The organism is Streptomyces sp. NPDC058221 (assembly GCF_042882365.1).
Classification (GTDB): Bacteria; Actinomycetota; Actinomycetes; order Streptomycetales; family Streptomycetaceae; genus Streptomyces.
In genome coordinates this window covers 1-47,365 of record NZ_JBHVWF010000055.1, presented here as the reverse complement: position 1 = coordinate 47,365, position 47,365 = coordinate 1, and the positions used below count along the sequence as shown (strand labels likewise).

The 47,365-nt window shown below is 71.4% G+C and carries 43 protein-coding genes, 1 tRNA gene and 1 pseudogene; 19 read left to right on the top strand and 26 right to left on the bottom strand.

Going from position 1 to position 47,365, the window contains the following annotated elements; translation table 11 throughout:
* Nucleotides 1-58 precede the first annotated feature (58 nt).
* The gene (locus tag ACFVW8_RS19230) at nt 59-523 is read right to left on the bottom strand and encodes a GatB/YqeY domain-containing protein (RefSeq protein ID WP_389691451.1); all 465 of its coding nucleotides are present in this window, start codon (nt 521-523) and stop codon (nt 59-61) included.
* Nucleotides 524-602: 79 nt separating this feature from the next.
* On the opposite strand from ACFVW8_RS19230, the gene ACFVW8_RS19225 reads away from it, so the two are divergent.
* The 3 genes from ACFVW8_RS19225 to ACFVW8_RS19215 all read left to right on the top strand — a co-directional run bounded on the left by ACFVW8_RS19225 (nt 603) and on the right by ACFVW8_RS19215 (nt 3,266).
* A complete protein-coding gene (locus ACFVW8_RS19225) occupies nt 603-1,544 on the top strand; it encodes a metallophosphoesterase (RefSeq protein ID WP_389691449.1) in 942 nt (313 codons plus the stop codon).
* 125 nt (nt 1,545-1,669) lie between these two features.
* A tRNA-Pro gene (locus tag ACFVW8_RS19220) sits at nt 1,670-1,743 on the top strand.
* 401 nt (nt 1,744-2,144) lie between these two features.
* Nucleotides 2,145-3,266, top strand: a complete 1,122-nt coding sequence (locus ACFVW8_RS19215) for an IS630 family transposase (RefSeq protein ID WP_389691447.1) — start codon at nt 2,145-2,147, stop codon at nt 3,264-3,266.
* Between the two features lie 40 nt (nt 3,267-3,306).
* Here ACFVW8_RS19215 and ACFVW8_RS19210 read toward each other — a convergent pair whose 3' ends face one another.
* Nucleotides 3,307-4,113, bottom strand: a complete 807-nt coding sequence (locus tag ACFVW8_RS19210; RefSeq protein WP_389691445.1) for an alpha/beta fold hydrolase — start codon at nt 4,111-4,113, stop codon at nt 3,307-3,309.
* Nucleotides 4,114-4,765: 652 nt separating this feature from the next.
* Here ACFVW8_RS19210 and ACFVW8_RS19205 point away from each other — a divergent pair.
* From ACFVW8_RS19205 to ACFVW8_RS19195, 3 genes are all read left to right on the top strand, one after another.
* Nucleotides 4,766-6,337 (top strand): alpha/beta hydrolase, encoded by a 1,572-nt coding sequence (locus ACFVW8_RS19205; RefSeq protein ID WP_389691443.1) that lies wholly within the window; start codon nt 4,766-4,768, stop codon nt 6,335-6,337.
* A gap of 373 nt (nt 6,338-6,710) precedes the next feature.
* Entirely contained in the window at nt 6,711-7,436 is a 726-nt protein-coding gene (locus ACFVW8_RS19200) for an SDR family NAD(P)-dependent oxidoreductase (protein WP_389691461.1), read from the top strand.
* 30 nt (nt 7,437-7,466) lie between these two features.
* Nucleotides 7,467-7,841: a MerR family transcriptional regulator gene (locus ACFVW8_RS19195; protein ID WP_389691441.1), complete on the top strand. Its 375-nt coding sequence runs from the start codon at nt 7,467-7,469 to the stop codon at nt 7,839-7,841.
* Nucleotides 7,842-7,933: 92 nt separating this feature from the next.
* On the opposite strand, the pseudogene ACFVW8_RS19190 reads toward ACFVW8_RS19195, so the two are convergent.
* Nucleotides 7,934-8,263: pseudogene (locus tag ACFVW8_RS19190) on the bottom strand (MBL fold metallo-hydrolase); the annotation flags it as partial.
* Between the two features lie 211 nt (nt 8,264-8,474).
* Complete coding sequence (gene sigJ / locus ACFVW8_RS19185) at nt 8,475-9,536, bottom strand: RNA polymerase sigma factor SigJ (protein WP_389691439.1); 1,062 nt, start codon at nt 9,534-9,536, stop codon at nt 8,475-8,477.
* Between the two features lie 183 nt (nt 9,537-9,719).
* Between sigJ and ACFVW8_RS19180 the strand changes: the two genes are divergently transcribed.
* Together ACFVW8_RS19180 and ACFVW8_RS19175 are read left to right on the top strand one after the other, a co-directional pair.
* Nucleotides 9,720-10,142 (top strand): hypothetical protein, encoded by a 423-nt coding sequence (locus ACFVW8_RS19180; protein WP_389691437.1) that lies wholly within the window; start codon nt 9,720-9,722, stop codon nt 10,140-10,142.
* A 379-nt stretch (nt 10,143-10,521) separates the two neighbouring features.
* Nucleotides 10,522-12,144, top strand: coding sequence for an adenosine deaminase (locus ACFVW8_RS19175; RefSeq protein ID WP_389691435.1), 1,623 nt, complete (start codon nt 10,522-10,524; stop codon nt 12,142-12,144).
* Nucleotides 12,145-12,270: 126 nt separating this feature from the next.
* On the opposite strand, the gene ACFVW8_RS19170 is transcribed toward ACFVW8_RS19175, so the two are convergent.
* Entirely contained in the window at nt 12,271-13,047 is a 777-nt protein-coding gene (locus ACFVW8_RS19170; RefSeq protein ID WP_389691433.1) for a TetR/AcrR family transcriptional regulator, read from the bottom strand.
* Nucleotides 13,048-13,137: 90 nt separating this feature from the next.
* Here ACFVW8_RS19170 and ACFVW8_RS19165 point away from each other — a divergent pair, with 90 nt between their 5' ends.
* Nucleotides 13,138-14,010 (top strand): SDR family oxidoreductase, encoded by an 873-nt coding sequence (locus tag ACFVW8_RS19165; RefSeq protein WP_389691431.1) that lies wholly within the window; start codon nt 13,138-13,140, stop codon nt 14,008-14,010.
* Nucleotides 14,011-14,507: 497 nt separating this feature from the next.
* Nucleotides 14,508-15,134, top strand: a complete 627-nt coding sequence (locus ACFVW8_RS19160) for a precorrin-8X methylmutase (RefSeq protein WP_389691459.1) — start codon at nt 14,508-14,510, stop codon at nt 15,132-15,134.
* Between the two features lies 1 nt (nt 15,135).
* On the opposite strand, the gene ACFVW8_RS19155 is transcribed toward ACFVW8_RS19160, so the two are convergent.
* The 5 genes from ACFVW8_RS19155 to ACFVW8_RS19135 all read right to left on the bottom strand — a co-directional run bounded on the left by ACFVW8_RS19155 (nt 15,136) and on the right by ACFVW8_RS19135 (nt 19,205).
* Nucleotides 15,136-15,627 carry an STAS domain-containing protein gene (locus tag ACFVW8_RS19155; protein ID WP_389691429.1) on the bottom strand — a complete coding sequence of 164 codons (492 nt, stop codon included), beginning with the start codon at nt 15,625-15,627 and terminating at the stop codon, nt 15,136-15,138.
* An 83-nt stretch (nt 15,628-15,710) separates the two neighbouring features.
* Entirely contained in the window at nt 15,711-16,934 is a 1,224-nt protein-coding gene (locus tag ACFVW8_RS19150) for an ABC transporter permease (protein ID WP_389691428.1), read from the bottom strand.
* The gene (locus ACFVW8_RS19145; RefSeq protein WP_389691426.1) at nt 16,931-17,629 is read right to left on the bottom strand and encodes an ABC transporter ATP-binding protein; all 699 of its coding nucleotides are present in this window, start codon (nt 17,627-17,629) and stop codon (nt 16,931-16,933) included. Before ACFVW8_RS19145 ends, ACFVW8_RS19150 begins: the two co-directional genes overlap by 4 nt.
* Entirely contained in the window at nt 17,626-18,687 is a 1,062-nt protein-coding gene (locus ACFVW8_RS19140) for a peptidoglycan-binding protein (protein ID WP_389691424.1), read from the bottom strand. The genes ACFVW8_RS19145 and ACFVW8_RS19140 overlap by 4 nt, the downstream gene beginning before the upstream one ends.
* Complete coding sequence (locus ACFVW8_RS19135; RefSeq protein WP_389691422.1) at nt 18,684-19,205, bottom strand: hypothetical protein; 522 nt, start codon at nt 19,203-19,205, stop codon at nt 18,684-18,686. Before ACFVW8_RS19135 ends, ACFVW8_RS19140 begins: the two co-directional genes overlap by 4 nt.
* Nucleotides 19,206-19,336: 131 nt before the next feature.
* Here ACFVW8_RS19135 and ACFVW8_RS19130 point away from each other — a divergent pair, with 131 nt between their 5' ends.
* Together ACFVW8_RS19130 and ACFVW8_RS19125 are read left to right on the top strand one after the other, a co-directional pair.
* Nucleotides 19,337-20,002 (top strand): response regulator transcription factor, encoded by a 666-nt coding sequence (locus ACFVW8_RS19130; protein ID WP_389691420.1) that lies wholly within the window; start codon nt 19,337-19,339, stop codon nt 20,000-20,002.
* A complete protein-coding gene (locus tag ACFVW8_RS19125; RefSeq protein ID WP_389691418.1) occupies nt 19,999-21,225 on the top strand; it encodes an ATP-binding protein in 1,227 nt (408 codons plus the stop codon). The genes ACFVW8_RS19130 and ACFVW8_RS19125 overlap by 4 nt, the downstream gene beginning before the upstream one ends.
* Before the next feature lie 50 nt (nt 21,226-21,275).
* Here the strand turns inward: ACFVW8_RS19125 and ACFVW8_RS19120 are convergent, their stop codons facing one another.
* Complete coding sequence (locus ACFVW8_RS19120) at nt 21,276-22,031, bottom strand: cobalt-precorrin-6A reductase (RefSeq protein ID WP_389691417.1); 756 nt, start codon at nt 22,029-22,031, stop codon at nt 21,276-21,278.
* An 11-nt stretch (nt 22,032-22,042) separates the two neighbouring features.
* Here ACFVW8_RS19120 and ACFVW8_RS19115 point away from each other — a divergent pair, with 11 nt between their 5' ends.
* Nucleotides 22,043-23,170, top strand: a complete 1,128-nt coding sequence (locus ACFVW8_RS19115) for a cobalt-precorrin-5B (C(1))-methyltransferase (RefSeq protein ID WP_389691415.1) — start codon at nt 22,043-22,045, stop codon at nt 23,168-23,170.
* A 271-nt stretch (nt 23,171-23,441) separates the two neighbouring features.
* Nucleotides 23,442-24,248 carry an SGNH/GDSL hydrolase family protein gene (locus ACFVW8_RS19110; RefSeq protein ID WP_389691413.1) on the top strand — a complete coding sequence of 269 codons (807 nt, stop codon included), beginning with the start codon at nt 23,442-23,444 and terminating at the stop codon, nt 24,246-24,248.
* A 114-nt stretch (nt 24,249-24,362) separates the two neighbouring features.
* On the opposite strand, the gene ACFVW8_RS19105 is transcribed toward ACFVW8_RS19110, so the two are convergent.
* Both ACFVW8_RS19105 and ACFVW8_RS19100 read right to left on the bottom strand, forming a co-directional pair.
* Nucleotides 24,363-24,752 (bottom strand): nuclear transport factor 2 family protein, encoded by a 390-nt coding sequence (locus ACFVW8_RS19105; RefSeq protein ID WP_389691411.1) that lies wholly within the window; start codon nt 24,750-24,752, stop codon nt 24,363-24,365.
* Nucleotides 24,753-24,799: 47 nt separating this feature from the next.
* On the bottom strand, nt 24,800-25,639 hold the full coding sequence (locus ACFVW8_RS19100; RefSeq protein WP_389691409.1) for a class I SAM-dependent methyltransferase: 840 nt from the start codon (nt 25,637-25,639) through the stop codon (nt 24,800-24,802).
* Between the two features lie 71 nt (nt 25,640-25,710).
* Here ACFVW8_RS19100 and ACFVW8_RS19095 point away from each other — a divergent pair, with 71 nt between their 5' ends.
* Both ACFVW8_RS19095 and ACFVW8_RS19090 read left to right on the top strand, forming a co-directional pair.
* Complete coding sequence (locus ACFVW8_RS19095; RefSeq protein WP_389691407.1) at nt 25,711-27,627, top strand: prolyl oligopeptidase family serine peptidase; 1,917 nt, start codon at nt 25,711-25,713, stop codon at nt 27,625-27,627.
* A gap of 72 nt (nt 27,628-27,699) precedes the next feature.
* Nucleotides 27,700-28,671, top strand: a complete 972-nt coding sequence (locus ACFVW8_RS19090; protein WP_389691405.1) for an SURF1 family protein — start codon at nt 27,700-27,702, stop codon at nt 28,669-28,671.
* On the opposite strand, the gene ACFVW8_RS19085 is transcribed toward ACFVW8_RS19090, so the two are convergent.
* The 7 genes from ACFVW8_RS19085 to ACFVW8_RS19055 form a co-directional block, all read right to left on the bottom strand.
* On the bottom strand, nt 28,638-29,792 hold the full coding sequence (locus tag ACFVW8_RS19085; protein ID WP_389691403.1) for a hypothetical protein: 1,155 nt from the start codon (nt 29,790-29,792) through the stop codon (nt 28,638-28,640). The genes ACFVW8_RS19090 and ACFVW8_RS19085 overlap by 34 nt on opposite strands.
* Before the next feature lie 107 nt (nt 29,793-29,899).
* A complete protein-coding gene (locus ACFVW8_RS19080; RefSeq protein WP_389691457.1) occupies nt 29,900-30,475 on the bottom strand; it encodes a SigE family RNA polymerase sigma factor in 576 nt (191 codons plus the stop codon).
* 375 nt (nt 30,476-30,850) lie between these two features.
* Complete coding sequence (locus ACFVW8_RS19075) at nt 30,851-31,915, bottom strand: aspartate-semialdehyde dehydrogenase (RefSeq protein ID WP_389691401.1); 1,065 nt, start codon at nt 31,913-31,915, stop codon at nt 30,851-30,853.
* Nucleotides 31,912-33,183 (bottom strand): aspartate kinase, encoded by a 1,272-nt coding sequence (locus ACFVW8_RS19070; RefSeq protein WP_389691399.1) that lies wholly within the window; start codon nt 33,181-33,183, stop codon nt 31,912-31,914. The genes ACFVW8_RS19075 and ACFVW8_RS19070 overlap by 4 nt, the downstream gene beginning before the upstream one ends.
* Nucleotides 33,184-33,439: 256 nt before the next feature.
* Nucleotides 33,440-34,099 (bottom strand): DUF5063 domain-containing protein, encoded by a 660-nt coding sequence (locus ACFVW8_RS19065; protein ID WP_389691397.1) that lies wholly within the window; start codon nt 34,097-34,099, stop codon nt 33,440-33,442.
* An 89-nt stretch (nt 34,100-34,188) separates the two neighbouring features.
* Nucleotides 34,189-34,788, bottom strand: coding sequence for a recombination mediator RecR (gene recR, locus ACFVW8_RS19060; protein WP_389691395.1), 600 nt, complete (start codon nt 34,786-34,788; stop codon nt 34,189-34,191).
* Nucleotides 34,789-34,900: 112 nt separating this feature from the next.
* The gene (locus ACFVW8_RS19055) at nt 34,901-35,236 is read right to left on the bottom strand and encodes a YbaB/EbfC family nucleoid-associated protein (RefSeq protein ID WP_389691455.1); all 336 of its coding nucleotides are present in this window, start codon (nt 35,234-35,236) and stop codon (nt 34,901-34,903) included.
* Between the two features lie 385 nt (nt 35,237-35,621).
* Here ACFVW8_RS19055 and ACFVW8_RS19050 point away from each other — a divergent pair, with 385 nt between their 5' ends.
* Nucleotides 35,622-36,395, top strand: a complete 774-nt coding sequence (locus ACFVW8_RS19050; RefSeq protein WP_389691453.1) for an SLATT domain-containing protein — start codon at nt 35,622-35,624, stop codon at nt 36,393-36,395.
* 59 nt (nt 36,396-36,454) lie between these two features.
* Here the strand turns inward: ACFVW8_RS19050 and ACFVW8_RS19045 are convergent, their stop codons facing one another.
* The 3 genes from ACFVW8_RS19045 to ACFVW8_RS19035 form a co-directional block, all read right to left on the bottom strand.
* Nucleotides 36,455-37,105: a hypothetical protein gene (locus ACFVW8_RS19045; RefSeq protein ID WP_389691393.1), complete on the bottom strand. Its 651-nt coding sequence runs from the start codon at nt 37,103-37,105 to the stop codon at nt 36,455-36,457.
* Between the two features lie 106 nt (nt 37,106-37,211).
* Nucleotides 37,212-37,976: a GntR family transcriptional regulator gene (locus ACFVW8_RS19040; RefSeq protein WP_389691392.1), complete on the bottom strand. Its 765-nt coding sequence runs from the start codon at nt 37,974-37,976 to the stop codon at nt 37,212-37,214.
* Between the two features lie 89 nt (nt 37,977-38,065).
* On the bottom strand, nt 38,066-39,430 hold the full coding sequence (locus ACFVW8_RS19035; RefSeq protein WP_389691390.1) for an aspartate aminotransferase family protein: 1,365 nt from the start codon (nt 39,428-39,430) through the stop codon (nt 38,066-38,068).
* A 436-nt stretch (nt 39,431-39,866) separates the two neighbouring features.
* Here ACFVW8_RS19035 and ACFVW8_RS19030 point away from each other — a divergent pair, with 436 nt between their 5' ends.
* On the top strand, nt 39,867-41,840 hold the full coding sequence (locus tag ACFVW8_RS19030) for a protein kinase (protein WP_389691388.1): 1,974 nt from the start codon (nt 39,867-39,869) through the stop codon (nt 41,838-41,840).
* A 1-nt stretch (nt 41,841) separates the two neighbouring features.
* On the opposite strand, the gene ACFVW8_RS19025 is transcribed toward ACFVW8_RS19030, so the two are convergent.
* From ACFVW8_RS19025 to ACFVW8_RS19015, 3 genes are all read right to left on the bottom strand, one after another.
* Nucleotides 41,842-43,398: a nickel transporter gene (locus tag ACFVW8_RS19025; RefSeq protein WP_389691386.1), complete on the bottom strand. Its 1,557-nt coding sequence runs from the start codon at nt 43,396-43,398 to the stop codon at nt 41,842-41,844.
* Nucleotides 43,399-43,504: 106 nt separating this feature from the next.
* Nucleotides 43,505-44,782: a tetratricopeptide repeat protein gene (locus tag ACFVW8_RS19020; protein WP_389691385.1), complete on the bottom strand. Its 1,278-nt coding sequence runs from the start codon at nt 44,780-44,782 to the stop codon at nt 43,505-43,507.
* Nucleotides 44,779-46,272, bottom strand: coding sequence for a DUF4331 domain-containing protein (locus tag ACFVW8_RS19015; RefSeq protein WP_389691383.1), 1,494 nt, complete (start codon nt 46,270-46,272; stop codon nt 44,779-44,781). Before ACFVW8_RS19015 ends, ACFVW8_RS19020 begins: the two co-directional genes overlap by 4 nt.
* Before the next feature lie 294 nt (nt 46,273-46,566).
* On the opposite strand from ACFVW8_RS19015, the gene ACFVW8_RS19010 reads away from it, so the two are divergent.
* Nucleotides 46,567-47,259 carry a hypothetical protein gene (locus ACFVW8_RS19010; RefSeq protein WP_389691381.1) on the top strand — a complete coding sequence of 231 codons (693 nt, stop codon included), beginning with the start codon at nt 46,567-46,569 and terminating at the stop codon, nt 47,257-47,259.
* Nucleotides 47,260-47,365 lie beyond the last annotated feature (106 nt).

Below are 47,365 nucleotides of genomic sequence, written 5' to 3'. Positions count from 1 at the left end.
GGGCGCACCCGGTCCGGGTGCGCCCCGCCTTCATGCGTGCGGGCCTTCCGCCGCCGTCTCAGCCCGCGAGAAGCTTCTTGACCAGGCCGGCCACCCGGCCACCCTCCGCGCGGCCCGCGACCTTCGGGTTCACGATCTTCATCACGGCACCCATCGCACGCGGCCCCTCGGCGCCGGCCGCCTTGGCCTCCTCGACTGCGGACGCCACGATCGCGGACAGCTCGTCGTCGCTCAGCTGCTGCGGGAGGTAGGTGTCGAGCAGCTCGCCTTCCTTCTTCTCCCGCTCGGCCTGCTCGGTCCGGCCGCCCTGCGAAAAGGCCTCGGCCGCCTCGCGGCGCTTCTTCGCCTCCCTGGCGATCACCTTCTGCACCTCGTCGTCGGAGAGTTCGCGGGCCGACTTGCCGCTGACCTCCTCCTTGGTGATCGCGGTGAGGGTCAGCCGGAGCGTGGACGAGGTCAGCTCGTCACGCGCCTTCATGGCCGTGGTGAGGTCTTCCTTGAGCTTGGACTTGAGCGTGGTCATGTGGTGATTGTGGCAGGTGCGGGGCGCCCACCGCCCGCAGGTTTTCCGGTCGGCACGCACTGTCTGCGACGATGGGCGCATGCGCGCACGCTACGGAGTACCCCTGAAAATCACGGCGGTCACCGCCGCGGCCGGCGCCGCCGGCCTCGCCTACGCAGCCGGATTCGAGGCCCGCTCGTTCCGCCTGCGACGGGTCACGATCCCGGTACTCCCGCACGGGGCACGCCCGTTGCGCGTCCTCCAGATCTCCGACGTGCACATGGTGAGCGGACAGCGCAAGAAGCGCGCCTGGCTGCAGTCACTCGCGGGCCTGCGCCCGGACTTCGTCGTGAACACCGGCGACAACCTCTCCGACCCGGAGGCCGTACCGGAGCTGCTCGACGCGCTCGGGCCACTGATGGAGCTCCCGGGTGTGTACGTCTTCGGCTCCAACGACTACTACGGCCCCAAGCTCCGCAACCCCGTCCGCTACCTCTTCGAGAAGACCGCGGGCAAGCACGGACTCAACGGGAACGCCCCGGCGGTCAACGTCGTCCACAACCCGTGGGAACCGATGCGGGACGCCTTCGACGAGGCGGGCTGGCTGAACCTGTCCAACACACGCGGCAGCCTCAAGCTCGACGGCCTCGAGCTCGCCTTCACCGGTCTCGACGACCCGCACATCAAGCGCGACCGCTACGCGGAGGTCTCGGGCGGTCCCGAGACGGGCGCCGACCTCTCCATCGGCGTGGTCCACGCCCCCTACCTGCGATCCCTCGACGCCTTCACCGCGGACGGCTACCCGCTGATCCTGGCCGGCCACACCCACGGCGGCCAGCTCTGCATCCCCTTCTACGGAGCCCTGGTCACCAACTGCGACCTGGACACGGACCGGGTGAAGGGCCTCTCCTCCCACTCCGTCGACGGCCGCCGCGCCTACCTCCACGTCTCGGCCGGCTGCGGCACCAACCGCTACACCCCGGTCCGCTTCGCCTGCCCGCCCGAGGCGACCCTGCTGACACTGACGGCCCGGGACGAGTGAGCCGACGGCTCCCGTACCCCACCCCCGTATCGTTCCCCCGTGTCTCGATCAGCACAAAAACCGGATTTCGTCTCCGGCCGCCGGTGGGCTAAAGTAATCGATGTCGCCGGGACACCGGTGGCGATCGGGGTGTAGCGCAGCTTGGCAGCGCGCTTCGTTCGGGACGAAGAGGTCGTGGGTTCAAATCCCGCCACCCCGACAGCCGTAAGACCAGGTCAGGGGCCTGATCCACTTAGTGGATCAGGCCCCTGAGTGGTTTCCGGGGGCCATCTTGGGAGCCGAGTGCAGGAGGCAGCTCCCCGCCGGCTCGCAGAGGCGATGTGGGGAGGGCAACCGCGGAGCAGGCAGCAGGCAGCTCTCACCAAGGCCGAACATGGCCTGCGCTTGGAGCGCTCGACCTACGCTGCCGGGCGGGCGAGGGGCAGAGTGAATCATCTCGCCATGGTTGCCGGTCGGCTGCCGGCGCGCCGATCCCGCTCACCGGGCTGGCTGTGGAGGGGGCTGCGGCGGTCTCTAGTGCTGTGACCGCATAGGTTCGCCGGGTTGTCGGTCGTGGCGGTTGGATGTGCGGTGACGTCCGTTTCGATCGCTGGAGGCGCGGTGGCTGAGCCCGTTCGAGTCCGCAGGCTGACCGACCAGGAGGGGCAGCGGCTGCAGCAGATCGTGCGCCGGGGCAGTACCAGCACGGTGCGCTACCGGCGGGCGATGATGCTGCTCGCCTCGGCCGGCGGGAACCGGGTGCCGGTCATCGCCCAGTTGGTGCAGGCCGATGAGGACACGGTGCGCGATGTGATCCACCGGTTCAACGAGATCGGCCTGGCCTGCCTGGACCCTCGGTGGGCGGGAGGCCGTCCCCGCCTGCTCAGCCGTGATGACGAGGACTTCGTCGTGGCGACGGCCACTACCCGCCCGGCCAAGCTCGGCCAGCCCTTCACCCGCTGGTCCATCCGCAAACTCGCCGCCTGCCTGCGCAAGGTCCACGGCCGGGTGATCCGCATCGGCCGCGAGGCCCTGCGCTGCCTGCTCGCCCGCCGTGGGGTCACCTTCCAGCGGACCAAGACCTGGAAGGATTCCACTGACCCGGAGCGCGACACCAAGCTCGACCGCATTGAGCACATTTTGGACAACTTCCCCGACCGCGTTTTCGCCTTCGACGAGTTCGGCCCGCTGGGCATCCGCCCCACCGGCGGGTCCTGCTGGGCGAAGCGGAGCCGTCCCGACCGGGTCCCGGCGACCTATCACCGCACCCACGGGGTCACCTACTTCCACGGCTGCTACTCGGTCGGCGACGACACTCTGTGGGGCGTCAACCGCCGCCACAAGGGTGCCGCGAACTCCCTGGCCGCGCTGGAGTTGATCCGTGCCGCCCGCCCGGACGGCGCCCCGATCTACGTGATCATGGACAACCTCTCCGCGCACAAGGGCACCAAGATCCGCGTCTGGGCGAAGAAGAACGAGTTGGAGCTGTGCTTCACCCCGACCAACGCCTCCTGGGCCAACCCCGTCGAGGCGCACTTCGGGCCGCTGCGGCAGTTCACTCTCGCCAACTCCCACCACCCCAACCACACCGTCCAGACACGCGCCCTGCATGCCTACCTGCGCTGGCGCAACACCAACGCCCGCCACCCCGACGTCCTGGCCGCCGAGCGGAAGGAACGCGCCCGCATCCGCAGCGAGAAAGGCATCCGCTGGGGAGGGCGCCCCCTGGTACCCGCAGCCTGACCAATCCGGCGAACCTTCCGCGGTCACGGCACCAGTTCGGCTATAGGTGGAAAATCTGGCCCGCCATGTCCCGGATGGTCTCGGCCAGGGTGTCAGGGGCGTTGAGTTGGGCGATGTGTCCCTGGCCAGGGAGCGTGACGCTCCGCGCATTCGGCAGGGCTGCCGCCATGTCAGCTAGACGTTCGCGCAGGTGGGCGGGGCTGAGATCACCCTCGATGAGGGTCGTCGGTATTTCGAGTGTCGCAAAGCGATCAACACCTACGCCGAGCGCGTCGATCGCCTCGTTGTCTGCGATCTGTGCCGCCGCGTAAGCAGAGAACGCCGCTCGCACATGCTGGTCGGCGAACATGGCATCGACCACGTTCGCGGGCATGCGAACGATGTCCCGCATGTGGATCCGCATCGCCTCGACCGGGTCGCCCCTGTCGAACGCGGCGCGAGCACGTGCGCCCGCCGTCCCGGCGACCAACTCCTTGGTGGGCATCGGCGGTTCGTAGAGGAATAGTCCGGCGAACGCCGACGGGTCCAGCAATGCGGCTTCCAGTGCGGCGACGGCACCCGAGGAATGCCCCACGAGTAGCACAGGGGGCTCCAGGAGACCCGCGACGGCGACGATGTCGGCTGCCTCGACGGTCATCGAGTGAGGTAGTGCGATGGTTGCTTCGGGAACATAGATCCGTCGTCGGATCCTGACAACACGGAAGTCATCAGAGAGGTAGCGCGTGACACCGTCCCAGGTCGTCACGTCTCCGCCGCCTGGGTGGACCACCAGCAAGTTCGGCCCGGATCCCTCGTCGAGAGCCGTGATGGGCCGGCCGTCAGCAGATGACGCGAGAAGCTCAGTCATGCGGACAAGCTTGTACCTGTCTGCCGACATCGCACCAACAGATTGCCGACATCCTGTGCTGCCGACAGCAGTCGGACGTCTCAGCCAAGAGCCACCCGTCCGGAGCCTCAGAAGCGAGCAGCAACCCGGTGAACCTTTCCGGTCACAGCACTAGCAGGACGCGCCGCACCCAGTCGGCAAGAGATCCGCTGTCAGTGCGTGGGCATTCCACGGGCCTCGCACTCACCTTCACGATGGCACCGGTGTCGGCAAGCCCCCGGAGTACCTGGCGTGCCCGCTTCTTCCCGGTCGCCACATCAGCTGGACGGTATCCCGCTCCGAACAAGGCCGCCAAGGCGCGTTCAGCGTCCCAGGTCTATAAAGCCGCGCTGAGAATTTCAGCGCGGGTCTGCGTGCTGCTCATATGCCTTCCGAGGCTGCTTGCCAACTCGCCCTGGTCTGAAGGCCAAATGGGCAAAGAGGGCTGCCTTGGCTTCGCACTCGTTCGTCCGCGTCCACGCACGAGTGCGCTCGCCACGGCCAACCACGCATGGAGCAGACCGAGTTCAGCTGGCTCCGACTCCCCTACGGGGCCGTCCAGGGTCTTCCCGGATACCGGGCGGGGCGCACGCGAACGATCCTCGAATCCTCGGACACGTGAGGAGAAGTTGCTGTGGTGGACAAAGAGGCATCGGGCGGGCCCCGGAGCCAACGATGGAGGAAGGGGCGGTCGCATGTCGCCTGGGGTGCGGTACTGGCCGTCATGGTCGGCTTCGCCGGCGGTCAGACCGCAAGCGGGGCGCCGGGGGGAGGAGCGGGCGGAACCGCGGTCGAGGGGTGGGAGCCGGGGCCTCCCGGGGCGGGTTCGTCCATCAGGTGGGAGCCGTGCGACACGGATGCCTCGGCGGAGTGCGGTGCGCTGTCGTTGCCGGTGGACTGGGGCAGGCCGGACGGAGAGCGGTTCGACCTCCAGCTCGCCCGGCGCAGGGCCACGGGGCCCGGGGCCCGGGTCGGTTCCATGGTGTTCGGGCCCGGCGGGCCAGGAGATTCGGGTGTCAGCCGGATCGTGGGGAAGGGCAATATGAGCCGCTTCAGCGACACCCTCCGCAGCCGGTTCGACATCGTCAGTTTCGATCCGCGCGGTGTGGGGCTCAGCAACCCGATCCGTTGCTCGCAGGAACTTCTGGACAAGCGTCCGTCGCCGGTCATGAAGAGCCAGGCCGAATTCGACGCCACCGCGAAGTACAACCGTGATCTGCGGGCGGACTGCAGGAAGAACACCGAGCACGGCCTCTTCGACCACGTCGACACCCTCAGCATGGTGAAGGACCTCGACGCCGTGCGGGCAGCCCTCGGCGAGAAGTCCCTCACCTTCCATGGCAGTTCCTACGGGACGCTGCTCGGCGAGCAGTATGCGGAGCAGTATCCGAAGCGGGTCCGTGCCGTGGTCCTGGAGGCCGTGGTGGACCACAGCCTGGGCACCAGGGGGTTCCTGGCCACGCAGGCCGCCACGCTCCAGGACTCGTTCGACGAGTTCGTCGCATGGTGCGAACGGACCCCGAGCTGTGACCTGCACGGCTCGAACGTGCGGGCGGTCTGGGCGGATCTCCTCGACCGCGCCGAGCGGGGGGAGCTGTCGGACGGCGGCAGGGCGGTCACTCCGTTCGACCTCAGCGTCCTGGTGATGAAGCAGCTGTACGACCCCACGTGGGCGGCTCTGGCCGATTTCCTGCACGGGCTGGCGGAAAGCAAGCCGGAGGCGCTGAAGGAGGCCGGAACAACCGGAGCCATTCCGGCCGGCGCAGAACCCGCCCTGGGAACAAATGCGTTCGAGATCTTCTGCCAGGACTGGAGTCTGCCGGTCCGGGGCTACGAAGGCTACGCACGGGAATTGCGCCGCGTCGGCAGGATCGCCCCGGACATGAAGTACGTCCGCGCCCTGATGTCCGTCTCGGCCTGCCTCGGTGCGCCCGCACCCCAGAACCCGCAGCACCGGCTGAAGGTGAGGGGCAGCAGACCCATCCTGCTCACCAATTCGCTTCACGACCCGGCGTCCGGCTACAACTGGGCCACCCACGTGGCCGATCAGCTCGGCAGCAGCGCTGTCCTGCACACCTACGAGGGCTGGGGTCACGGCACGTACACCAACAGCCCCTGCGCACAGGCGACGGTCGACGCCTATCTGATCTCGCTGAAGGTCCCTGCGCGTGGCGCCAGTTGCCCTGCCGTGGAGCCGACGGGGTGAGGGGGTGAGGGGGGAATCCAGGGCCGGGCCCGGGGAGCCGGCTCGTGGCCGGGATCTCCAGCGCGGACCGGGTGACGCCCCTGAGGGGCAGCACCGGCGTCGCCGCCGTCCCCACCGCGAGCAATCCGAACGCGCGCCGTGCGCCGCCCAGTTCGGCGCGCACGCCCACCGTGGCCGCGCGGAGCGGCATCGCGCCGAAGTTGAAGAGCCGGAAGCGGTAGACGGCCTGAGGACGGCGGACGGCCGACGGCGGCGAGACGCCCGGCCTCACCCACCCGGCCCACTCGCCCCGCGCTTGACCCTGACGCCGGGGTCAAGGCTTAGCGTCCCGGGCATGGAAGAGACGAACGCCAACGCCCTGCACGGCCGGGTCGTGCTCATCACCGGCGGAGGTACCGGGATCGGCCGGGCGACGGCCCAGCAGTTCGCCGCCTCGGGTGCCGAGGTCCTCGTAGTCGGCCGGACCGCCGCACGCCTGGCGGAGACGGCCGAGCAACACCCGCGCATCCGGACACACGTGGCCGACGTCTCCGAGCCGGACGCCCCCGCCGGCATCGTCACCGCCGCGCTGGAGGCGTTCGGTCGCATCGACATCGTGGTCAACAACGCCGCCATCACCCGCCCTGCACCCCTCGGCGCCATCGACCGGAAGACGGCCGAGGAGCAGATCGCCACGAACCTTCTCGCCCCGGTATTCCTGACCCAGCACGCACTACCGCACATAGAGGCCGGCGGCACCGTCGTCAACGTCACCTCCAATCCTCCCCACTACGGCTGGCGGGACAACTCGATCTACGGATCCACGAAGGTGGCCCTCGACTTCCTGACCCACACCTGGGCTGTCGAGGTGGCCCATCGCGGCATTCGCGTCCTGTCGGTGGCCCCCGGCATAACGGCGACACCGGTGTTGCGCCATGCGGGTCTCCCGGACGAGCAGATCGCCGCAGCGGGCAGGGAACTCCGGGCCCGCATCCCGCTCGGGCGGATCGCACAGCCCGACGAGATCGCCTGGTGGATCCTGAACGCATCACGCCCAGAGGCCAGTTACCTCACGGGCACGGTCATCCGTGTCGACGGCGGACTGAGCGCGGCTGGATGACGGGGATGAGGGACGGAGGATGGGGCCGAGATGGATGAGGATGGAGCCATGCTGATCGGAGAGCTGGCGAGCAGGGCCGGCACCACCGTCCGGGCCGTGCGGTATTACGAGCAGCAGGGCCTGCTCCACCCACGCCGGGCGGCGAACGGCTACCGGGAGTACGACGAGACGGTGGTCGGCCGGGTGAGCAACATAAAGCTGCTCCTCTCGCTCGGCCTCACCTCACAGGACGTCCGCGCCTTCCTGCCCTGCCTCGGACAGGACATCGCCGACGCCCCTGTCTGTGCGGCGAGTTCACGCGTCGTCGCACGGAGGCTCGTCCAGGTGGAGGAGAAGCTGGCCGCGCTGGACGTCGTCCGCACACGGCTCGTCGACGTGCTCGGTCGGGCGGATCGGCAGGCGTGACACGCGAACCTCTGAGCCGGCATACCGGCCGGCCCCGGCCGCCACCGCCGCTGTCCGCCGTCCGTCGGCAGTCAGCCATCAGCCGTCAGCCATCAGCCGTCCAGGGGATGCCAGGCGGCGAGGCCCCCGTCCCGGCGGACCTGCCCGAAGACCACACCGGCGAAGTGGATCCCGAAGCCGATCGTGTCGAGCTCAGCCAACTCGGCCACGAGATCACGGCGATGGCCGGCCGACCGGACCGGGTCATGGTCGCACGAGGACCATTCGGGGTGGCCCACCTGGATCGGCGAGTGCAGGGCATCGCCGAAGGCAATCAGCCGCTGCCCGCCCGAAGCGACGACGTATTCGGGATGCCCCGGCGAGTGACCGCCGGTGACCCGCATCCGTACGCCCGGGAAGATCTCCTGCCCGTCTGCCACAGTGCCGCGCGCACCCCACCGACCGACGCGCGAAGCATCTCGTCCTCACTGCCGAGGGCAACGTCGCCCGCGAACGGCTCCTCGAACTGCTCGTCCAGGACTCGCCCCTGGCCGGCCTCCGGCCCGAACAGCAGAACACCCTGAAGAGCCTCCTTGAGCAGGCAATCACCCGTTCGTAACCGACATCGGCCAAGAGCGGCACACCGCCGCTCCGTCAGCCGGTCGTGCCATCAGCCGGTCGTGCCGTCGGGCGGTCGTGCCGTCGGGCGCTCGGTCGCGCCTCCGCGACTTCCGCGGGCAGCCACGGGCGGAGCTTCTCCGGGTTGCGGACCGCCCAGATATGCGTGACGCGGTGGCCGGCGAGGCCGAACGCCGCCACCGTCACGGTGACGCCGGCATGCTGGGCGACCAGGCCGGGGCGGCCGTTGACCGTCCGCTCCAGGAGGGTCAGGCCGGGGGCCCTGTCGGCGAAGTGGACCAGGTACTCGGCGATGCGCCTGCTGCCCTCGACCGGGCGGAGCGCGGCACCGGCCAGGCCTCCGCCGTCCGCCGTCATCGTGGCTTCGGGGTCGAGCAGGCCGACGAGTGCCTCGATGTCCTTGGCCTCCCACGCCTCCTTGAAGTGCCGTACCAGACCGGCCTGTCCGGCCGCCGGAGGCGCCGGCGCCCGTGCCGCACGAATACGCCGACGGGCCGAGGAAGCCAGTTGCCGGCTGGCCGCGGGCGTCCGGGCGATGATCGCGGCGATCTCGGAGAAGGGGTACCGGAAGACGTCGTGCAGGACGAACGCCACGCGTTCGGCAGGCGTCATCGACTCCAGTACGACGAGGAGGGCCATGTTCACCGACTCGTCCAGGGTGATCTGGTCCGCAGGGTCGGCCGAATCGGTCCTGCCGCTCGCCGTCCGCCCGCTGAACCACTCCGTACGGTCGGGCAGCGGCTCGGGGAGCCAGGCGCCGACGTAGGCCTCACGTCTGACCCGCGCCGAACCGAGCACGTCCAGACAGATACGGCCGGCCACCGTCGTCAGCCAGGCGCCCGGCGAATCGACGGCCTCCTGTTGCTGCCGCGGCATCGCGTACCAGCGGGCGTAGGTCTCCTGTACGGCGTCCTCCGCCTCGGCCAGCGACCCGAGCAGGCGGTAGGCGACGTTGATCAGCCGTCGCCGTTCCCCGACGATCGCGCCCGCCCCCTGCCCGGACCGGAGCCGGTCCGGCTCGGGCCCGATCTGCCCTGCCTCGGACCGGACATGCTCTGGATCGGACGAGGTGCTCATGGCCGTGACCGCTCCGTCGTTCTTCTCATCCGCATCCGCATCCGCATCCGTTTCCGGCGCTTCCGGCACACCGCCGGAACACCGCGCCGGACCGCTTCACCTGACATTTCGCGGGCCTGTTTCGTCGAACTACCGAGACATTACTGAACCCACCCGCCGCGAGGCAGAAGAGGGGACCACGTCATGGCCACCCAGACGACCGCAGTACCGGGCAGAGTCACGTTCGTGCAGGTCGCGATAGCCCTGCAGACACTGGCCATCTTCTTCCAGGCGTCCACGGCCGGGCTCCTGCTCTCCTCGTCCCACGGTGAGGCACTGCACGGTGCCGGAGCGCGCGTGATGTACGGCGCGTCGATGCTGTACGTGCTCGCCGCGATCCTTGCGTGGCGGCCGGGCGGCGGATCGCCCCGCCCCATCTTGTACGCCTCCGGCTTCCTCGTGCTCGCCTCGGTTCAGGTGGTGCTGGGCATCGCGCACAAGGCGTCGCTCCATGTCCCCCTGGGTGTGCTGATGTTCGGCCTGAGCGTGCTGGCGCTGGGCCAGGTGCTGCTCACCCGCACGCCGAGACGCACCGGCACCGACACCGACACCGACACCCGGCCGTAGCCGCCGCCCTCAGTCCGGCAGCACGAGCGGCTCCACTCCGCGTCCGGCCTCGCGGCGTACTGACACCTTTCGGTGCCGGATGCGCCGGCCCCGGTCCGTTCGGACGAGCTGATCCTCGTACGTGAAGGAGGCCACCGGCCCGTCCTGGTTCAGGGCGATGCCCTTCGACCAGGCACGGGCGGCCGGGCCGGCTCCTTGTTCCGCTCAATCCCTCGGGCGGTACCGAGCCTGCCGTTGCCGGTGGATGCGATCAACGGGGTGCGCGGTGGTGCCCGTCCGCGGCCTGTGCGGACCGCCGGCGCACTCGATCGGGTGGAGGTTTCCTCTCATAGATATCAATTGGGTGAGAAACCCCCTCTCCGGAAGCGATCATTCGGCCGTGATCTCAACAATCCGGACGGAACACCGTCCCAAGTCCCGCCTCCTGGCCGGGCTCGGCGCACTCACCGCACTGGCCCTGCTCCCGGCGGTCCCGGCCACCGCAGCGGCGGCGCCCGTGAGCGACACGGTGCACCGGGCCGCCGCGCAGGCCTCGCCCCGTGCGGTGACCCCGGCCGAGCGCCGGACCGCCGACTACCTCGCTTCCCTGCAGGGCAGCCCCGAGCGGCTGAAGGCCTTTTTCAAAGCGCTTCCCAAGGGGGGTGACCTGCACAACCACTTGTCCGGTGCCGCCACGACCGAGTATCTGATCAAGCTCGCGATCGAGAGGGGCCTGTGCATCGACGCGACGATGACGGCCGTGGCGCCGCCGTGCGGGGCGGGCACGAGGCCCGCCTCCGACGCGCGGACGGACACCGCCTTCCGGCAGCAGATCGTCAGGGCCTGGTCCATGCAGGACTTCCCGGCCGATCAGTCCGGGCACGACCACTTCTTCGACACGTTCGGCAAGTTCAGCCTGGCGACCTGGGACCGGGGCAAGCTCCTGGCCGAGGTGGCCGACACCGCGGTCGAGCAGAACCAGTTCTATCTGGAGACCATGGTCACCCCGGCGTCGGACAGCACCAAGAAGCTGGCCGACACGGTGGGTTACGACACCGACCTGGCCGCCTTCCACCGCAAGCTGCTGGCCGGCGGACAGCTCGACCGGGTGGTCAACGAGGCGGTCCAGGAGGCCGATGCCGCCGACGCCCAGTTCCGGGAGACCGCGCACTGCGACACCCCGCGCCCCGATCCGGGCTGCCGGCTGCCCGTCCGGTGGATCTCCCAGGTCTCCCGGGGCAGCACCCCGGCACGCGTCTTCACGCAGATCGCGGTCGGCATGCGGCTGGCGGAGCGCGACCCGAGGTTCGTCGCCGTCAACCTCGTGCAGCCCGAGGACGGGGAGAGCGCGCTGAGCAACTACAGCCTCCAGATGCGGATGCTGAAGTACCTGCGCGGCCAGTACCCGGGCGCCCACCTCACCCTGCACGCCGGTGAGCTCGCCCCGGGGCTGGTCAAGCCCGAGGACCTGACCTACCACATCAACGAGGCCGTACGCGTCGCCGGTGCCGAACGCATCGGGCACGGCGTGGACCTGGTCCACGAGGACGACTGGCGGCAGCTCGCGCGGACGATGGCCCGGCGCAAGGTCGCCGTCGAGGTGCCGTTCTCCAGCAACAAGCAGATCCTCGGCATCGCGGGCGCCGACCACCCGTTCGAGGCCTACCGCCACTACGGGGTCCCGGTGGTCCTGTCCACCGACGACCCGGGGGTCTCGCGGATCGACGTCAGCCACGAGTACCAGTACGCCGCGAAGACCTATGGCCTGAGCTACACCGAGTTGAAGGACCTGGCCCGCGCCTCGCTGGAGTACGCGTTCCGCGACGGCCGCAGCCTGTGGGCCACCGGCTCAACCCCATCCGGCTACCGGCTGGTTCCCGCCTGCCGCAGTGACCGGCCGGGCACCACGCACCCGAGCCCCCGCTGCTCGCGTTACCTCTCCGCCAGTCCCAAGGCGGCGACACAGTGGCGCCAGGAGACGGCCTTCGCCGCCTTCGAGCGCGACCACGGCGGCCGCGGCTGACGTAACCCGCCGTCGCATGTATGCGTCCGGGCACGGGACTCGTACCCCGCGCCCGGACGTGGTCGTATCGCGTACGCACAGACGCGTACTGACGGTGCGCCAGGGTGAAACAGCCGCCCCTACGCCCTAACCGGCGGAGGCGATGCGGTCCAGCCACTCCCCCAGCAGATGCCGCTCCGCACCGCTGAGCGGCGTCTGTTCGGGCAGCGCGGCGCGCAGGGCGCGGGCGGCGCCGGCCGGGCCCGGGGTCTGCACGGCGGGCTCATGGTGGGTCACGGCGGCGACCATGGACTCCCGGAGCGTGGTCAGCAGGGCCGGATCGCGCCGGTCATCGGGCAGGCTCAGCCAGGTGAGCACCGCGCCGCGCGCCGTGGCGTGGATGATCCCCGCCGCGAGCCCCTCGTCCACGCGGAGCCAGCCGCCGGCCGCCAGGCGCCGGATCCGGCCCATGAGGATCTCCATGCCGGCCTTGAACGCGGGCGAAGCGGGCCTGGTGGGCTCGCTGTACATCAGCGTGAACAACGCCGGATTGGCCAGACCGAATTCGACCGCCAGATCCCATCCGCCCCTCAGGTCCTCGATGAGGTCCGGCGGGTCGGGGTCCACGTGCTTGGTCGCGAGGAATGTGGCGAAGCCGTACTCCACCACCGCGTCGAGCAGCCCGTCCTTGTCGCCGAACATGCGGTAGATGGCCGGCGGCTGCACGCCCGCGGCGACCGCGACCGCGCGGGTGGTGACCGCGTCGCGGCCCTCGCGCGCCAGCAGACCGGCCGCGGCCTCGATGATCCGCTGCCGGGGCTGGGCCGCGGCCTCTGCGTCGACGGCGACCGTGCGGGCGGAGGCGGGAGCAGGAGCGGTCCGGGGGTCGCCCGCGCCGCTCCCATCGCTTGAACGTGATGGCATATATCAATGCTACAGGCTAGGTGGTTCCATCGATAGTTCCAGTGTTACGGTGATGACGATTCCATCGGAAACGCCACACTGGAGCACATCATGATCATCGTTACCGGAGCCACCGGAAAGCTCGGACGGCAGATCGTCGAGAGGCTGTTGACGCGCGTGCCGGCGGACCAGGTCGGCGTCAGCGTCCGCGATCCGCAGAAGGCGAAGGCGCTCGCCGACCAGGGCGTACGGGTACGGCAGGGCAGCTTCACGGACGCCGCAAGCCTGGCGCACGCCTTCGAGGGCGCCTCCCAGGTGCTCATCGTCTCCGTCGACAAGATGGGCGAGGAGTGCGTGAGCCAGCACCGTGCCGCGATCGACGGAGCCGTTGCGGCAGGCGCCCGCCGCATCCTCTACACCAGCCAGATGGGCGCCGCCCACACCTCGCACTTCCAGTCCTGCCGCGACCATGCCGCCACCGAGGACGCGCTGCGCGCTTCCGGAGTACCGTTCACCGCGCTGCGCAACGGCTTCTACGCCGCCAGCGCGATCCAGCTCGCCGGCCACGGCCTGGAGTCCGGCGAGATCGCGCTCCCCGAGGACGGGCCCGTCAGCTGGACCACACACGCCGACCTCGCCGAGGCCGCCGCCGCCGTCCTGGCCGGCGAAGCCCGCTTCGAGGGCCCCACACCGCCGCTGACCGCGGGGCAGGCGCTCACCTTCGCCGACATCGCCGGCATCGTCTCCGAGGTCACGGGCCGCACCGTCACCAGGGCCCCCGCAGCCGACGCCGCGTTCCGGGAGCAGCTGATGGGTCACGGCGCCCCCGCCGAGGCCGCGGACCATGTACTGGGCATTTTCGAGGCCGCCCGCGCCGGTGAGTTCAACGTCCTCGACCCGACGCTGGCCACCCTGATCGGGCGGGAACCCGTCCCCATGCGCACGTTCCTGCGCGAGCAGCTGACCGCCGAGGACGCCCGCTGACCGGTCACCCCGCGCCGGGGGTGCCGGAATGGTCCGTCAGGGCCGTCCACTGGAGCGGCGTGATCGTCTTGGCATCGGCGATCTCGCCCCTGCGGGCCATCGCGAGCATCTCGTCGAAGGGGAGTTCACGGTCGCGACGTCCTCGCGAAGGTCGTCATGCGCGGCACGCACCAGCCGCAGGAGAGCGCCTCTGCTTCCCTCACGCGGACCGGGGGTTGCGGACCGCTGTCCGACGCGGGCCACCACCAGCGGGTCGGCTACCGGCCCGCGGGAAACTTCTGGACCCTCCAGTGGGCCGAGAGTGGGCCGAGACGGGAATCTCCTGTGCGCTCGCCGCCGGACTCGCTGTCCTGTGCGCGTGGTGGATCCGCCGCCGCACGGTCTGAGCGGGGCGTCGCACCTGTGACCTGCGGGACGGTGCGGGACGGCGCTCCGGAGATACTTCCCCTGGAGACCAGGCCGTTCACCCGATGCGAGACGAAGAGAGCGAACGCACTGTGCACAGGTACGAGAAGGACGGACCGGCGATCTACCGCCAGTCCTTCGCCACGATCCGCGCGGAGACGGATCTGTCGGGGCTGCCCGCCGATGTGAGCCAGGTCGCGGTCCGGATGATTCACGCCTGCGGCATGGTCGATCTCGTGCACGATCTCGGCTTCACCCCGGACGTGGTGGGCCGTGCCCGTGCGGCGCTACGGGCCGGGGCGCCGGTCCTCTGTGATGTCTCGATGGTCGCCAGCGGCATCACGCGCAGGCGGCTGCCCGCGGACAACGAGGTGGTGTGCACGCTGTCCGATCCGGCGGTGCCCGCTCTCGCGGCGGAGCTCGGCACCACCCGCAGCGCGGCGGCCCTGGAGCTGTGGCGCGACCGGCTGGACGGTGCGGTCGTCGCCGTCGGCAACGCGCCGACCGCCCTGTTCCGGCTGCTCGAAATGATCGAGGAGGGCGCACCGCGGCCCGCCGCCGTCATCGGGGTCCCGGTCGGATTCGTCGGAGCCGTCGAGTCCAAGGACGCCCTGGCCGCGCACCCGTCAGGGCTGGAGCATCTGATCGTGCGCGGCCGTCGCGGCGGCAGCGCGATCGCGGCTGCCGCCGTCAACGCGATCGCCTGCGAAGAGGAGTAGCTCAGGAGTGGGGCTGGACGTGCTCGCAGCCGTGCTGGAGGGCGTCCTCCAGCGTGGCCACCGGACGCAGCGCCCTGTCCAGCCCGACGGCTTCGAGGATCCGCAGGTGTCGCGGCCGGGTGCAGACCACGCCCAGGCATCCGCCGGACTCCAGAGCCCTGCGGCGGGCCCGGCACAGGAGCCCCAGGAGCGAGCAGTCGAAGAATTCGGCCGGCCGCAGGTCCACGATCACCCGGGCGCCCGGCGGGGCGGCAGCGGCGTCGAGGTGGGCCCGGATGTCGGGGGCGGTGGCCAGGTCGAGGCTTCCGCGGAGTTCGACGACCGTGGCCGCTCCGCGCACGCGGGTGTGTGCGGTGGGGCGGCGCGCGGGAAGGACTCCGGGCAGCCCGGCGGCCGAGGCCGGGACCGGGGCCGGGACCGGGACCGGGACGGCGCCCGGGACCGAGGCCGGGGCCGGTTCCAGGGCACCTTGCCGGTGGTGGGTGGTGTCCATGCGTCTCTTCGTCTCCTCCGTGCCGTGGGCCCTCGCGGCGGCGCGATGCCATGAGGGCCCGTGGCCCCGGCCGGGACCGTCGGTCAGGCGGCGTGCAGCGCCAGCGTGGGCGAGAGGCGGGCGGCCCGTACCGCCGGATAGAGGCCGGCGACCGTGCCGATGAGCAGCGTGGACACAAAGCCTCCGGCCACTGCCCAGAGGGGTACGACCCAGGGCAGCCCGCCACTCGCCGCGTACACCCCTGTCGCGGCGCCGCCCAGCAGCACTCCCGCGAGACCGCCCAGCCCGGACAGCATCAGCGACTCGGTGACGAACTGGATGCGGATCTGCCCCCGGGTCGCGCCCAGTGAGCGGCGCAGGCCGATCTCGTACCGTCTCTCCAGCACCGAGATGATCATGGTGTTGGCCACCCCGACCCCTCCGACGAGCAGGGCGATGCCGCCCAGGCCCAGCAGGAGGCTGCTGAAGGCGCCCTCCGTGGCCGCTTTCGCCTGCAGGGCCGAGGACGGATCGGTCACCCGTACGTCCTGCGGGTTCTGCGGGTCGATCGTGGCGGCCATGAGCGTGCGTACGTCGTGCACGGTGGCGTCCGTCGACCGCTCGTACACCGAGGTGGGGTGTCCGTCGTGGCCGAGCAGTTTCCCGGCTGCGTCCCATCCGATCAGGGCCGAGCGTTCGATCTCCGGTGAGAGCGGCAGCGGGTCGAGGATGCCCACGACGGTGAAGTAGCGGTCGTCGACCCACACCTGCTGTCCGGGCCGGGTGATGCCCAGGCGCTTCGCGGCCACATGGCCGAGGACCACGACGGGGTAGCGGCCGTTGGCCTTGTTCAGCCAGGTGCCGTGGGCGACCCTGCCCCGCAGGATGTCGATGAGGGTCTCCGTGGCGGCCTTGACGGCGATGCCCGCGGTCTCGTCCTTCGGGATCTTCTCGCTGCGGCGGACAGTGGCGTCCACGTCGGCGGTCGCGCCTGCCTGCTCGACCCCCGGGATCCGGCCGACCTTGCCGACCGAGCCCACGGGCAGCTTGACGGTCTCCCCGGCGAACATCGACTCCCCCGGGGTCGCCACGAGCATGTTGGTGCCCAGGGCGTCGAGCCGCTGGAGCAGTTGGGCCTTGCTGGAGGCGGAGATCCCGACGACGGCGATCATCGTGGCGATCCCGATGGCGATGCCCAGCGCCGACAGCACGACGCGCATCGGCCGGCTGCGGAGCCCGGCGGACCCGACGTGCGCAACGTCGCGGGGGCTCAGCCGGGCCGCACGCAGGGAGTCGTGCGCGGGACGCTTCCGGGTACCGGTGCTCACGCTCCACCGCTTCCCGTGCCGGCGCTTCCCGTATCGGCGATGACCTGGCCGTCGCGCATCCGCACCTGCCGGGGCAGCCGCCCGGCCATCTCGGTGTCGTGGGTGATGACGGCGATGGTGGCACCCTCCTGGTGGAGGTCGTGGAGGAGGTTCATCACGGTCTCGCCCGACGCCGTGTCCAGGGCGCCGGTGGGCTCGTCCGCGAGGAGCAGCGCCGGTTCGCCGACCAGCGCGCGGGCGATGGCGACCCGCTGCTTCTGGCCTCCGGAGAGCTCGTGGGGCTTGTGCCGGATACGGTCCGACAGGCCCACCCGGTCCAGGGCGGCGGCGGCACGTCTGCGGCGTTCGGCGCGCGGGAGTCCGGAGTAGAGCAGCCCCTCGGCCACGTTGTCCTGGGCGCTGACCCCGGGCACCAGATGGAAGGCCTGGAACACGAAGCCGATGTGCTGGGCGCGCAGGGCGGAGAGTTTACGGTCGGAGAGTTCGGCGATGTCGCGGCCGGCCACCGAGACCGATCCGCCGGTCGGCCGGTCCAGGGTGCCCACGATGTGCAGCAGCGTCGATTTGCCGGAGCCGGACGGCCCGACGATGGCCAGCAGTTCACCCTGCCCGACCCTCAGATCGACGCCGTTCAGCGCTCTGACTCCGCCGGGGTACTCCTTGGTGACGCCGCTGAGGGCGACCACGGTGCTCATATCTTCGGCACCCCGACCTTCATGCCCTCGCGCAGGCCGCCGCCCGAGACCTCCACGCGCCCCTGCCCGAACAGGCCGAGCTCGACGGCCACTTCGCGGGCCTTGCCGTTCTGTACGACCTGGACGCCGAAACCGCCGTCGGCGCGGGCCAGCAGGGCGTCGACGGGAACGGTCAGCACCGCCTTGCGGGTCTCGCCGGTGAGGTTGACGGTGACGGGTGCCTGGTCGATGCCGCCGGCCTTGTCCGGCTCGTCGAACGACACCGTGACGGCGATCTTCGGAGTCTTGTCCTGCGGGTCGTCGCCCGGCTCGGCGGTCTTGCCGATCGAGGCGATCGCACCCTTCGCGGTGGACCCGTCGGGCAGGTCGACGCTCACCTTGGTGCCGACCTCGACGGACTTGCTCTCGGAGACGTCGAGCCCGAAGGTCACCACCCGCTCGGAGCCCGTCGTGGACAGGACCGAGCTGCCGGGCGCCACCTGGTCACCGACCGCTGCCGCGGCCTTCCTGACCCGGACCGCTCCCGGTGCGAACGCGATCTGTCCGGGGCCCGCCTCGCCGGTCTGCTTGAGATCGTGCGCCTGCTGCCAGCGCTTCACGGCGGCCGCTGTGAGCCCGCTGTACTCGTCGTCGACGGTGAACCCGGTGTAGCCCAGGGCCGCCAGGTTCTCCTCCAGCTGCCGTACGTCGCGGCCCTTGTCCCCGTTCTTCAGCGTGCGGTACATGGGGCCGGCGCCGTACATCAGGCGGACCGGTGTCCCGTCGATCTCGTAGAGCTTCCCGTCCCGCTTCACCCCGGTGCCCGCGCCCGGGGCCCAGGTCAGGGTGCCCGCGCTGCCCGCGCTGACCTTGCGCTGCCTGCTGTAGCCGAGGGTGCCGTCCACCTGGGTGCTGTCGCTCAGGTCGCCGCGTTCGACGACGGCGGTGGCCGGGGGGAGCCCGGTCTCGTCGCTGACCCGGCCGGTATCCCGCGAGGAGAGCGTGGTCGCGGCCACCGCGCCGCCGCCGGCCAGCGCCAGGACGACGACCGAGGCGATCACTGCCGTGCGGCGCCTCATCCGAGGATGCCTTCGCACGCCTTGGAGGCCGTTTCGAACTTCTTCTTCTCGGCGCCCTGCGGCATCGGCATGGCCTGCGCCATGCCGCCGTCGAACTTCGGGTCGGGCATGTTGTAGCCGTGCTCGCGCATGCACCGGGCGTGCTTCAGCATCTTGTCCTTGTCGGCCTGGGTGATCTTCCCGCCGCCCGCGCCGACGCCGCCCTTGCCCGCGCACGCCTTCAGCGCCTTCTCCATCTCGTCCTTGCTCAGATCGCCGCCGATGGTGAGCCCTCGGGAATCCTCACCGGTCTTGGGCTCGGGGACCTTGAGGCCGTGCTCCCGCAGGCACTTGCGCTGCTTGACGGCCGCGTCGTCCGCCTTGCCGGAATCCGCCCCGCCGACGCTGCTCCCGGTGCTGGACTCCTTGCTGCCGCCGTCGTCCGTGCCGCCCGAGCAGGCCGCGGTGAACAGGGCGAGTGCTGCGAGTCCCGTGGCGATCACTGATGCACGTGTGCGGGAAGTGGTGCGCGCGGTCATGGATTTCTCCTTGCCGAAGCCTGCGGGCCGTATTTCGGCCGTGCCCGCAGCGTGCCGAGGAGCGGTGTTTCGTTTCTCTCGCCGAAGCCGTTAACAAAGACGAAAGGTGCGCATGAGGTAGGACAGATGCCATGCGTGTACTGGTGGTGGAGGACGAGGCGTTCCTCGCGGAAATGATCGCCGAGGGCCTGCGCCGCGACGCCCTCGCCGTGGACGTGGCGCCCGACGGGCGGACCGCGCTGAGCAAGCTGGCGCTGGGCGACTACGACGTGATGATCCTCGACCGCGATCTCCCCGACGTGCACGGCGACGAGGTCTGCCGCGAGGTCGTCGCGCGGCGGCTGCTCACCCGCATCCTGATGCTGACGGCCTCCGGCGCCCTGCGGGACCGGGTGGCGGGCCTGGGCCTGGGCGCCGACGACTACCTGACCAAGCCCTTCGCGTACGACGAGCTGCTGGCCCGCGTCCTGGCGCTCGGCCGGCGCGCCCGCCCGGCCCTCCCGCCGGTCATCGAACGCGCCGGACTCGTCCTGGACACCTCACGCCGCCAGGCGAGCCGGGACGGCCGGTATCTCTCGCTCTCCCGCAAGGAGTTCGCCGTGCTGGAGGCCCTGCTGCGGGCCGACGGCGCCGTCGTGAGCAGCGACGACCTCATCGAGCAGGTCTGGGAGGAGGACACCAGCTACCGCACGAGCGCGGTCCGGGTCACCTTGAGCAAACTGCGGGCCAAACTCGGTGAACCGCCGGTCGTGGAGACCGTTCCGGCCGCCGGCTACCGCATCGGCGGCACGGCATGAGCAGCGAACGGGCGCGGCTCACCGCCCTGTACGGCGGGCTTCTCGTGCTGGCCGGGGCCATCCTGACCGGACTGGTGTACCTGCTCGTCAGCGAGGGGCTCGGCACCAGCATCTCCACCGCCCTGGCCACCACCGTGCCCGCGTCGGAGCTGCCCGACGGCTGGGCCACCGCGTCCCCGGGCCGCTCCGCCGCCCCGGCGCAGTCCGCCTCCCCCGCACCGTCCGCGTCGCCGTCCGCAGTGGCGCCCGGCCGGCATGTCCCCGCCCTCGCAATCACCCGGGAGATCAGCAGCGCGGCCGAGGACGCCGCCCTCAACCGGCTGCTCACCGTCTCCGGGATCGCTCTCCTCTGCTTCGCCGTCCTGTCCATCGCGCTGGCCTGGTGGATGGCCGGGCGCGTGCTGCGGCCCGTCGGTGTGATCACGTCGACCGCCCGGCGGCTGTCCGGCGAGAACCTCCACGAACGCATCGCGCTGAAGGCGCCGCCCGGCGAACTCAAGGAGCTCGCCGACACCTTCGACGCGATGCTCGGCCGCATCGAACAACTCGTCTCCGCCCAGCAGAGGTTCGCCGCCAACGCGGCACACGAACTGCGCACCCCTCTCGCCGTGCAGCGGGCCGCCGCCGAGATCGGACTCTCCGGCCGCCCCACCCCGGAGCGGGTCTCCGAGATCAGGACCAAGCTCATCCAGGTCGCCGACAACAGCGAACACCTCATCGAGGAACTGCTCCTCCTCGCCGCCTCCGACCAGGGGCTGCAACGCAACGAGCCCGTCGCGCTGGACGGCACCGTCGCCGGGGTCGTGGCCGCACTCACCGACGAAGCGGCCGAGGCGGACGTCACGGTCCGGACGGACGGCGCACCGCTGACCGTGCGGGGCGACGACGTCCTTCTCGAACACCTCGTACGCAACCTGCTCATCAACGCCGTCCGCTACAACCACCCCGGCGGCACCGTCCTCGTCCGTACCCGCTCGGGCGCCCTGGAAGTGACCAACACCGGTCCCCGGATCCCCTCCGATTCCGTGCACCGGCTCTTCGAGCCGTTCCACCGCGCGCAGGAACGCCGGCCCGCCACCGGCGAAGGGGCGGGCCTCGGACTCTCCATCGTCGAGTCGATCGCCCACGCCCATCTGGCCACGGTCACCAGCCGGGCCAACCGGGACGGCGGCCTGACCGTCACGGTCCGGTTCGGGCCCGCGCCCCGGGCGGACCACGCGTAGAACCTGCGAATGGCGGACCACGCGTAGAGCCTGCGAACAAGGGCCCGCCCTCAGGTCCCGAGGCCCAGGCGTTCGCGCAGCAGGCCGAGGGCCCCTTCCGGTGTGGCGGCCACCGGCACACCCGGCGGTACCGGCGGGCGGCGCACCACGACCACCGGGATCCGGGCCTCACGGGCCGCGGCGAGCTTGGGGGCGGTGGCGGCGCCGCCGCTGTCCTTCGTGACCAGGACGTCGATGCGGTGGCGGCGGATCAGCTCGCGCTCCCCGTCCAGGGTGAAGGGGCCGCGGGCCGGCAGGAGCTCGACGCGGGCCGGGAACGGCGGCTCCGGGGCCTCGACCGACCGGGCCAGGAACCACAGCTCGTCCAGCCCCGCGAACGCGGCGATTCCCGTCCGTCCCGTCGTCAGGAAGACCCGCGTGCCCAGCGCGGGCAGCGCCTCGGCGGCCCCGGCCAGGGAGCCGGCCGGGTGCCAGTCGTCGCCGTCGCCGGGCACCCAGCTCGGGCGGCGCAGCGCGAGGAGAGGAACATGGGCGGCAGCGGCACCGGCGGCCGCGTGGAAACTGATCGTCCCGGCGAAAGGATGGGTGGCGTCGATGAGCGCGTCCACCTGGTGCGTACGCAGCCATGCGGCCAGGCCCCCGGCGCCGCCGAAGCCGCCGACGCGCACCTCGCCGGGCGGCAGCCTCGGACCCGTCACCCGGCCGGCCAGCGAACTGGTCACCCGGGAACCCGCGGGCAGCGCCGCCACCAGGAGCCCGGCCAGCTGCCGTGCCTCGGCGGTCCCGCCGAGTACGAGTACGTGCATCGGGTCCCTCCATGGGTGAGCCGTCGGGCGGACGCGGCGCCCAACTCAAACACACCGGCCTGCGCCCCGGCTGGACGACCGGTGCCTGTGCGACAGCGGCCACCACCGCCGCGTACACGGCCCTGCTGACCGGTGACTTTCCCGACCCGGTCACGATCACGCTGCCCGGCGGGCAGACCCCGGCCTTCGCGCTCGCGGTGGAGGAGCTGAGCGAGGACGCGGCGACCGTCGGGGTGGTCAAGGACGCGGGCGACGACCCCGACGTGACGCACGGCGCCCTCGTCCGGGCGACCGTGCGGACGCTGCCGCCCGGCTCGGGTGTGGTGTTCAGAGCCGGCCCCGGTGTGGGTACGGTCACGCTGCCCGGGCTGCCGCTCGACGTCGGTGAGCCCGCGGTCAATCCGGTGCCGCGCCGGATGATGGGCGAGCACATCGGGCAGGTCGCCGCGGCACACGGCGGCACGGGGGACGTGGAGATCACGCTCTCGGTGGACGACGGCGAGGAGATCGCCCGCTCCACCTGGAATCCGCGGCTCGGCATCCTGGGCGGTCTGTCGATCCTGGGGACGACGGGGGTGGTGGTGCCCTACTCCTGTTCGGCCTGGATCGACTCGATCCGCCGCGGTGTGGACGTGGCCCTGGCCGCCGGGCAGACCCATGTGGCGGGCTGCACCGGATCGACCTCGGAGAAGACCGTGGTGTCCGAGTACGGGCTGCCGGAGATCGCCCTGCTGGACATGGGTGACTTCGCGGGCGCTGTCCTGAAGTACGTGCGCCGCCATCCGGTGGAACGGCTCACGGTCTGCGGCGGCTTCGCCAAGCTGTCGAAGCTCGCCGCCGGCCATCTCGACCTGCACTCGGGCCGCTCCCAGGTCGATCCGGCCTTCCTCGCCGGGCTGGCCGGCCACGGCGGCGCCGACGAGGCCCTGGTGACCGAGGTGGCTGCCGCCAACACCGGTCTCGCCGCCCTCCGTTCCTGCCTGGCACGCGGCGTCCCGCTCGGCGATCTGGTGGCCGCGGCGGCACGGGACGAGGCGCTGTCGGTACTGCGGGGCGCGCCGGTCGCCGTCGATGTCATCTGCATCGACCGGGCGGGCGCCGTCGTCGGACGCAGCAGTGTGCGCGGCGGCGTGCGCTGAGGCTTCTCCCGGCGCCCCCAATCCGTATGAAGAGCATGCGCGCAGCTCTCGCACGCCCACCTGCGAAGTGACGATCGGATCGTCATAAACACCTTGTTTCGGGGGGAGTTCGAGGTTTATCTACGCGCGGAGCTACGAGCGTCGAACGATCATTCGGGCAATTCCGGCGGGTTCCCGCCTGCCTATTACCGACTGGTACCAGAAGCTGCTACAACAGGTGACGCTCCATCAACCCCCCACCCACCCCCCACACTTCGGAGGGCTGACAGCTATGTCAGTACGGAGAATCTGGGCGTCCGCATCCACTCTGGTCCTCGCCGCCGTGGCCGCTCTGGGCATCGCCCAGCCGGCCTCGGCAACCTCCCCGGCCGCCGCCGGCGGGTACGTCGCCCTCGGCGACTCGTACTCGTCCGGCGTCGGCGCGGGAGACTATCTCTCCGACAGCGGTGACTGCCGTCGCAGCACCCACGCCTACGCCTACCTCTGGGCGGCGGCGAACTCGCCGTCCTCGTTCGACTTCGTCGCCTGTTCGGGCGCCACCACCGGCTCGGTGGCGAGCGGCCAGCTCGGTGCGCTGACCTCGTCGACCTCGCTGGTCAGCGTGACCGCTGGCGGCAATGACGTCGGGTTCGCCGATGTCATGCAGGACTGTGTGCTGTCCGGCGAGGCCGCCTGCCTGGCCAGTGTCGACTCGGCCGTCTCGCAGATGAACAGCTCGCTGCCGTCCGGACTGAGCTCGCTCTACGGGTCCATCCACTCGAAGGCCCCGCAGGCGCATGTCGTGGTGCTCGGCTACCCGCGCTTCTACGAGATCGGCGGAAGCTGCATCGCCGGGCTCACTGAGGCGGAGCGCACGGCCATCAACAACGCGTCCGACGTGATGAACGGCGTCATCGCCAAGCAGGCGGCCGACGCGGGATTCACCTTCTCCGGCGTCGCGGACGAGTTCACCGGGCACGAGCTGTGCTCCGGCGACCCGTGGCTCCACAGCGTCTCGATCCCCGTCGAGAACTCCTACCACCCCAAGGCCGAGGGACAGTCGGGCGGCTATCTGCCGGCCTTCAGCTCGGCCGCGTAGCACCGCAGGAACCGCAGCCTCCCGCAGGAACCGCAGAACCGCAGAAGGCAGTACGGTGGCGCGGCAGCGGCCCCGGAGCCCCACATCCGAGGCCCTGCCGGGCCGCTGCCGTGCTCAGTACCGCTCGACGAGATGCTCCCGGCCCGCCGGGGGCTCGTACGGCTCGGGCCAGAAATCCGTTATCCCGCTGATCAGCCCCTGCGCGTCGAACGTGAAGAAGTGGACGGCGTACAGCTCCTGCTCCCCGACCGTGAACAGCGTGCGGGCCGCGGCCTGGCTCCCGTCACGGTCGGCGACGATCCGCTCGACACGCACCCGCCAGTCCCCCGGATACTCCCGGTTGAACGTCAGATACCGCTCCTTGCCGCGCATGCGCTCCCGGGTCTGCGGCAGGTCGTACAGCACCTCGTCGGCGAGCGTGGTCGCGAAGGTGTCCCAGTCACGGGCGTCGGCCGCGGCCCAGTAGCGCTCGACCGTGGCACGCGGATCAGCAGTCGTGGTCATGTTTCGAGTCTGGACCCCACCACTGACAGTCGCCCCGCGGACCGCCCTCAGCCGAGCCGCTCCGGCCGGCTCGCCCTGACCGAGTACATCAGCGGGATGCGCGGCCGGTCCGCCGGGAAGCGGTAGCAGCCGTCCGGCTGCCGCTCCAGCGCCGGGAAGCGGGCGAAGAGCGAGGCGTCGTGCTCGTGCAGGAACTCGATCCGCAGCCCGGCCGCGGCCAGGGCCGAGACCACACTGCCCACCGGATGCTGCCATTCGACGCTGCGGTTGTGGACGGTGGCCGCGTCGAAGTCCGCGTACGTGCCGGGCGTCTCGTCCACCCAGGCGTCCCGGCTGAAGTAGTCGTGCACGATCCGTTCACCGCTCTCGTCGTCGAGGCAGTCGGTGAACGGATGGAACTCCGCCAGGTAGAGGAAGCCCCCGGGCGCGACGAGCGAGGCCGCCGTCTCGGCCCAGCGGTCGATGTCGGGCAGCCAGTTCAGCGCACCGACACCGGTGTAGACGATGTCGTACGAGGAGTCCGGGACGGCCTCCGCCGCATCGTGGACGTCGGCGGCGACGAACGCCGCCCGGTCGGGGCCGAACCCCAGGTCCCGGGCGAGCGAGCGGGCGGTCTCGACGGCCGGCTCGGAGAAGTCGAGGCCGACGACCTGGGCGGCGCCGTGCCGGGCCCAGGACAGGGTGTCGAGCCCGATGTGGCACTGCAGGTGCAGCAGCGAGCGGCCGGTCACGTCCCCGACCTCCGCCAGCTCGAAGGCGCGCAGCGAGTCCTTGCCCGCGCGGAAGGAGTCCAGATCGTAGAAGTCACTGCCGGTATGGATGGGCACACGTTCATCCCACATCGCGCGGTTGGCCTCGCGCCAGTCGGCGGGTATCGGTGCATGCATGACCGCGAGGTTATCCACAGGCTGCGGACGGGGCGAACGGATTGTCGGCGGACCGGCGCAGAATGGGGGGCATGACTGAGACCACTGGTTCGACGACCGATTCCGTGCCGGAGTGGGAGCAGCGTTTCCGGGCTCCCCGGGTGTCCCTGCCCGACTGGGCGGAGGACGCGCCGGACCGCGCCCTGTTCGTCTCCAACGCGACGGGGACGTACGAGCTGTACTCCTGGGACCGGGCCACCGGTGAGCAGCGCCAGGTGACCGACCGGCCCAACGGGACGACGGACGGCGTGCTGACTCCGGACGGCGAGGCCATCTGGTGGTTCGACGACACCGACGGCGACGAATTCGGGGTGTGGATGCGCCGGCCCTTCCACCGCGGTGAGGGTGACGGCGAGGCCGCGAAGGACGAGCCGGCGGCCCCCGGCCTCGATGCCTCCTACCCGGCCGGGCTCGCGATCGGCCGGGACGGGACGGCGGTGGTGGGCCGTTCGACGGACGAGGACGGGACGACGGTCCACATCGTGCGGCCCGGGGCGGCGCCCGTGGAGATCTACCGCCACCGCGAGTCGGCCGGGGTCGGCGACCTCTCCCACGACGGGACGCTGATCGCGCTGGAGCACACCGAGCACGGTGACGCCATGCACTCCGCCCTGCGTGTGGTGCGGCCCGACGGCAGCACGGTCGCCGAGCTGGACGACACCGAGTCGGGCACGAAGGAGCTGGGCCTGGCGGTGCTCGGCTTCGCCCCGGTGGCGGGGGACACCCGGCTGCTGGTCGGGCATCAGCGGCGGGGCCGCTGGGAGCCGATGATCTGGGACCCGGTGGCGGGAACCGAGACGGATCTCGCCATCGAGCTGCCCGGCGATGTGGGCGCCGAGTGGTATCCGGACGGCTCCGCGCTGCTGATCGAGCACGGCTTCGAGGCCCGCAGCGAGCTGTGGCGGTACGGGCCGGCGGCGGGCGACGGCACCCTGGTGCGGGTGGAGACGCCCACCGGTTCGGTCTCGGGGGCCACCGCCCGCCCGGACGGCACGGTGGAGTACCTCTGGTCGTCGGCCGCCGAGCCGCCCGTCGTCCGCTCCACAACCGGTGCGGTGGTGCTCGACCCGCCGGGCGCGAAGGCTCCTGGGTCCGTGCCGGTCGAGGACGTCTGGGTGGACGGGCCCGGAGGCCGTGTCCACGCACTCGTCCAGCGGCCCGCGGCCCCGGCCGAGGGCCCGTTCCCGACCGTCTTCGAGATCCACGGCGGCCCGACCTGGCACGACAGCGACGCCTTCGCGAGCGGCCCCGCCGCCTGGGTGGACCACGGCTATGCGGTCGTCCGGGTCAACTACCGCGGCTCGACCGGCTACGGCCGCGCCTGGACGGACGCGCTCAAGCACCGGGTCGGCCTGATCGAGTTGGAGGACATCGCCGCGGTGCGGGAGTGGGCGGTGAAGTCCGGCCTCGCCGATCCGGCGAAGCTGGTCCTGGCGGGCGGCTCCTGGGGCGGCTATCTGACGCTGCTCGGCATCGGTACGCAGCCCGGGGACTGGGCCCTGGGCCTGGCCGCCGTCCCCGTCGCGGACTACGTCACGGCGTACCACGACGAGATGGAGGCCCTGAAGGCGATGGACCGCACCCTGCTGGGCGGGACGCCGGAGGAGGTGCCCGAGCGCTTCGAGGCCTCGTCGCCCCTGACGTACGTCGACGCCGTACGGGCCCCGGTCTACATCTCGGCGGGTGTCAACGACCCGCGCTGCCCGATCCGTCAGGTGGAGAACTACGTGGACCGGCTGAAGGACCGCGACGCGGTGCACGAGGTCTACCGGTACGACGCGGGTCACGGCTCGCTCGTCGTGGAGGAGCGGATCAAGCAGGTGCGCCTGGAGCTCGGCTTCGCCGCCCGCCACCTGGGGACGCCGGGCGGCGGCTCCGAGCAGGCAGTGGCGCACCCGGGCGGCGGCTCCGAGCAGGCGGTGGCGCACCCGGGCCGCGCGACCGCGTAGGGGCCCGATAAAGGACGGCTCCACGGGTGCCCCCGCTCCGGCCGCCCGGAGCGGGGACCGTACCGTGGAGGGGTGTACCGGTTCCTGCTGACCCCGCGATGGTGGGGGATCAACCTCTTCGCCGTGCTGGCCATCCCGTTCTGCATCTTCATGGGCACCTGGCAGCTCGGCCGCTTCGAGGACCGCGTGCAGACGCACGAGGCCGCCGACAAGCAGCCCGCCCCCGGCACGAGGGCCGCCGAGCCGCTCGACGAGCTGCTGCCCGTCGACACGGTGACCTCCGGCCGTCCCGCCACCGCGACCGGCCGGTACGCCGACCAGTTCCTGGTGCCCGGCCGGAAGCTGGACGAACGGGACGGCTTCTACGTGGTGGGGATGCTGCGCACCGACGGCGGCAAGGCACTGCCCGTGGTGCGGGGCTGGCTGCCCGGGAAGGCCGGACACACCTCGGTGCCGGCCGCACCGGCCGGAACCGTCACCGTGACCGGCGACCTCCAGGCCTCGGAGAACGCGGCCACCACCGGGGTCGACGCCACGGGCGGGCTCCCCGACGGCCAGGTCGGCATGATCAGCGCCGCGTCACTCGTCAACCTCGTGCCGTACGACGTGTACGACGCATGGGTGACGCTGCAGAAGTCCGACACCGGCACGAAGTCCGCCACCGGCACGGGCGGCACGTCCTCGGCGGAGTCCGCGGGCGGAAAGGCCGCCACCGCGCTGCGTCCCGTACCGGCCGCCGTGGCGCAGGGCACCGGGCTCGATCTGAAGGCCTTCCAGAATCTCGGCTACCTGTGCGAGTGGTTCGTCTTCGCGGCGTTCGTGCTCTTCATGTGGTTCAGGCTGGTCCGGCGCGAGGCCGAAGCCGTCCGGGACGTGCGCCTGGGCCTCGTCGCCGATGCGGAGGCCGCTGCCACGAAGCCCGGCCCGGAGGCCGACGCCGAGCCCGGCCCGAAGGCCCGTACGGAACCCGATGCCGGTGTGCCGGCCGGCTCGGACGACTCGTCGCGTCCCTATGACGAGGGCTCCAGCGCGCCCGTCCGGTAGATCGTGCCCGCACAGGCGTTGCTGATCTTCGCCTCGGCGACCGGCGCCCCCGGTTCCGGGGTGTGCATCACGGAGACACTGCCCTGCGCCGTGCCGCCCCCGTCCTCGCTGCCGAACTGCGTCTCCGCACCCGCTTCGGTGTCCCCGGTACCGCTGCCCGTACTGGATCCGGCCGAGCCGCCGGCATTGCCCCCCGCGCCCTCCGTCGGTGACGGGGAAGGCGAACCGCCGGTCGTCGGACAGGTGTCACGCGGCACCCAGGCGAACTGCACCTCGTACGCCATGTCGGGCTTCAGCAGTATCGTCGCCTCCTCCGAGGCGGGATCCGGCAGTCCGGACGCCGCGTCCCCCGGGGTGTGCCGGACGACCGCGATCTTGCCCGGGTCCGCCGCACCCATCGCCTGGAAGCCCACCGTGCCACCGCTGCTCACCGAGCAGTTCGCGCTGGACACATTGGCGATCCGGAACGTTCCGTACACCGTGCCGTCGGCACCGGCCGCGCCGGTCGTGGCGGAGGCGACGCCGAGCTGGGCGGGATCGCAGGCCGGCATGTCGGCCGCCGCACTGACGGCGGGGTCGGCGGAGCTGCCTGCCGCCTCGCCCTCCAGGCCCTGGCCGCTGCTGACGGACGGGCCGGCCGAGCTGTCGGGAAGGCCCTGACCGGCGCCGTCCTGTCCGTCGCCGCCACCACTGTCGTTCGCACCGCCGGAACCGGGGCCGGGCTCCTCACCGCTGCCGCCCTGTGCCTGCTCGCCATGACCGGCGACGGCGGGACTGGCGGTGTTCGAGCCCTCGGAGTTGGCGACGTGGACGAAGGCGGGGACCGCGGTACCGATGAGCAGCGCCGCGGCCGCTGCGCCGACGAGCGCCTGGCGCCGCCGGGCCCGGCGGGCGGGCACTGCCCGGTGCAGGAGGTCGAGGCTGCCGTCGCTGGGTTCGAGGCCCTGCACGGCGCCGCGCATCATCCGGCGCAGCACGTCCTCGTCGGCATCCGCACCTTCGTGGAGACCGAAACCGAGACCGGTGCCGGTGGTGCCGCTGCCGAAGAGATCGGCCGGCCGCGCGCCCGGTTCCGTGTCGTCGTGGTCCGTGCCCGGAGTGCTGTCCGGCCCGTGGTTCACAATTCCGTTTCCAGTCCGGTCAGTCCGGTCAGTCCGATGTCCGAGCGACGGCACGTGCCGGGGTCCGTCCCCGCCGTCGCGCCCGTGCCCGTGGTCGTCGCGCCGGCTCATGCCTGCGCCTCCATCACCACGCGCAGCGCCGCGATGCCGCGGGAACCGTACGCCTTCACCGAGCCCAGGGATATCCCCAGGGTCGTGGCGACCTGCGCCTCGGTCATGTCCGCGAAGTAGCGCAGCACCAGCACCTCCCGCTGGCGCCGTTGCAGCCCGCGCATCGCCTTGATCAGCGCGTCCCGCTCCAGCCGGTCGTACGCGCCCTCCTCCGCGCTCGCCATGTCCGGCATGGGCTTGGAGAGCAGCTTCAGCCCGAGGATGCGGCGTCGCAGCGCGGAGCGGGAGAGATTGACGACGGTCTGGCGCAGATACGCGAGTGTCTTCTCGGGCTCCCGTACCCGGTTGCGCGCCGAATGCACGCGGATGAACGCCTCCTGCACGACGTCCTCACAGGACGCCGTGTCGTCCAGCAGCAGGGCCGCGAGGCCGAGCAGCGAACGGTAGTGGGCGCGATAGGTCTCGGTGAGATGGTCAACGGTAGTTCCGGCTGCCACGCTCTCGTCAGCGCCCTCGCGCTGTGACGGCAGCCCCGCCGGGCGCGCAGCGGGCATGGGCGCGATCACCGGCATACCGCCGGGCGCGCGGGGCCGTCTGAGCGGTCGCACCGAAGCGCCGCGCAAGGGGCCCACCACTGTGATATCGAGTACCTCTGCCACGCCAGTTGGACACGTTTCCCCCCGTCAGGGTTGTACGCATACGGCACCGCGTTTGACACCATGCGAAATGCCTTCATACGTAACCGCTCTTCCCCAAATGCCCTGAATGTGCGCTCGGCCGCGCAAGGAATGACCGCTTAGACGCGTGCCGCCCGACCGGCGGTTGCAGCGGACCGAAAGGTCATCGTCGGACACCGCAACGCCCCAGCTCAAGAGGTTCAGACCAGCAACTTGCTCACAGCGCATTCACAGAACATACAAAACAGGTTCGATCGGGACCCGAAAAAATCAGGACGCGATGAATTCGGCGGCCACCGATTCGGCGATCTGGGCCACGTTCAGTGCGGCACCCTTGCGCAGGTTGTCGCCGCAGACGAAGAGTTCGAGGGCTCTCGGGTCGTCCATCGACCGGCGGACCCGGCCGACCCAGGTGGGATCGGTGCCCACCACATCGGACGGGGTCGGGAAGTCCCCCGCGCCCGGGCTGTCGTAGAGCACCACCCCGGGGGCGGTCGCCAGGATCTCGTGCGCCCGGTCGACCGCGACCTCGTTCTCGAAGCGGGCGTGCACGGACATCGAGTGGGCGGTGATCACGGGTACGTAGACGCAGGTCGCCGCCACCCGAAGGCTCGGCAGATCGAGGATCTTGCGGCACTCGTCGCGGATGGCCAGCTCCTCGGACGACCAGCCGTCCCCGGCGTCCGTCCCGGCCCACGGCACGACGTTGAGGGCGACGGGCGCGGCGAACGGGCCGCCGTCGGTGTCCCCCACGACCCGGCGCACATCGCCCGGCTTCGTGCCCAGCTCGGTACCGGCCACCATCGACAGCTGCTCGCGCAGCACGGCGACGCCGTCGCGCCCCGCCCCGCTGACGGCCTGGTACGAGGACACCACGAGCTCCTGCAGCCCGAATTCGGCGTGCAGTGCGCCGACCGCGACGATCAGCGCCAGGGTCGTGCAGTTGGGGCTCGCGACGATGCCACGCGGTCTGATCCTGGCCGCGTGGGGGTTGATCTCGGGGACGACGAGCGGGACGTCGCCGTCCGTCCGGAAGGCCGCGGAGTCGTCGATGACGACCGCGCCCTTGGATGCGGCGAGCGGCGCCCAGCGCGCGGACACCTCGTCGGGTGCCAGGAACAGCGCCACGTCCACGTCGTCGAAGACGTCCTCGGAGAGTTCGAGGACCTCGGTCTCCTCACCGCGCACGACCAGCTTGCCGCCGGCCGAACGCGGCGAGGCGATGAGCTTCACCTCGCCCCAGACATCCGCGTGTTCCGAAAGGATCTGGAGCATGACGCCGCCGATCGCCCCGGTCGCGCCGACGACCGCGAGCGAAGGGCGGCGTGCTGTCATCGGCCGGTGCCCCCGTACACGACTGCCTCGTCGGAGTCGCTGTCGAGACCGAAGGCGGAGTGCACGGCGCGCACGGCCTCGATCACGTCGTCGGCACGGGTGACCACCGAGATACGGATCTCGGAGGTCGAGATCAGCTCGATGTTGACGCCCGCGTCGGACAGCGCCTCGAAGAAGCCCGCCGTGACACCGGGGTTGGTCTTCATACCGGCGCCGACCAGGGAGATCTTGGCGATCTGGTCGTCGTAGCGCAGCGACTCGAAGCCGATGGCACCACGGTTGCGCTCCAGGGCGTCGATGGCCTTGCGGCCCTCGGACTTCGGGAGCGTGAACGAGATGTCGGTCAGACCGGTGGACGCGGCGGAGACGTTCTGCACCACCATGTCGATGTTGACCTCGGCGTTCGCGATCGTACGGAAGATCGCGGCGGCCTCGCCCGGCTTGTCGGGCACGCCGACGACGGTGACCTTGGCCTCGGAGACGTCATGGGCGACTCCGGAGATGATCGCGTGCTCCACCTGCTGGTTCCCTTGCGGCTCGTTGCTGACCCAGGTCCCGCGCAGTCCCGAGAAGGACGAGCGGACGTGGATCGGAATGTTGTAACGGCGTGCGTATTCCACGCACCGGTGCAGCAGCACCTTGGAACCGGACGCCGCCAGCTCCAGCATGTCCTCGAAGGAGATCCACTCGATCTTCCGGGCCTTCTTGACGACCCGCGGGTCGGCGGTGAAGACACCGTCCACATCGGTGTAGATCTCACAGACCTCGGCGTCCAGCGCGGCCGCGAGAGCGACAGCGGTGGTGTCGGACCCGCCGCGGCCGAGGGTGGTGATGTCCTTCTTGTCCTGGGACACACCCTGGAACCCCGCGACGATCGCGATGTTCCCCTCGTCCAGCGCCGTACGGATACGGCCCGGCGTCACATCGATGATGCGTGCTTTGTTGTGGACCGAGTCGGTGATGACACCGGCCTGGCTACCGGTGAACGACTGGGCCTCGTGGCCCAGGTTCTTGATCGCCATGGCCAGCAGGGCCATCGAGATCCGCTCCCCGGCGGTCAGCAGCATGTCGAACTCGCGCCCGGCCGGGATCGGGGACACCTGCCCCGCGAGATCGATCAACTCGTCCGTCGTGTCGCCCATCGCTGACACCACGACAACCACCTGGTTGCCGTTCTTCTTGGCATCGACGATTCGCTTGGCGACGCGCTTGATGCCTTCGGCATCGGCTACGGAGGAACCCCCGTACTTCTGCACGACAAGGCCCACGTGCGCTCCTCGCTCACTTCATTGCTGCGGTCGGCTCAGTTTAACGAGCAGTCCGGAAACGCCTCGCTGATATCGCATGCTGAGATGTCCCGCTCACCACGTGATCATCGGCGTGTCGCTCCGAACTGCTCGTACGAGGCTGCTGCCCGCCGATCGCCTCGGCACTCCCGTTTGTGTCCCAGCCCACACGCCCGGCACCGGGATGCCCTTCGCCGACACGGACCGGCCGCACGGTGCGACCGGCGCCGGCCGTCCGCTACTTGACCGGCCGCAGCCCCAGCGGTCCCGCGATCTCCTCGACCATCACACGGCCGGCCTCCTCGGCCAGGTCGTCGTCGCCGGCGTCCTGGTCGGTGTCCAGACCGTCGAGCGCCTGGAGGGGCTGGTTCAGCCGGATGTGGGCGATCAGGGACTGGAGGGCGCGCAGGGCGGCGGAGGCGGTGGAGCCCCAGTTGGAGAAGTAGGAGAACTGCCACCACCACAGCGCCTCGGTGGTGCGGTCCTCCTCGTAGTGGGCCAGGCCGTGGCGCAGGTCCGTGACCAGGTCGGCCAGGTCGTCGGAGATCCGGGCCGGGACCGGGGCCTTGCGGGGCTCGTACGGGTCGAAGACCTCGGAGTAGACGTCGATCGGCTCCAGCAGGGCCGCGAAGCGCTCGCGCAGACCGTCCGCGTCCGGTTCGGCGCCCAGGTCGGGTTCGTAGCGCTCGTCCGGGAGGATGTCCTCGTAGGCGCCCAGCCGGCCACCGGCCAGCAGGAGCTGGGAGACCTGGAGCAGCAGTACCGGAACCGCTTCTTCCGGCTCGTCGACCTTGGACACCTCGGTGACCGCGACGATGAACGTCTTGATCTGGTCGGCGATCTGAACCGCGAAGTCGTCGGGGTCCTGGGTCACAGTGTTCAGCGTGGCGTCAGACATCGAGAGGACCTCCCGTGGGCGCGGTCGGAGACGGTGAGTAGAACATAGCTGCGCTGAACATAAGGCCGTCGTGAGGGGCCGGGCCGGTGTCAGACATCGAGCAGGCGCCTCCCTTCGAAGGCGCGGCCGAGCGTGACCTCGTCCGCGTACTCCAGGTCGCCGCCCACCGGCAGACCGCTGGCCAGCCGGGTGACCCGCAGGCCCATCGGCTTGACCATCCGCGCCAGGTACGTCGCGGTGGCCTCGCCCTCCAGGTTGGGGTCGGTCGCCAGGATCAGCTCCGTGATCGAGCCGTCGGCCAGCCGGGCCAGCAGCTCGCGGATGCGCAGATCGTCCGGACCGACGCCCTCGATGGGGCTGATCGCCCCGCCCAGGACGTGGTAACGGCCCCGGAACTCGCGGGTCCGCTCGATCGCGACGACGTCCTTCGGCTCCTCGACGACACAGATGACCGTCAGATCACGGCGCGGGTCGCGGCAGATCCCGCACTGCTCCTCCTGGGCCACGTTGCCGCAGACCGCACAGAAGCGGACCTTGTCCTTGACCTCCAGGAGGGCATGGGCGAGGCGGCGCACATCCGTGGGCTCCGCCTGCAGGATGTGGAAGGCGATCCGCTGCGCGCTCTTGGGACCGACGCCGGGCAGCCTGCCCAACTCGTCGATGAGCTCCTGAACCACGCCTTCGTACAACGGAAAGCCTTTCCTGCGCCTGGTCGGCCGGGTCGTGGTACGTACCGTAGGGGGTGCGTACCTTCTTGGGTATGCCCTTGGTCAGAAGGGCACAGGAGGGGTGCGGCCGGCTTCAGAAGGGGAGCCCGGGCATGCCGCCCAGGCCCTGGGCGAGCGGGCCCAGCTTCGCCTGCTGGAGCGCCTGCGCGTTCTCGTTCGCCGCCTGGACCGCGGCGACGACGAGGTCCGCGAGCGTCTCGGTGTCCTCGGGGTCCACCGCCTTCGGATCGATCACGAGACCGCGCAGCTCGCCGGAACCGGTCACGGTCGCCTTGACCAGACCGCCTCCCGCCTGACCGTCGACCTCGGTCCTCGCCAGCTCCTCCTGGGCCTCGGCGAGGTCCTGCTGCATCTTCTGGGCCTGCTGCAGCAGCTGCTGCATATTGGGCTGACCACCACCGGGAATCACGGTCACTCCAGGCATTTCGACGACAAATGTTTCGGTAAGCCGAGCCTACGTGGTCCCCGGGCGGCTCGCCCCACCCACTGACGAGCAACTCTTTCGAGTGAGATCGAGTCAGCGATGGCGTGACTCCTATACCTGATCACAGGCCCTGCGCACCCGGGAATACCGCGATTTCGACCCCGCGGCCCACCATTCGGCGGTAGGAAGGGCATGCGTCCCGGCACGCGCACGTGCACCAACCGTCACGCAAGGTTACGCACGGGGCACTGCCGGTCGCAGTCAGCGCCAGTGAGCAGAGGGCAGAGATCCCGCCCATCGTCGAGGACGCGGTCGGCAACACGCGTCGCTATGCAGCATGCAGAGGAGTACCCCGGTGAGTCAGCCGGAGATGCAGCCCGAAGGGCCGCCCCGCAATGATTCCGGTGTGCCCGGTCCGGCCGGTTCCGCCGCTCCGTCGGGTACGGGCTCCGGCACGCAGGGCCGGGATCTGACCGGCACGCCGTTCCCGCTCGGCGACTGGGGCGAACCGGCCCAGCGGCTCGACGAGCTGTACCGCTGGGTCGAGGCCGATGCGCTGCGCGTCGCCGACTGGTATCTGGGCGACCGGGTGTGGAAGCGGCGCGGGGCCAGACTGCTGCGGATGGGGACGGCGGCCGGTGCGGTCGCGGGCGCCGCCCTGCCGCTGCTCGACCTGACGGGAGCGCTGCACGGCGCGGCGGGCTGGGGCTATCTGTCGCTGCTGCTGGGCGCCGCGTGCATGGCGTGCGACCGGTACTTCGGCCTGACCTCCGGCTGGATAAGGAATCTCGCCACGGCACAGGCCGTACAGCGACGGCTCCAGGTGCTCCAGTTCGACTGGGCCTCGGAGTGCGTACGGGAGGTGCTCGGCCCGACGGAAGGGACGGCGAGCGAGGCTGCCGAGCGGTGCCTCGGGGTGCTGCGACGCTTTTCGGAGGACGTCACGGAGCTCGTACGGTCCGAGACCGCGGACTGGATGGTGGAGTTCCGCGCCGGTCCCGCACCGATGGGGATGCAGGCGCTGGTCTCCGGCGGCACGGGCGGCGGGCGCGCGGAGCAGGGGGCGCAGCCGGGGCGGTTCCCACTGCAGTCGATGGGCCGGCCGAACATGCCGCGGCAGCGGCCGCCGGAGTCCCCGCGATGACCGGCGGCCGGCGGTGATCACCGCCGGCCGGTGCGGGGCTCCGGCGGGCGTCCCGCCCGTCAGCTGAAGATGATCATTGAGCCCTGGGCGAGGCTGCGGGTGACCGCCGCGTGCAGGCCGAGCCAGACGTGGCGCTCCCGGGCGAAGGGGTTGTCGTCGTAGGGGATCGGGACGGCCGGTTCCTCCAGCTCGGTGGGGGCGGCGGGCGGCAGCGGGGCGGCCGGCGGGTTGGCCGGGTCGATGCCGATGGACGGGGCGACGAACTCCAGCTCCCTCAGCAGCCCGTGCGAGGAGCCGAGGGGGCCGCCGCCCTCCAGCAGGTCGTCGCTGGTGAGCGGGGAGGGGAAGTCCAGGGGGACGTACGCCCCGGCGTGGTCGTAGTGCCACACCAGGTGCGACTGCAGGGCTGTCGCCTCGAACATCTCCAGCAACTGCTCGTAGTCGCCGCCCAGTTCGTCCACCGGGGTGACGGCGAGGCCGCTGAGCTGGAGCAGATAGGCGCGGCGCAGGAAGTGCAGGGCGTCGTAGTCGAAGCCCGCGACGGGGGCCACGTCGCCGGTGAGGCCCGGCATATAGGCGTAGACGGGTACGGGCGGCAGCCCTGCCTCACCCAGCGCCTTGTCGAAGACGGCTATCTCTTCGGCGAAGGGGTTGTCGGGGCTGTGGCACAGCACATCGACGAGGGGGACCAGCCACAGGTCACAGGCCACGAAGTCTCGCTCTCCAACGGATGCGTGCGATGGTCGGGACAGCGTAATGCGGTCGGCACATCGCGGACAGTGCTCCCCCATGACCGACTTCGGGGATCCGCGCCGGTCAGCCCTCCGGACGCGCGGGATCCGCGGTCTCCTCCGCCGTCGGTGTCCGCTGTCCGCTTCCGGCGGCGGCCGGCTCGCCTGCCGCCAGCCGGTCCGCCCAGCTGAGCGCGTGGCCGTTGTACGCGTCGATCACCGCGCGCAGCGCTTCGCGGTCCCGGTGGGTGATCGCGGTGACGAGTTCGGCGTGCCCGTTCCAGAGCCAGGCCCGTACGTCCGCGTCGCCGCGCAGATAGGGAACGGCGAACACCCAGGCCTGGACGCGCAGCCTGTGCAGGAAGTCGCTGATGTAGGTGTTGCCGACGAGGGCGCCCAGCTCCCGCCAGAAGCGCAGGTCGTAGCCGATGAGGATGTCCAGGTCACCGCCGCGGGCCGCGCGGGCGGCCTCCTCGGACCGGCGGCGCACGGAGACGAGCGCGTCCCGGTAGGCCGTCTGCCGCGCCGGGGACGGCGACTGCCCGCGGAACACGTCCCGGATGACCCCGTCCATGACCAGGGCGCGGGCCTCGACCATCGCCCGGTAGTCCGCGACGGTGAACTGGTGCACCCGGAATCCGCGGTGCTGATCGGATTCGAGCAGTCCCTGCGCGGAGAGGTCGAACAGCGCCTCGCGGACGGGCGTCGCGGAGACGCCGTACTGCTCGGCGATCTGCTTGACGGTGAACTCCCGCCCCGGCTGCAGGCGCCCGGCGAGCACTTCGTCACGCAGCGCGTCCGCGATCTGCTGCCGCAGCGTACTGCGGGTGACAGCTCCACTCGCGCGCATGCCGCCCCTCCCCCTGTTTCGGTTTCGGCCACCTTAGACCGAGCGGGCCGGCCGGCCCGCTGAGGGAGGGGCGCCGTGCGCGGACGGTGCTACACGGTGTGCTCGTCGGCCACCGACAGTGCGGCGTCGAGCGCGGCCAGACCTTCCTTGGCTTCGGCCTCGGTGACGTTGCAGGCGGGGACGGCGTGGGTGCGGTTCATGTTGATGAAGGGCCACAGCCCGCTCTTCTTCGCCGCCGCGCCGAAGGCCGCCATCGGGGCGTTGTCCCCGCCCGTCGCGTTGTACGGGACGAGCGGCTCGCGGGTCTCCTTGTTACGGACCAGCTCCAGCGCCCAGAAAGCGCCGAGGCCGCGGACCTCGCCGACCGACGGGTGGTTCCCGGCGAGCTCGCGCAGCCCCGGGCCGAGGACCGTCTCACCGATGTGGGCGGCGTTCTCGACGACCTTCTCGTCCTCCATCACCTGGATCGTGGCGACGGCGGCGGCGCAGGCCAGCGGGTGGCCGGAGTAGGTGAGCCCGCCCGGGTAGGGGCGGGTCTCGAAGGTGGCGGCGATCTCCGCGGAGATGGCGACGCCGCCGAGCGGTACGTAGCCGGAGTTGACGCCCTTGGCGAAGGTCATCAGGTCGGGGGTGACGTCGAAGTGGTCGGCGGCGAACCACTTGCCGGTGCGCCCGAAGCCGGCCATCACCTCGTCGAGGACGAAGACGATGCCATACCGGTCACAGATCTCGCGGACACCGGCGAGATAGCCGGGCGGCGGCGTCATGATGCCGGCCGTGCCCGGGATGGTCTCCAGGATGATCGCGGCGATGGTCGCGGGGCCCTCGTAGGCGAGGGTGTCCTCCAGGTGCTGGAGCGCGCGGGCGCACTCCTCCGCCTCGGTCTGCGCGTAGAACGGCGAGCGGTAGAGGAACGGCGCCCAGAACCGGACGACGCCCGCCGAGCCGTTGTCCGACGCCCAGCGGCGCGGGTCACCGGTCAGGTTGATCGCGGTGGAGGTGGCGCCGTGGTACGAGCGGTAGGCGGAGAGCACCTTCGTACGGCCGGTGTGCAGCCGGGCCATCCGGACGGCGTTCTCGACGGCCTCGGCGCCGCCGTTGGTGAAGAAGATCTTGTCCAGGTCGCCGGGGGTGCGCTCGGCGACGAGGCGTGCGGCCTCGGAGCGCGCCTCGATGGCGAAGGCGGGCGCGAAGGTCGTCATCTTCCCCGCCTGCTCCTGGATCGCGGCGACGACGGTGGGGTGCTGGTAGCCGATGTTGGTGAAGACGAGGCCGCTGGTGAAGTCCAGGTAGCGGTTGCCGTCGTAGTCCCAGAAGTACGCCCCCTCGGCGCCGGCGACGGCGAGCGGGTCGATCAGGCCCTGGGCGGACCAGGAGTGGAACACGTGCGCACGGTCGGCGGCCTTCACGGCTGCCCCGGCGGCGGAGTCGGCACGAGGGGGATGAGGGGTCATGAGGCGAGCGTAGGCCGCGCCGGACGCGCCCCGGTATGGCCACCTTGTATGCCGTGGCCCGCCCGATTCGGCAGGATGTCGGGTCCGCCCCGGGCCCACCCGGCAATCCCACCCGCCGGACCCCGAACCACGCGGACACCCCAGGCCCGCGCGGCCCCCAAGCCCGTCCGGCGCTTGAGGACGGAACCCCTGCCCCGGACACGGGACGCCCCGCATGGGGCCGCACCATCACGGACGCCCGGCAAACCCAGCCCGTCCGGCGATTGAGGACGGACCCCCGCCCCGGACACCCTCGCGGAGGCCCGCACAATCAAGCCCGTCCGGCGATTGAGGACAAGGCCCGGCCACGGACCGACCACCACCCCCCGCCGGGGCCGACCGCGCCGCTATTCTCGACCCGTCCGGCGTGTCGCCGTACGGGGGAGGACTGCAGACCATGGAAAAGCTCGGCTCCGTCGATCCGCAACGCATCGGCGCCTACCGCCTGCTGGGCAGACTCGGCGCAGGCGGCATGGGCCAGGTCTACCTCGCCCGCTCCGACCGCGGCCGCACCGTCGCGATCAAGCTCGTACGCGAGGAGCTCGCCGAGCAGCAGGAGTTCCGCGACCGGTTCCGGCAGGAGGTGCAGGCCGCCCGTCAGGTCGGCTCCACCTGGACCGCCCCCGTGCTGGACGCCGACACCGAGGCCACCGTGCCCTGGGTCGCCACCGGATACGTCGCCGGCCCCTCCCTCCAGACCACCGTCACGGGCCGCACCAGCACCTCGGCCGGCCCCGCCCCGGGTGCGTACGGCCCACTGCCCGAGCGCTCGGTCCACATCCTCGGCACCGGTCTCGCGCACGCCCTGCGCGCCATCCACGCCGCCGGCGTCATCCACCGCGACCTCAAGCCCTCCAACATCCTGCTGACCATCGACGGCCCCCGGGTCATCGACTTCGGCATCGCCCGCGCCTTCGAGACCGTCACCGACGGCGGTCTCACCCGCACCGGGGCCCTGGTCGGCTCCCCCGGTTTCATGTCGCCCGAGCAGGTACGGGGCGAGCGGGTGACCACGGCGTGCGACGTGTTCTGCCTGGGCACGGTGCTGGCCTACGCGTCGACCGGCCGGCTCCCGTTCGGCGCCGCGGCCAGCGGGGTGCACGCGCTGCTGTTCCGGATCGCGCAGGAGGACCCGGATCTGACCGGAGTACCGGTGGATCTCGTGGAGCTGATCCAGGAGTGCCTCCGCAAGGACCCGGCGTCCAGGCCGACGACCGACGAGATCCTGGACCGGCTGGCCGAGGACAACACCTCGGAACCCTGGCTGCCGGGCGCGCTCCTCGCCCAGCTCGGCCGCCACGCGGTGGGGCTGCTCGACTCGGAGGACCCGGAGGAGGTGCCCCCGCACGACACACCGCCCCCGGCCGACGCGACCCCGCAGCCGCGGAACACCCCAGCCGCGGAGCACACACCTGCCACGTCGGTCACACCCGCCACACCTCCGGCCCCGGCCACACCGGCAACCCCCGGACCGCCCGCCCCGCCGGAGCGCCCCGCACCGGACACCGCCCACACCCTCCCCACCATGGCCGCCGGCCGGCCACCCAGGCCCCCGGCCGCCACCTCGGCCGCCGGCCCGCCGGCACCCGGGACGCCCACCCCCGCGTACGGCTATCCGCAGCAGCCCGTCCAGCCCTACCCGGGCCAGGGGTACGGCCATCCGCAACAGCAGCCCCCCAACCAGGGCTACGCGTACGGCTATCCGCAGCAGCCCGGCTTCGGTACCACGCCACCGCCCGGCCCGCTGTACCCGACGGCCGCCCAGCAGCCCACCCCCGAACCCGCCCGCCGCAGGACCGGCTCGACCATCGCTCTCATAGCCATCGCGGTGCTCGTCGCGATAGGCGCCGGCGGCTCCGTCTACGCGCTCATGAACGACAGCGACGGCACCACCGCCGCCCCGACGCACTCCACCACCCCCTCGACGGACGGCACCACCGGCTCCGGCTCCCCGTCCCCCGACGGCGGCCAGGCCCCGTCCACCGACGACGGGCAGAACGGCGACGGGGAGGGCGGCGTCCCCAAGGCCTACCTGGGCACCTGGTCCGGCAGCATCGACAACGCCGTCGGCCACTCCACCCGCGAACTCGTCATCCGGCAGGGCCGGGCCGGCGACGCCGTCCTCACCCTCACCGCGCAGGGCCCGACCGACAACGGCGGCACCTACCGCTGCGTCTTCGAGGCGGATCTGACGAACGACGTCACCGGCGACGCCCCGCTCCGGATCGGCCCCTCCACGGTGAAGGTCGGCGAGCCCATGTCGTCCTGCACGCCGGGCAGCTCCACCACGCTCACCCTGCTCCCGGACGGCACCCTGAGCCGCGCGAACACGGACACCGGCGAGAGCCTCGCGTACACGAAGTCCGGCTGAGTCAGATCAGGCTGCGCAGCACGAGGCCGACGCCCACCGCCAGTACGGCCACCGCGGTGAGCACGCTCCCGTACGGGGTGTAGCGCCGCAGCCCGGGCAGCCGCCGTTCGGTCAGCGCGGCCACCCTGTTCCCGCCGCCGACGAGCAGCAGCCCGGCGGAGGTGAGGGTGAGTGCCATGCCCACGCCGTAGCCGATGACCAGCAGGATGCCGAAGAACGTACGGCTGAGCGCGATGGCACCCAGCAGGACGACGAGCGCGGACGGGCTCGGCACCAGCCCGCCGGCCAGCCCGACCCCGAGCAACGCGGGCAGCCCCTTGCGCCGGGACGCCACCTCCCCGGCCCCATGCCCGTGGACGTGCCCGCCCGCACCGTGGCCATGCGCATGCCCGTGCGCATGCCCACCCGCACCGTGCCCGTGCCCGTGCCCATGTCCGTGCTCGTGCGCATGTCCGTGCTCGTGCCCATGTCCGTGCTCGTGCGCCTCCGCGCCCCCCGCCCTCAGCGCCCGTACCGCCGTCCGCACAAGTCCCGCGCCCAGCACGGCGATCACCGCTCCGCTCACCGCGCCCAGCCAGCCCAGCAGCCGTTCCCCGAGGAACCCGCCGCCCGCGGTCAGCGCGAGCCCCACGGCCAGCACCCCCGCGGTGTGCGTCGCCGTCACCGTCGCACCGACCGCGAACGCCGCCCGCACGCCGCCCTCCCGGCGCGCCAGGCAGGCCGCGACCGCCAGTTTGGCGTGCCCCGGCAACGCCGCGTGACCGGCACCGAGCAGCATCGTGAGGAGCACCGCGAACAGCCCCACCGGCACCGTCAGGTCGCGGTCCGAGGTGAGCCCTGTGAGCCGGTCCTCCAGCGCCGGGAAGAGGATCGCGCCCCGGTCCACGGCCGGCGCGGCCCCGGGGCGGCCTGGCCCGGAGGCGCCGGCCGCACCCGGTTCCGTACGGAGTTCCGCGGCCACCACGGCCAACGGCTGCCCGCCGGACGGGTAGCGGCGCAGGACCTCGCTCGAACTCCGCGCCGGAACCGACGAACTGACCAGGCGCACGCCCTCGCCGCCGACCGCCGTCACCTCCTTCCAGCCGGTCCGCCCGGCGTCGGCCGCCGAGGTGAACGTCACGTCGGCGGGCCCGGAGAGATCGGCGTCGGCACGGAGCGCGCACGTCAGCCTGGCGATGGGCAGACCCGCCGCCCCCTTGCCGTACGTCAGCGCGCTGCTCCCGGCCCGCCAGGTCACCGCCTCGTCGCCCACCGACGCGCGGGTCCGTCCGGCGAGCGCCGCACACCGGTCACCCGCACGGGCGGCGGCCTCCACGGCGGAGACCGCCCCGTCCCCGTCCGAGTCGGTCGCGTCCTTGTCCTGGGCGGTGGGGATCTCCGCGCTGTCGACCACGGCCGTGTCGGTGATCCCGTCCCGCGCGAGCCGGAGCCCGTCGTAGTGGTTCAGGCTGAAGTTGCCCAGTGGGTGGGCGGGTTGGGCTGCCGGGACGGCGCCCGCCACGGGCGCCGCGGCCAGGCAGAGAAGCAGTGCGGCAGGCAGTACGCGAACGGTTCGCATCATCAACTCGGTGACTCGGTCCTCTTCGGGTTCGGCCGACGGCCGGCCGGGGCGTTCGTCCGGGGCGTTCGTCCGGGGCGTTCGTCCGGGCCGGCCTCCGCCGGCCTCAGGTCTGCTTCAACAGCCGTCGCGCCAGCGGTGCGTGGTACGGGGAGAAGTTCGGGTTCAGGGCGAGCGCCTCGCGCAGGTGCCGGTCGCCATCGGGCAGCCCGAGCGCATGCTCGATCGCACCCCGGTGGTAGCGGAAGAGCGCGTTGCCCCAGCCCGTCCTTGCGGCCTTGCGGGCGTATCCGACGGCTTCCGCGTCGCGCCCCGCCCGGTGCAGCGCCCAGCCCAGGGCATCCGCGACGATGACGCTCCGGGCGCGCTTCCACTCACCCCGCATGAGCTCCACCGCGATATCCGGGTCGCCGTGGTCGGCGACGTACAGGGCGAGATGCGGATCGGCCGCACCGCCCGATGCCCGCAGCAGCCGCACCTGCGCGTCCAGCGCTGCCTTCTCCGGCCGGACAGAGGCTCCGCCGCCGCCCAACTCGACGGCCTCCGCGAGGAACTGCGGCAGCGGCGCGCGCCCGGTCAGCTCCTGATACATGCCCAGGGCCTTCGTCCGTTCACCGCGCACCGCGCGCACCCGGGCCAGTCCGGACTCTCCGTACGCGTAACCGGGCACGGCATCGACCGCGAGCCGGAAGTGCCGTTCCGCCCGGTCCACCGCACCCTGCGACCAGGCGAGTTCACCCAACCTGGCCTGGGCAAAGGCTCGTTCGTCGGCCGTGGACGCGCTGTCGACGGCCCGTTGCAGGGCGATGGCGGCGTCCTTCGGTCTGCCGTTGGTCTCCAGGTCGTATGCCGCCCTGCTGTACGCGGCCCCGGCCGGGGCGATGTCCAGCAGGCGCTGCACCGCGGCCCTGGCGGCCGGGTAGTCGCCGAGCTGGATCTGCGCGTCGGCCAGTACGGCGTAGCCGTCCGCCCGGTCGGGCGCCATCCGGGTGGCACGGAGCCCGAAGTCGCGGCCGGCGGCGAACGCGTGGCGGGCGTTGGCCACCAGGCCCTGGCCCGTCACAGCGGCGTAGTTGTCCGTCTTCTGAAGGGCCAGGGAGTGGCGCAGGGCCTCGTCGGCGGCGTCGAGACGGCTCGCGTCAAGGGTGACCCGGGCCTCTTCGGCCTCGGCACGTGCCAGGCCCGACCAGGCCGTCGGATCGTCCGGGGCGCGTTCCGTGCGCCTGCGGGCGGTGGCGACCGCGAGGCCGGCGGCCGCGGGCGCGGCACCGGCCCGCGGCGCGGCGGCCGGGTGCGGGGCGTCGGCGGGACCCAGATACAGCAGTCCCGCCACACACCCGGCCACGGCCGCCGCTCCGCCGGCCACCAGGAGCAGGCGCCTCACGGGCCCGCGTGCGGCAGGTTGAGATACGGGAAGGTGCGCTGCGCGTCCGCGACCTCCAGGGCAGCCACCGGCTTCGGAAGCAGTCCTGGCGGCGAGGGCCGGGCGGGCTCACCCTCCAGCATCCGCAGCAGCGGGCCGTCGATGTTGTCGTTGAGCCGACGGCCGTTGGGGAAGCCCTGCAGATCCCCGTCGAGCACGCCCATGGCCCGCGGGGCGGCGGTGACCGGCGTCGTCAGGTTCAGCCGGAGCTCCTCGGCCATCACGATGCGGCTCGGGTCCGCGTCCGCGTTCAGGGTGTGGGTGTTCAGGTCGAAGCCGAACTCGGAGCCGTTGTCCTTGCCGATCCCCTTGAGGAAGAGGGCCTGGATGTCGGTACGCGGCGTGGCCGGTGCCTTGAAGCCCTGAGCGGTCTGGATGCGATGGGGCGGTACGGGGTCCAGCGTGTCGGCCAGGAACTCGTTCTCCAGGTGATCGTCCTTCGGGGCCCGCGCCTGGAACCGGTCCTCGGGCCCGCCCGGCTTGAAGAAGCCGACGGTCGAGCCGTACACCGTGAACGCGAGGTGCGGCGTCCCGGCCCGCGCGACCTGCCGGAACACCGGCGCCTGCTTCGCCAGGCTCCGCCCGAGATCGGCCCCCCGGCGCGACACACTGGCCCATACGCCGACCACCGGGTTGCGCGCCGGGTCGCCGTTCAGCGCCACTTCGCGCTTGGGCACCTGGATGATCAGGCTGTTCACGTTGAGCGCCGACAGCGGCTGGGCGTCCGGCAGCCAGCCGGGCACGGGGCCCCGTGTACCGACCGTGTACAGCCCGAACACCTGGCTGTCGGCCTTGAACGAGTCCGCCACCTGGCTCGCCAGGGTCTGGCCGCCGTCCGGCAGCCTGCGGATCGCCTGTCCGCGCAGCTTGCCGTAGTCCGGCATGAGCAACCGGCCGGTGTCGGTCGGCGCGGCGACGGCGTCGCTCAGCAGGGTCGTGACACCGCCGTCCGCGGTGATGCGCTCCAGGGTGTACTTCTGGCGCACGCCGAGCGAGGCGTCGTCGAGCGAATTGACCGGCGCGGGGCCGACCTTGGGGCCGAGCCCGAAGGGCCTGCGGTCGTCGTCGCGGAACGTCCAGCGGTACGTGGTGTCCGGTACGCCGTCCCCGTCGGCGTCGGTGTGGATCTCGTACCGCGCACCCGTCGCGAACGGGTAGTCCACCAGGGCGTTCGCCGCGGTGCCCGGCAGCTCGAACGGCCGCACGTTCGCGACCAGGGTGACCATGTCCGCGTTGTCGGGGCTGCTGAACGCGTAGACGTCGGTGAGGTCGGCGGCGGTGTCCGTCACGGAGGACGGCGCGTCGATGTGTCCGCCCGCCTCGCTGCTTCCGGTCAGTGGCCCCCAGAGGGACGCGGCGGTCAGCGCGGCGCCGGTCGCGGCCAGTGCGGCGGCGCGTACACGGGGGATTCGTCGCGGAAGGCGCGGTGGCCGGAGGCCAGTTGCGGGCATGCTGCGCTCCAGTGCTCGGCGTGCGGGATACGCCCAGAGTGGTGCGTTGTTGATCATGACGGGGCATTCACCGCGCCGTTCAGACCCGATCGCGTGGTCGTTTCCGTCGAATAGGTGAGGCGCAGTTTGATCATGCGCACATGTATGCATTGATGGACATACCCGACATATGAGCGAGCAGCAGGCTTATGGCAGCTGTTGCATCGTCAACTTCATTTTATTTGAAACCTGTTGGAACTTCCCGGACCGCCGCGTCCGGCACCCCCCACCGCTTCACCAGACCTGGAAGGTTTCATGAGTATGCGCGCAATCCGCCGTCTCGCCGTCCTCGCCGCAGTCGCCGCACTGACCGTGCCGTTCGGCATGGCATCGGCCGGGGCGACCGACGCCCAGGCCCCGGCCGCCCGCACCGCGGCCGCCGACCCGTTCCCGGGTGTGTACCTCTCCCCGTGGGGTGACGCCGATGTGGAGCTCAGCGATGAACTGCTGGGCTGGATGCGGGACCACGGCATCACGCTGGACGCCATCAGCCCCTTCGTGATGGCCCCGGACGGCCGCAGCTTCTCCATGCCGATCGGCTCGACGGCGGGGGACGGACTCGACTCCCAGGGGCGCATCTTCTACCCCGGCGGTCTCAACTTCCGCCACGCGGCCTCCGACAAGACCATCACACTGAAGCCGACCTACATCCGAGTGATGCCGACGCCCGGCTACTCCGCGGGTGTCACGGTGAACGGCGTGCCGCTCACCGACGAGCTGATGGTCGCGGACACGACCCCCGCCGAGGCACTGGTCGGCGCCCGCCCCAGCCCCACGGGCTGGCGGCTGGAGAAGGTGCCGTTCCGCGTCACGGCCGAGGCGTCGAAGCTGTTCGCCGACGTGACCGGCGACGAGGGTCCGCGCGTCGGCAGCCTGCTCGGCACGCTCACGCCCAACTTCGACTACATCCCGGGCCAGGCCTCACCCACCGGCTTCCCGAGCTTCTGACACTCCAGGGCCCGCCGGCCCCCGGACCGTGGGCGGCCGGGGGGCCCCCCGCGGGCCCGCCCGGGGCCCCCCGGGCCGGCCGGGGGGGGTTATAAAAAAAAACCCC

Excerpts from the sequence above, each read along its gene's own strand:
- ACFVW8_RS19095 (WP_389691407.1), top strand. The coding sequence starts at position 25,711 with ATGACTGAGACCACTGGTTCGACGACCGATTCCGTGCCGGAGTGGGAG.
- ACFVW8_RS19195 (WP_389691441.1), top strand. The coding sequence starts at position 7,467 with ATGGATGAGGATGGAGCCATGCTGATCGGAGAGCTGGCGAGCAGGGCC.
- ACFVW8_RS19145 (WP_389691426.1), bottom strand. The coding sequence starts at position 17,629 with ATGAGCACCGTGGTCGCCCTCAGCGGCGTCACCAAGGAGTACCCCGGC.
- ACFVW8_RS19115 (WP_389691415.1), top strand. The coding sequence starts at position 22,043 with ATGGGTGAGCCGTCGGGCGGACGCGGCGCCCAACTCAAACACACCGGC.
- ACFVW8_RS19155 (WP_389691429.1), bottom strand. The coding sequence starts at position 15,627 with ATGGACACCACCCACCACCGGCAAGGTGCCCTGGAACCGGCCCCGGCC.
- sigJ (WP_389691439.1), bottom strand. The coding sequence starts at position 9,536 with ATGAGCACCTCGTCCGATCCAGAGCATGTCCGGTCCGAGGCAGGGCAG.
- ACFVW8_RS19140 (WP_389691424.1), bottom strand. The coding sequence starts at position 18,687 with ATGAGGCGCCGCACGGCAGTGATCGCCTCGGTCGTCGTCCTGGCGCTG.
- ACFVW8_RS19040 (WP_389691392.1), bottom strand. The coding sequence starts at position 37,976 with ATGCGCGCGAGTGGAGCTGTCACCCGCAGTACGCTGCGGCAGCAGATC.
- ACFVW8_RS19135 (WP_389691422.1), bottom strand. The coding sequence starts at position 19,205 with ATGACCGCGCGCACCACTTCCCGCACACGTGCATCAGTGATCGCCACG.
- ACFVW8_RS19080 (WP_389691457.1), bottom strand. The coding sequence starts at position 30,475 with ATGCCGGTGATCGCGCCCATGCCCGCTGCGCGCCCGGCGGGGCTGCCG.
- ACFVW8_RS19130 (WP_389691420.1), top strand. The coding sequence starts at position 19,337 with ATGCGTGTACTGGTGGTGGAGGACGAGGCGTTCCTCGCGGAAATGATC.
- ACFVW8_RS19225 (WP_389691449.1), top strand. The coding sequence starts at position 603 with ATGCGCGCACGCTACGGAGTACCCCTGAAAATCACGGCGGTCACCGCC.
- ACFVW8_RS19015 (WP_389691383.1), bottom strand. The coding sequence starts at position 46,272 with ATGCCCGCAACTGGCCTCCGGCCACCGCGCCTTCCGCGACGAATCCCC.
- ACFVW8_RS19065 (WP_389691397.1), bottom strand. The coding sequence starts at position 34,099 with ATGTCTGACGCCACGCTGAACACTGTGACCCAGGACCCCGACGACTTC.
- ACFVW8_RS19170 (WP_389691433.1), bottom strand. The coding sequence starts at position 13,047 with ATGCCATCACGTTCAAGCGATGGGAGCGGCGCGGGCGACCCCCGGACC.
- ACFVW8_RS19025 (WP_389691386.1), bottom strand. The coding sequence starts at position 43,398 with ATGCGAACCGTTCGCGTACTGCCTGCCGCACTGCTTCTCTGCCTGGCC.
- ACFVW8_RS19010 (WP_389691381.1), top strand. The coding sequence starts at position 46,567 with ATGAGTATGCGCGCAATCCGCCGTCTCGCCGTCCTCGCCGCAGTCGCC.
- ACFVW8_RS19125 (WP_389691418.1), top strand. The coding sequence starts at position 19,999 with ATGAGCAGCGAACGGGCGCGGCTCACCGCCCTGTACGGCGGGCTTCTC.
- ACFVW8_RS19030 (WP_389691388.1), top strand. The coding sequence starts at position 39,867 with ATGGAAAAGCTCGGCTCCGTCGATCCGCAACGCATCGGCGCCTACCGC.
- ACFVW8_RS19230 (WP_389691451.1), bottom strand. The coding sequence starts at position 523 with ATGACCACGCTCAAGTCCAAGCTCAAGGAAGACCTCACCACGGCCATG.
- ACFVW8_RS19120 (WP_389691417.1), bottom strand. The coding sequence starts at position 22,031 with ATGCACGTACTCGTACTCGGCGGGACCGCCGAGGCACGGCAGCTGGCC.
- ACFVW8_RS19180 (WP_389691437.1), top strand. The coding sequence starts at position 9,720 with ATGGCCACCCAGACGACCGCAGTACCGGGCAGAGTCACGTTCGTGCAG.
- ACFVW8_RS19165 (WP_389691431.1), top strand. The coding sequence starts at position 13,138 with ATGATCATCGTTACCGGAGCCACCGGAAAGCTCGGACGGCAGATCGTC.
- ACFVW8_RS19075 (WP_389691401.1), bottom strand. The coding sequence starts at position 31,915 with ATGACAGCACGCCGCCCTTCGCTCGCGGTCGTCGGCGCGACCGGGGCG.
- ACFVW8_RS19210 (WP_389691445.1), bottom strand. The coding sequence starts at position 4,113 with ATGACTGAGCTTCTCGCGTCATCTGCTGACGGCCGGCCCATCACGGCT.
- ACFVW8_RS19105 (WP_389691411.1), bottom strand. The coding sequence starts at position 24,752 with ATGACCACGACTGCTGATCCGCGTGCCACGGTCGAGCGCTACTGGGCC.
- ACFVW8_RS19110 (WP_389691413.1), top strand. The coding sequence starts at position 23,442 with ATGTCAGTACGGAGAATCTGGGCGTCCGCATCCACTCTGGTCCTCGCC.
- ACFVW8_RS19035 (WP_389691390.1), bottom strand. The coding sequence starts at position 39,430 with ATGACCCCTCATCCCCCTCGTGCCGACTCCGCCGCCGGGGCAGCCGTG.
- ACFVW8_RS19050 (WP_389691453.1), top strand. The coding sequence starts at position 35,622 with ATGCAGCCCGAAGGGCCGCCCCGCAATGATTCCGGTGTGCCCGGTCCG.
- ACFVW8_RS19100 (WP_389691409.1), bottom strand. The coding sequence starts at position 25,639 with ATGCATGCACCGATACCCGCCGACTGGCGCGAGGCCAACCGCGCGATG.